The sequence below is a fragment of the Pseudomonas sp. GW821-FHT02H09 genome, assembly GCF_059421425.1.
Window position 1 is genome coordinate 286,682 of sequence record NZ_JBWKVA010000001.1, and the last position, 57,032, is coordinate 343,713.

Annotated in this window: 52 protein-coding genes (2 of these 52 running past the window's edge); 29 read left to right on the top strand and 23 right to left on the bottom strand. The window is 59.6% G+C overall.

Annotated elements, in window-relative coordinates:
- From ffh to AC07VR_RS01365, 10 genes are all read left to right on the top strand, one after another.
- Window positions 1-1,362 carry the 3' portion of a signal recognition particle protein gene (ffh, locus tag AC07VR_RS01320; RefSeq protein WP_495010293.1) on the top strand. It extends 15 nt beyond the left edge of the window, so the window shows 1,362 of its 1,377 coding nt (coding positions 16-1,377); the start codon falls outside the window, past its left edge; the stop codon is at window positions 1,360-1,362.
- A gap of 250 nt (window positions 1,363-1,612) precedes the next feature.
- Window positions 1,613-1,864, top strand: a complete 252-nt coding sequence (gene rpsP, locus AC07VR_RS01325; RefSeq protein ID WP_262114813.1) for a 30S ribosomal protein S16 — start codon at window positions 1,613-1,615, stop codon at window positions 1,862-1,864.
- A gap of 5 nt (window positions 1,865-1,869) precedes the next feature.
- Window positions 1,870-2,406 (top strand): ribosome maturation factor RimM, encoded by a 537-nt coding sequence (gene rimM / locus AC07VR_RS01330; RefSeq protein WP_494992506.1) that lies wholly within the window; start codon window positions 1,870-1,872, stop codon window positions 2,404-2,406.
- Window positions 2,388-3,161, top strand: coding sequence for a tRNA (guanosine(37)-N1)-methyltransferase TrmD (gene trmD / locus AC07VR_RS01335; protein ID WP_494992507.1), 774 nt, complete (start codon window positions 2,388-2,390; stop codon window positions 3,159-3,161). The genes rimM and trmD overlap by 19 nt, the downstream gene beginning before the upstream one ends.
- Window positions 3,162-3,206: 45 nt before the next feature.
- The gene (gene rplS / locus AC07VR_RS01340) at window positions 3,207-3,557 is read left to right on the top strand and encodes a 50S ribosomal protein L19 (RefSeq protein WP_054593850.1); all 351 of its coding nucleotides are present in this window, start codon (window positions 3,207-3,209) and stop codon (window positions 3,555-3,557) included.
- Window positions 3,558-3,765: 208 nt separating this feature from the next.
- Entirely contained in the window at window positions 3,766-4,662 is an 897-nt protein-coding gene (xerD, locus tag AC07VR_RS01345; protein ID WP_494992508.1) for a site-specific tyrosine recombinase XerD, read from the top strand.
- A gap of 274 nt (window positions 4,663-4,936) precedes the next feature.
- The gene (locus tag AC07VR_RS01350; RefSeq protein ID WP_495010294.1) at window positions 4,937-5,668 is read left to right on the top strand and encodes a thioredoxin fold domain-containing protein; all 732 of its coding nucleotides are present in this window, start codon (window positions 4,937-4,939) and stop codon (window positions 5,666-5,668) included.
- A gap of 136 nt (window positions 5,669-5,804) precedes the next feature.
- On the top strand, window positions 5,805-7,109 hold the full coding sequence (locus tag AC07VR_RS01355) for a homoserine dehydrogenase (protein ID WP_494992510.1): 1,305 nt from the start codon (window positions 5,805-5,807) through the stop codon (window positions 7,107-7,109).
- Window positions 7,110-7,175: 66 nt separating this feature from the next.
- A complete protein-coding gene (thrC, locus tag AC07VR_RS01360; protein ID WP_494992511.1) occupies window positions 7,176-8,585 on the top strand; it encodes a threonine synthase in 1,410 nt (469 codons plus the stop codon).
- A gap of 253 nt (window positions 8,586-8,838) precedes the next feature.
- Window positions 8,839-9,126 (top strand): DUF3509 domain-containing protein, encoded by a 288-nt coding sequence (locus AC07VR_RS01365; RefSeq protein ID WP_495010295.1) that lies wholly within the window; start codon window positions 8,839-8,841, stop codon window positions 9,124-9,126.
- 165 nt (window positions 9,127-9,291) lie between these two features.
- On the opposite strand, the gene AC07VR_RS01370 is transcribed toward AC07VR_RS01365, so the two are convergent.
- Window positions 9,292-10,254, bottom strand: a complete 963-nt coding sequence (locus tag AC07VR_RS01370; protein WP_495010296.1) for a TIGR02285 family protein — start codon at window positions 10,252-10,254, stop codon at window positions 9,292-9,294.
- Entirely contained in the window at window positions 10,235-11,434 is a 1,200-nt protein-coding gene (locus AC07VR_RS01375; protein ID WP_495010297.1) for a CaiB/BaiF CoA transferase family protein, read from the bottom strand. The genes AC07VR_RS01370 and AC07VR_RS01375 overlap by 20 nt, the downstream gene beginning before the upstream one ends.
- A 149-nt stretch (window positions 11,435-11,583) precedes the next feature.
- On the opposite strand from AC07VR_RS01375, the gene AC07VR_RS01380 reads away from it, so the two are divergent.
- The 3 genes from AC07VR_RS01380 (at window position 11,584) to AC07VR_RS01390 (ending at window position 15,326) form a co-directional block, all read left to right on the top strand.
- A complete protein-coding gene (locus tag AC07VR_RS01380) occupies window positions 11,584-12,126 on the top strand; it encodes a YaeQ family protein (protein ID WP_494992515.1) in 543 nt (180 codons plus the stop codon).
- 66 nt (window positions 12,127-12,192) lie between these two features.
- On the top strand, window positions 12,193-13,902 hold the full coding sequence (gene recJ / locus AC07VR_RS01385; protein ID WP_495010298.1) for a single-stranded-DNA-specific exonuclease RecJ: 1,710 nt from the start codon (window positions 12,193-12,195) through the stop codon (window positions 13,900-13,902).
- Between the two features lie 317 nt (window positions 13,903-14,219).
- Window positions 14,220-15,326 carry an NADH:flavin oxidoreductase/NADH oxidase gene (locus AC07VR_RS01390; protein WP_495010299.1) on the top strand — a complete coding sequence of 369 codons (1,107 nt, stop codon included), beginning with the start codon at window positions 14,220-14,222 and terminating at the stop codon, window positions 15,324-15,326.
- Between the two features lie 192 nt (window positions 15,327-15,518).
- Here the strand turns inward: AC07VR_RS01390 and AC07VR_RS01395 are convergent, their stop codons facing one another.
- From AC07VR_RS01395 to AC07VR_RS01445, 11 genes are all read right to left on the bottom strand, one after another.
- Entirely contained in the window at window positions 15,519-17,138 is a 1,620-nt protein-coding gene (locus AC07VR_RS01395; RefSeq protein ID WP_495010300.1) for a glucan biosynthesis protein D, read from the bottom strand.
- Between the two features lie 492 nt (window positions 17,139-17,630).
- Complete coding sequence (locus tag AC07VR_RS01400; RefSeq protein WP_495010301.1) at window positions 17,631-17,921, bottom strand: type II toxin-antitoxin system RelE/ParE family toxin; 291 nt, start codon at window positions 17,919-17,921, stop codon at window positions 17,631-17,633.
- Complete coding sequence (locus AC07VR_RS01405) at window positions 17,884-18,147, bottom strand: CopG family ribbon-helix-helix protein (protein WP_494992520.1); 264 nt, start codon at window positions 18,145-18,147, stop codon at window positions 17,884-17,886. The genes AC07VR_RS01400 and AC07VR_RS01405 overlap by 38 nt, the downstream gene beginning before the upstream one ends.
- A gap of 271 nt (window positions 18,148-18,418) precedes the next feature.
- Window positions 18,419-19,903, bottom strand: a complete 1,485-nt coding sequence (locus AC07VR_RS01410) for an APC family permease (protein WP_494992521.1) — start codon at window positions 19,901-19,903, stop codon at window positions 18,419-18,421.
- Between the two features lie 223 nt (window positions 19,904-20,126).
- Window positions 20,127-21,551, bottom strand: coding sequence for a gamma-aminobutyraldehyde dehydrogenase (locus tag AC07VR_RS01415; RefSeq protein WP_494992522.1), 1,425 nt, complete (start codon window positions 21,549-21,551; stop codon window positions 20,127-20,129).
- A 49-nt stretch (window positions 21,552-21,600) separates the two neighbouring features.
- Window positions 21,601-22,428 carry an ABC transporter permease gene (locus AC07VR_RS01420; protein WP_494992523.1) on the bottom strand — a complete coding sequence of 276 codons (828 nt, stop codon included), beginning with the start codon at window positions 22,426-22,428 and terminating at the stop codon, window positions 21,601-21,603.
- Window positions 22,418-23,350, bottom strand: a complete 933-nt coding sequence (locus AC07VR_RS01425) for an ABC transporter permease (protein ID WP_495010302.1) — start codon at window positions 23,348-23,350, stop codon at window positions 22,418-22,420. The genes AC07VR_RS01420 and AC07VR_RS01425 overlap by 11 nt, the downstream gene beginning before the upstream one ends.
- Window positions 23,351-23,363: 13 nt before the next feature.
- Window positions 23,364-24,401 (bottom strand): ABC transporter ATP-binding protein, encoded by a 1,038-nt coding sequence (locus tag AC07VR_RS01430; protein ID WP_495010303.1) that lies wholly within the window; start codon window positions 24,399-24,401, stop codon window positions 23,364-23,366.
- 210 nt (window positions 24,402-24,611) lie between these two features.
- Window positions 24,612-25,763: a putative ABC transporter substrate-binding protein YdcS gene (ydcS, locus tag AC07VR_RS01435; RefSeq protein ID WP_494992526.1), complete on the bottom strand. Its 1,152-nt coding sequence runs from the start codon at window positions 25,761-25,763 to the stop codon at window positions 24,612-24,614.
- A gap of 87 nt (window positions 25,764-25,850) precedes the next feature.
- Window positions 25,851-27,341: a gamma-aminobutyraldehyde dehydrogenase gene (locus tag AC07VR_RS01440; protein ID WP_495010304.1), complete on the bottom strand. Its 1,491-nt coding sequence runs from the start codon at window positions 27,339-27,341 to the stop codon at window positions 25,851-25,853.
- A 103-nt stretch (window positions 27,342-27,444) separates the two neighbouring features.
- Entirely contained in the window at window positions 27,445-28,359 is a 915-nt protein-coding gene (locus AC07VR_RS01445; protein WP_494992528.1) for a LysR family transcriptional regulator, read from the bottom strand.
- 195 nt (window positions 28,360-28,554) lie between these two features.
- On the opposite strand from AC07VR_RS01445, the gene AC07VR_RS01450 reads away from it, so the two are divergent.
- From AC07VR_RS01450 to AC07VR_RS01520, 15 genes are all read left to right on the top strand, one after another.
- Window positions 28,555-29,277, top strand: a complete 723-nt coding sequence (locus AC07VR_RS01450) for a tellurite resistance TerB family protein (protein ID WP_494992529.1) — start codon at window positions 28,555-28,557, stop codon at window positions 29,275-29,277.
- A gap of 173 nt (window positions 29,278-29,450) precedes the next feature.
- Window positions 29,451-31,073: a methyl-accepting chemotaxis protein gene (locus AC07VR_RS01455; RefSeq protein ID WP_495010305.1), complete on the top strand. Its 1,623-nt coding sequence runs from the start codon at window positions 29,451-29,453 to the stop codon at window positions 31,071-31,073.
- A complete protein-coding gene (locus tag AC07VR_RS01460; RefSeq protein WP_495010306.1) occupies window positions 31,073-31,609 on the top strand; it encodes a chemotaxis protein CheW in 537 nt (178 codons plus the stop codon). The genes AC07VR_RS01455 and AC07VR_RS01460 overlap by 1 nt, the downstream gene beginning before the upstream one ends.
- Window positions 31,606-32,883: a CheR family methyltransferase gene (locus AC07VR_RS01465; protein WP_495010307.1), complete on the top strand. Its 1,278-nt coding sequence runs from the start codon at window positions 31,606-31,608 to the stop codon at window positions 32,881-32,883. Before AC07VR_RS01460 ends, AC07VR_RS01465 begins: the two co-directional genes overlap by 4 nt.
- Complete coding sequence (locus tag AC07VR_RS01470) at window positions 32,880-33,560, top strand: chemotaxis protein CheW (protein WP_494992533.1); 681 nt, start codon at window positions 32,880-32,882, stop codon at window positions 33,558-33,560. Before AC07VR_RS01465 ends, AC07VR_RS01470 begins: the two co-directional genes overlap by 4 nt.
- On the top strand, window positions 33,557-35,884 hold the full coding sequence (locus tag AC07VR_RS01475; protein ID WP_495010308.1) for a hybrid sensor histidine kinase/response regulator: 2,328 nt from the start codon (window positions 33,557-33,559) through the stop codon (window positions 35,882-35,884). Before AC07VR_RS01470 ends, AC07VR_RS01475 begins: the two co-directional genes overlap by 4 nt.
- Window positions 35,881-36,894, top strand: coding sequence for a chemotaxis response regulator protein-glutamate methylesterase (locus AC07VR_RS01480; RefSeq protein WP_495010309.1), 1,014 nt, complete (start codon window positions 35,881-35,883; stop codon window positions 36,892-36,894). Before AC07VR_RS01475 ends, AC07VR_RS01480 begins: the two co-directional genes overlap by 4 nt.
- A 48-nt stretch (window positions 36,895-36,942) precedes the next feature.
- A complete protein-coding gene (locus AC07VR_RS01485; protein WP_494992536.1) occupies window positions 36,943-37,944 on the top strand; it encodes a diguanylate cyclase domain-containing protein in 1,002 nt (333 codons plus the stop codon).
- A 93-nt stretch (window positions 37,945-38,037) separates the two neighbouring features.
- Window positions 38,038-39,133, top strand: a protein-coding gene (prfB, locus tag AC07VR_RS01490; RefSeq protein WP_494992537.1) for a peptide chain release factor 2 whose coding sequence is annotated in 2 segments (ribosomal slippage) — window positions 38,038-38,109 and window positions 38,111-39,133 — 1,095 coding nt in all. Because the reading frame shifts where the segments join, the coding sequence is not laid out codon by codon here.
- A gap of 126 nt (window positions 39,134-39,259) precedes the next feature.
- Window positions 39,260-40,762: a lysine--tRNA ligase gene (gene lysS / locus AC07VR_RS01495; protein ID WP_494992538.1), complete on the top strand. Its 1,503-nt coding sequence runs from the start codon at window positions 39,260-39,262 to the stop codon at window positions 40,760-40,762.
- A gap of 111 nt (window positions 40,763-40,873) precedes the next feature.
- Window positions 40,874-41,578: a TetR/AcrR family transcriptional regulator gene (locus tag AC07VR_RS01500; protein ID WP_495010373.1), complete on the top strand. Its 705-nt coding sequence runs from the start codon at window positions 40,874-40,876 to the stop codon at window positions 41,576-41,578.
- Between the two features lie 27 nt (window positions 41,579-41,605).
- Window positions 41,606-42,154 carry a hypothetical protein gene (locus AC07VR_RS01505; protein WP_494992539.1) on the top strand — a complete coding sequence of 183 codons (549 nt, stop codon included), beginning with the start codon at window positions 41,606-41,608 and terminating at the stop codon, window positions 42,152-42,154.
- A 34-nt stretch (window positions 42,155-42,188) separates the two neighbouring features.
- Window positions 42,189-43,466 carry a flavohemoglobin expression-modulating QEGLA motif protein gene (locus tag AC07VR_RS01510; RefSeq protein WP_494992540.1) on the top strand — a complete coding sequence of 426 codons (1,278 nt, stop codon included), beginning with the start codon at window positions 42,189-42,191 and terminating at the stop codon, window positions 43,464-43,466.
- Between the two features lie 83 nt (window positions 43,467-43,549).
- A complete protein-coding gene (locus tag AC07VR_RS01515) occupies window positions 43,550-44,464 on the top strand; it encodes an alpha/beta hydrolase (protein WP_494992768.1) in 915 nt (304 codons plus the stop codon).
- Window positions 44,461-44,787 (top strand): PA3694 family proteiin, encoded by a 327-nt coding sequence (locus AC07VR_RS01520; RefSeq protein WP_494992541.1) that lies wholly within the window; start codon window positions 44,461-44,463, stop codon window positions 44,785-44,787. The genes AC07VR_RS01515 and AC07VR_RS01520 overlap by 4 nt, the downstream gene beginning before the upstream one ends.
- Before the next feature lie 58 nt (window positions 44,788-44,845).
- Here the strand turns inward: AC07VR_RS01520 and AC07VR_RS01525 are convergent, their stop codons facing one another.
- The 4 genes from AC07VR_RS01525 to AC07VR_RS01540 all read right to left on the bottom strand — a co-directional run bounded on the left by AC07VR_RS01525 (window position 44,846) and on the right by AC07VR_RS01540 (window position 50,086).
- Window positions 44,846-45,223: a hypothetical protein gene (locus AC07VR_RS01525; RefSeq protein WP_495010310.1), complete on the bottom strand. Its 378-nt coding sequence runs from the start codon at window positions 45,221-45,223 to the stop codon at window positions 44,846-44,848.
- 84 nt (window positions 45,224-45,307) lie between these two features.
- Window positions 45,308-46,117 (bottom strand): putative RNA methyltransferase, encoded by an 810-nt coding sequence (locus AC07VR_RS01530; protein ID WP_494992543.1) that lies wholly within the window; start codon window positions 46,115-46,117, stop codon window positions 45,308-45,310.
- On the bottom strand, window positions 46,117-47,268 hold the full coding sequence (dapE, locus tag AC07VR_RS01535) for a succinyl-diaminopimelate desuccinylase (RefSeq protein ID WP_494992544.1): 1,152 nt from the start codon (window positions 47,266-47,268) through the stop codon (window positions 46,117-46,119). Before dapE ends, AC07VR_RS01530 begins: the two co-directional genes overlap by 1 nt.
- A 226-nt stretch (window positions 47,269-47,494) precedes the next feature.
- Window positions 47,495-50,086, bottom strand: a complete 2,592-nt coding sequence (locus AC07VR_RS01540; protein WP_494992545.1) for a glycosyltransferase — start codon at window positions 50,084-50,086, stop codon at window positions 47,495-47,497.
- A 277-nt stretch (window positions 50,087-50,363) separates the two neighbouring features.
- Between AC07VR_RS01540 and tcdA the strand changes: the two genes are divergently transcribed.
- Window positions 50,364-51,173 (top strand): tRNA cyclic N6-threonylcarbamoyladenosine(37) synthase TcdA, encoded by an 810-nt coding sequence (gene tcdA / locus AC07VR_RS01545; protein ID WP_495010311.1) that lies wholly within the window; start codon window positions 50,364-50,366, stop codon window positions 51,171-51,173.
- Window positions 51,174-51,283: 110 nt separating this feature from the next.
- On the opposite strand, the gene AC07VR_RS01550 is transcribed toward tcdA, so the two are convergent.
- The 6 genes from AC07VR_RS01550 to AC07VR_RS01575 all read right to left on the bottom strand — a co-directional run.
- A complete protein-coding gene (locus tag AC07VR_RS01550; RefSeq protein WP_495010312.1) occupies window positions 51,284-51,691 on the bottom strand; it encodes a SufE family protein in 408 nt (135 codons plus the stop codon).
- Window positions 51,688-52,893, bottom strand: coding sequence for an aminotransferase class V-fold PLP-dependent enzyme (locus AC07VR_RS01555; RefSeq protein WP_494992548.1), 1,206 nt, complete (start codon window positions 52,891-52,893; stop codon window positions 51,688-51,690). The genes AC07VR_RS01550 and AC07VR_RS01555 overlap by 4 nt, the downstream gene beginning before the upstream one ends.
- A 77-nt stretch (window positions 52,894-52,970) precedes the next feature.
- Entirely contained in the window at window positions 52,971-54,005 is a 1,035-nt protein-coding gene (dapD, locus tag AC07VR_RS01560; RefSeq protein ID WP_495010313.1) for a 2,3,4,5-tetrahydropyridine-2,6-dicarboxylate N-succinyltransferase, read from the bottom strand.
- A gap of 32 nt (window positions 54,006-54,037) precedes the next feature.
- Window positions 54,038-54,346: an arsenate reductase gene (locus tag AC07VR_RS01565; protein WP_494992550.1), complete on the bottom strand. Its 309-nt coding sequence runs from the start codon at window positions 54,344-54,346 to the stop codon at window positions 54,038-54,040.
- A gap of 501 nt (window positions 54,347-54,847) precedes the next feature.
- Complete coding sequence (gene dapC, locus AC07VR_RS01570) at window positions 54,848-56,047, bottom strand: succinyldiaminopimelate transaminase (protein WP_494992551.1); 1,200 nt, start codon at window positions 56,045-56,047, stop codon at window positions 54,848-54,850.
- A 34-nt stretch (window positions 56,048-56,081) separates the two neighbouring features.
- A protein-coding gene (locus AC07VR_RS01575) for a [protein-PII] uridylyltransferase (protein WP_495010314.1) crosses the window boundary here: on the bottom strand, window positions 56,082-57,032 show its final stretch. It continues 1,752 nt past the right edge of the window; the window shows 951 of its 2,703 coding nt (coding positions 1,753-2,703); the start codon falls outside the window, past its right edge — the gene reads right to left on this strand; the stop codon is at window positions 56,082-56,084.

Sequence of the window (57,032 nt, forward strand, 5' to 3'; positions counted from 1 at the left end):
ACCGACCGTCTCTCGCAGACGCTGCGCCATGTCACCGGCAAGGCCAAGCTGTCCGAAGACAATATCAAAGACACCCTGCGTGAAGTGCGCATGGCGTTGCTCGAAGCCGACGTCGCCTTGCCGGTGGTCAAAGACTTCGTCCATGCGGTCAAGGAGCGCGCTGTCGGCACAGAGGTGTCGCGCAGTCTGACGCCGGGCCAGGCCTTCGTGAAGATCGTTCAGGCCGAACTCGAAAGCCTGATGGGCGCCGCCAACGAAGACCTGAACCTGAGTGCTGTGCCGCCGGCCGTAGTGCTGATGGCCGGTCTGCAAGGTGCCGGTAAAACCACCACCGCCGGTAAACTTGCGCGCTTCCTTAAAGAGCGCAAAAAGAAGAGCGTCATGGTGGTTTCGGCGGACGTCTACCGTCCGGCGGCGATCAAACAGCTGGAAATGCTCGCCGGTGAAGTCGGCGTAACCTTCTTCCCGTCTGATCTCAGCCAGAAGCCGGTGGCGATCGCTGAGGCGGCTATTAAAGAAGCCCGACTCAAATTCATCGATGTGGTGATCGTCGATACCGCCGGTCGTCTGCACATCGACGCCGAGATGATGGGCGAGATACAGGCCCTGCATGCGGCGATCAAACCTGTAGAAACACTGTTCGTGGTCGACGCCATGACCGGTCAGGACGCCGCCAACACCGCCAAGGCCTTTGGTGATGCGCTGCCGCTGACCGGTGTGATTCTGACCAAGGTCGACGGTGACGCCCGTGGCGGTGCTGCGCTGTCTGTGCGTGCGATTACCGGCAAGCCGATCAAGTTCATCGGTATGGGCGAGAAGAGCGATGCGCTCGATCCGTTCCACCCTGAGCGGATCGCTTCGCGGATCCTCGGCATGGGCGACGTGCTCAGCCTTATCGAGCAGGCCGAGCAGACCCTTGATAAAGACAAAGCCGAAAAACTGGCGAAAAAGCTCAAGAAAGGTAAAGGTTTCGATCTCGAAGACTTCCGCGATCAACTGCAACAGATGAAGAGCATGGGCGGCCTCGGCGGTCTCATGGACAAACTGCCAAATATCGGTGGTGTGAATCTGGCGCAAATGGGCAATGCCCAGGGCGCAGCAGAGAAGCAGTTCAAGCAAATGGAAGCCATCATCAACTCCATGACCCCGGCCGAGCGCCGTGACCCTGAGCTGATCAGTGGTTCGCGCAAACGTCGGATTGCCATGGGTTCCGGTACCCAGGTGCAGGACATCGGTCGCTTGATCAAGCAGCACAAGCAGATGCAGAAGATGATGAAAAAATTCTCCGCCAAAGGCGGAATGGCGAAAATGATGCGCGGCATGGGCGGAATGTTGCCCGGCGGCGGCATGCCGAAAATGTAAAGTTTTCGCGCCGGCAGTTATGTCGGCGCTACCCCACACGGACGTGGGATCTCCAGCAAACCCGCACTTGGCGGGAGCTGACCCGCCGTCGTTCGCGACGGCTCTATAGCAAATCTTGATGGCATGCCGATAGGCGCCGGAAAAAGACATTTGCAAAAGTCCGGATATTCCTTAGAATATGCGGCCTTTCGGGCACCTATGCCCGCTGTGCATTTAGATTTGCAGCACCGACTACAGGAACGATGTTCACATGCTAACAATCCGTCTTGCCCTTGGCGGCTCCAAAAAGCGCCCGTTTTACCACTTGACCGTGACCGACAGCCGCAACCCACGCGACGGTTCGCACAAAGAACAAGTTGGTTTCTTCAACCCGATCGCTCGTGGTCAAGAAGTCCGCCTGTCCGTGAACCAAGAGCGCGTAGCCTACTGGCTGAGCGTTGGTGCACAACCTTCTGAGCGTGTTGCTCAGTTGCTCAAGGATGCTGCTAAGGCTGCGGCCTGAGCAATATGAACGCGACGCCAGCAATCGCTGATGATTTGATCGTTATCGGCAAGATTTATTCTGTTCACGGCGTTCGCGGCGAAGTGAAGGTGTATTCCTTTACTGATCCGATTAAAAACCTGTTGGACTACAAAACCTGGACGCTGCGGCGCGAAGGCAATGTGAAACAGGTTGAGCTGGTCAGCGGACGCGGGAACGACAAGTTCCTGGTCGCAAAGCTCAAGGATCTTGATGATCGTGAAGAAGCTCGTCTTCTGGCCGGTTACGAGATCTGCGTGCCGCGCAACCTGTTCCCTGAACTGACCGACGGCGAGTACTACTGGTACCAGCTGGAAGGTCTGAAGGTTATCGACACTCACGGGCAATTGTTCGGGAAAATCGATCATCTTCTGGAAACCGGCGCCAATGATGTAATGGTGGTCAAGCCTTGCGCTGGCAGCCTGGATGATCGCGAACGCCTATTGCCGTATACCGGGCAATGCGTGTTGGCCGTCGACCTGGCAGCGGGCGAGATGAAGGTGGAATGGGACGCGGACTTCTAAACGTGGCTAATTTGCGCGTAGAAGTGATCAGTTTGTTTCCCGAGATGTTTTCCGCCATCAGCGACTATGGCATTACCAGCCGCGCGGTGAAACAGGGGCTCTTGCAGCTGACCTGTTGGAATCCGCGAGACTACACAACGGATCGACATCACACTGTGGATGATCGCCCATTTGGCGGTGGCCCGGGCATGGTGATGAAGATCAAGCCCCTGGAAGATGCTCTGGTTCAGGCCAGGCAGGCAGCCGGGGAGGCGGCGAAGGTAATTTACCTGTCGCCCCAAGGCCGTCGATTGACTCAGTCGGCGGTACGCGAGTTGGCGAATGAGGAAGCATTAATCCTGATTGCCGGCCGCTATGAAGGCATTGACGAGCGGTTTATTGAGGCTCATGTCGATGAAGAGTGGTCGATTGGCGACTATGTACTTTCCGGTGGCGAGCTGCCGGCGATGGTCCTGATAGATGCGGTTACACGACTGCTGCCCGGAGCTTTAGGGCATGCGGACTCCGCCGAGGAAGATTCCTTTACGGATGGTTTGCTGGATTGCCCGCATTACACCCGACCGGAGGTGTATGTGGATCAGCGTGTTCCCGACGTGTTGCTAAGTGGCAACCACGCACATATCCGGCGATGGCGTTTACAGCAGTCCCTTGGCAGGACCTTTGAACGACGCGCCGATCTTCTGGAAAGCCGCTCGCTTTCTGGAGAAGAGAAGAAGCTGCTCGAGGAATACATCCGCGAGCGGGACGATAGTTAACAACGTATCGATGGTAGATCCGACGATTTACCTTAGGAGCACAGCATGACTAACAAAATCATCCTTGCACTCGAAGCAGAGCAGATGACCAAAGAGATCCCTACCTTTGCCCCGGGCGACACCATTGTCGTTCAGGTGAAAGTGAAGGAAGGCGACCGTTCGCGTCTGCAAGCGTTCGAAGGCGTAGTAATCGCCAAGCGTAACCGTGGTGTGAACAGTGCTTTCACTGTTCGTAAAATCTCCAACGGTGTTGGCGTAGAGCGTACTTTCCAGACCTACAGCCCGCAAATCGACAGCATGGCCGTTAAACGTCGCGGTGACGTACGTAAAGCCAAGCTGTACTACCTGCGCGACCTGTCCGGTAAAGCAGCTCGCATCAAGGAAAAACTGGTTTAAGTCCAGCTTCTCCGATGCGAAAAAAGCAGCCTGCGGGCTGCTTTTTTGTTGCCTGTTTTTTGCCCCCGATCCCACTGGAGATCGGCTAAAACTGTGGACTCGCAGTTGCCCTGTTCCTTGAAATGGCGTGCTATGAAAGACTAGTGATCATCACCACTGTTCGCTATTTATTTATACGCGGCCTTGAGCTTGCGAATCCTGAGTGCTCATGCCTGCCATCGATCATCCCCTGATAGACCAGTTTCTCGATGCCCTATGGTTGGAAAAGGGTCTTGCCGAAAATACCCGTGACGCCTATCGCAGTGACTTGGCGCTGTTCAACGGCTGGCTGCGCGAGCAAAGCCTGGAGCTGGTCAACGCCGGTCGCGAGCTGATTCTCGATCATCTGGCCTGGCGTCTGGAGCAGGCCTATAAACCACGTTCCACAGCGCGTTTTCTCTCGGGTGTACGTGGTTTTTATCGTTACCTGCTGCGGGAAAAATTGATTGCGGTCGACCCGACGTTGCAAATTGATATGCCGCAGCTGGGCAGGCCATTGCCCAAATCCCTGTCAGAAGCGGACGTTGAGGCGCTGCTGACGGCACCGGACCTGAGTGAGGCTATCGGTCAGCGTGATCGCGCCATGCTCGAAGTGCTGTATGCCTGTGGTTTGCGCGTGACCGAGCTGATCAGCCTGACCCTGGAGCAAGTCAATCTGCGCCAGGGCGTGCTGCGGGTGATGGGCAAAGGCAGCAAGGAGCGGCTGGTGCCGATGGGCGAGGAGGCGATTGTCTGGGTCGAGCGCTACATGCGCGACGCTCGTGGCGAGCTGCTGGGCGGGCGACCTAGCGACGTGTTGTTCCCCAGCCTGAGAGGTGAACAGATGACCCGGCAAACGTTCTGGCACCGGATCAAGCACCAGGCAAAAGTCGCCGGGATCGGAAAATCCCTGTCCCCCCACACCTTGCGCCATGCCTTTGCCACCCACTTGCTCAACCATGGCGCCGATCTGCGGGTGGTGCAGATGCTGCTCGGTCACAGCGACCTGTCGACCACGCAGATCTACACTCATGTGGCGCGAGCCCGGTTGCAAGACCTGCACGCCAAACACCACCCTCGAGGATGATTGCCGGCTCTGTGTAGGCGCGAGCTTGCTCGCGATGGTCGCGGACGATAACGCGTGTTGTCTGAGTGAGCGCGTCGTCCTTGCGTTAATCGCGAGCAATCGAGCGTCGACCGGCTGCTCCTGCAAGGGGCGATTTTGATGTGTTGTCTGAGCGGCAGTCGGCCCCGCAGGCCAACTGTGGTAGGCTTTGTCGGTTTGCACAGTGGGCGGCTAAAACCCGATGTTTCAGTACCGGCGTTGTACCCGTTCCATTTGTCCGCCTTCAGGAGTTCCCATGCGTGTGACCCAGATTATTGCCGCTGCAGCCATTGCGTTGGTCAGCACCTTTGCTGTGGCCGATGACGCCGCCGAGCAAGCGATTCGCAAGAGCCTCGAAAGCCTGCATCTCGAAGTGCCCGTCGAGACCATCACTGCCAGCCCGTTGGCCGGTCTGTACGAAATCAAACTCAAGGGCAGCCGTGTGCTGTACGCCAGTGCTGATGGCCAGTTCGTCATGCAGGGTTATCTGTTCCAGCTCAAGGATGGCAAACCGGTAAACCTGACTGAAAAAGCCGAACGTTTGGGCATTTCCAGGTTGATCAACGGCATCCCCGTCGCAGAAACTGTGGTTTATCCGGCCATCGGCGAAACCAAAACGCACATTACTGTATTCACCGACACCACGTGCCCGTACTGCCACAAGCTGCACGCCGAAGTGCCTGAGCTGAACAAAATGGGCATCGAAGTGCGCTATGTTGCTTTCCCGCGTCAGGGCCTGGGCTCGCCGGGTGACGAGCAGCTGCAAGCGGTCTGGTGCTCGAAAGACAAGAAAGCGGCCATGGACAGTATGGTCGATGGCAAGGAAATCAAGGCTGCCAAGTGCGACAACCCGGTTTCCAGGCAGTTCGCTCTCGGTCAGTCTATCGGTGTGAACGGTACACCGGCCATCGTTTTGGCCGACGGCCAAGTGATTCCGGGCTATCAGCCTGCGCCACAAGTCGCCAAACTGGCGTTGGGCGCGAAATAATCCTGCGTCGTCACGGTAAGCCTTTGACGATCATGGTTCGGCGACAGCAGTCGTCGTTCCGTTAAATAGAGCGCCGCGTGCTTGCGGCTGTTTTCCACGGCCGACCTTGAGTCGGCCGTTTTATGGGGAGTTCAGAGTGAATCCGGTCAAAGTAGGCATCTGTGGGTTAGGTACCGTCGGTGGCGGCACCTTCAACGTACTTCAGCGTAACGCCGAGGAGATTGCCCGCCGTGCCGGGCGTGGAATCGAAGTGGCTCAAATTGCCATGCGTACGCCTAACCCTCAGTGTGAGATTACCGGTACCCCCATTACCAACGATGTCTTCGCTGTCGCGACCAACCCTGAAATCGATATTGTCATCGAGCTGATTGGTGGTTATACCGTGGCCCGTGAGCTGGTACTCAAGGCCATCGAGAACGGCAAGCACGTGGTCACCGCGAACAAGGCACTGATTGCCGTTCACGGCAATGAAATCTTCGCCAAGGCTCGTGAGAAGGGCGTAATCGTCGCCTTCGAAGCTGCCGTGGCCGGTGGCATCCCGGTAATCAAGGCGATCCGTGAAGGCCTGTCGGCGAACCGCATCAACTGGGTCGCGGGGATCATCAACGGCACCGGTAACTTCATCCTCACCGAAATGCGTGAAAAAGGCCGGACCTTCGAAGACGTGCTGGTCGAGGCGCAGGCCCTGGGCTACGCGGAAGCTGATCCGACCTTCGACGTTGAAGGTATCGATGCGGCGCACAAGCTGACGATTCTGGCGTCCATCGCCTTCGGTATCCCGCTGCAATTCGACAAGGCCTACACAGAAGGCATCACCAGGCTGACCACTGCTGACGTGAACTACGCCGAAGCGCTGGGCTATCGCATCAAGCACCTGGGTGTGGCACGCAGCACGCCAAGCGGCATCGAGCTGCGCGTACACCCGACGCTGATCCCGGCTGATCGTCTGATCGCCAACGTCAATGGCGTGATGAACGCCGTCATGGTCAACGGCGACGCTGCGGGTTCAACGCTGTTCTATGGTGCCGGTGCTGGCATGGAGCCAACGGCTTCGTCGGTGATCGCGGATCTGGTGGACGTGGTTCGCGCCATGACCTCGGACCCGGAAAACCGCGTACCGCACCTGGCCTTCCAGCCGGACTCGCTGTCGGCCCATCCGATCCTGCCGATCGAAGCCTGCGAAAGTGCCTACTACCTGCGTATCCAGGCCAAGGACCACCCGGGCGTGCTGGCCCAGGTTGCGAGCATCCTGTCGGAGCGTGGCATCAACATCGAATCGATCATGCAAAAAGAAGTTGAAGAGCACGACGGTCTGGTACCAATGATCCTGCTGACCCACCGTGTGCTGGAGCAGCACATGAACGATGCGATCACCGCTCTGGAAGCGTTGCAGGATGTGGTCGGTCCTGTCGTGCGGATCCGGGTCGAGCACTTGAACTAAGCCGTTATTGTTCCGAGGGCTGTTTGCCAAGCCCTCGTTTGAGAACTCTTTTTAGAGGAGCCAGTCATGCGTTATATCAGTACCCGCGGCCAGGCACCGGCCCTGAATTTCGAAGATGTCCTGCTGACCGGTCTGGCCAGCGATGGCGGCCTGTACGTGCCAGAAAACCTGCCACGCTTCACTCAGGAAGAAATTGCCTCCTGGGCCGGCCTGCCATACCACGAGCTGGCATTCCGGGTGATGCGCCCGTTTGTCAGCGGTAGCATTCCGGATGTGGACTTCAAGAACATCCTTGAAGAAACCTACGGTGCGTTCTCCCACGGCGCTGTTGCGCCGTTGCGTCAGCTCAACGGTAACGAATGGGTGCTCGAGCTGTTCCACGGCCCGACGCTGGCGTTCAAGGATTTTGCTCTGCAACTGCTCGGTCGCTTGCTCGATTACGTGCTGGAGAAGCGTGGCGAGCGCGTGGTGATCCTTGGTGCCACCTCGGGTGATACCGGTTCTGCCGCCATCGAAGGGTGCCGTCGTTGCGACAACGTCGACATCTTCATTCTGCATCCGCACAACCGCGTTTCTGAAGTTCAGCGTCGGCAGATGACGACCATCTTCGGCGAGAACATTCACAACATCGCCGTTGAAGGTAACTTCGACGATTGCCAGGAAATGGTCAAGGCCAGCTTCGCCGACCAGAGCTTCCTCAAGGGCACTCGCCTGGTGGCGGTGAACTCGATCAACTGGGCGCGGATCATGGCCCAGATCGTTTACTACTTCCATGCAGCCCTGCAGCTGGGCGGCCCGGCCCGTTCGGTATCGTTCTCGGTGCCAACCGGCAACTTCGGCGATATCTTCGCTGGCTACCTGGCGCGTAACATGGGTCTGCCGATCAATCAATTGATTGTCGCTACCAACCGCAACGACATCCTGCACCGCTTCATGAGCGGCAATCAGTACGTCAAGGAAACCCTGCACGCGACCCTGTCGCCGTCGATGGACATCATGGTCTCCTCGAACTTCGAACGTCTGTTGTTCGATATGCACGGTCGCAATGGTGCGGCGCTGGCCGGCCTGATGGAGACCTTCAAGCAGGGTGGCGGTTTCAGCGTCGACGAGGATCGCTGGACTGAAACACGCAAGCTGTTCGATTCGCTGGCGGTCGACGATGAGCAAACCTGCGAAACCATTGCCGAAGTCTTCGCACAATGTGGCGAGTTGCTGGATCCGCATACCGCCATCGGCGTCAAGGCCGCGCGTGAGTGCCGCCGCAGCCTGGATATACCGATGGTGATTCTGGGGACGGCCCACCCGGTCAAGTTCCCTGAAGCCGTGGAGAAAGCTGGTGTAGGAAAAGCGCTTGAACTGCCCGCTCATCTTTCTGATTTGTTTGAACGGGATGAACGCTGCACCGTTTTGGCAAATGACTTGAAAGCCGTGCAGGCCTTTGTCAGTCAACATGGCAACCGCGGCAAGCCACTTTGATTGACTGGACCCGTCACATATTGAAGCCCGTCTCATGATGGGCTTTTTATTGTGCCGCACCAGAATCACCGGAAGGTTGACGATTCGACGTGGCTGTTTTTTCTCTGTCATCTTTTCCATGCATGCTCCATGTACTCAGGTTGACGAGGTTCGCTCTTCGTTGACGTGAAGGGCTTTCTTCTCGGGCTGGTGGTCATTTGCAGTGGACAGGCCCTTAGGCACTTTGTTTTCGGACTATTGAGTGGTGATCGAGATGGAAAGTATCAGCCTATTGCTGGGTGAGGCTTTGAGCCCGTATCAGGTCGCACTGGGCCCCTCGGGTGCCGGTGGCGAATGCCTGGTGACGTTGAAGAATGCGGCCGGGTCCATCGTGGTCGAGCGGGCGTTCAATCAGGCTCAGTTGACCGATAAACGTTTGCTGACAGACGTAGTCGACGGCCTGCACCGTGACGTGCTGATTGCCGAGGGGCGTCTTGAGCCCAGCGTCATCGCTGCTTTGCGTAATGCCGCGCAGGACAAGGCTTTTGCCAGCAGAAATTGATTCTATTTATTTTTGAACCTTAATACCGTCTGGTAAGTCAGACTTTGTACAACGGGACCAAGCATTGTGCTCCGGTGCTTGCAGCTTGTTGTACGGGTCTTTGTAGGCCACGTTTAACCCCGAGTCGTTTCCCCACTTCTCGGGGTTTCTTTTGCCTGGCGTTTGTCATTGCTCTTGAGGGAGCTGAAAAAATGCCCTGGCGTCCTCCAGGTAATCGCGGCGCATCTCTGGATCAAGCCAAGCGGTATAAAAATCGATCAGTGTGTTCTGACGCAGGTCGCGCAAGGCTTTGTTGATGCTGGCAATGGCCTGACGGCCCTCTGCCGTATTCGAGCAACCGACATGGATCGACTGGTACTTTTCCGTATCCTTGATCGGGTAGAACTCCAGCTCAGCGGGCGATATGCCTTGCCGTTGTGCCTGGTACCGGATTTCCAGCCAGTAGCCCAATAACGCGGTCAAGCGTCCCAGGCGCTGCATTTGCAACAAGCTACCCAGCGCGTCATTGCCATAGTGCGCAGCCAATGTGTCGACCGGAGCGTGTTGCAGTTGAGCATCGATCCGTTGGCCATAGCTGCGTTCGGCAACCACTCCGAGCTTCTGGCTGCTGGCCAGAAGTGCCGTCAGATCGACCTTGCCGCCGACGATGAACGGCTCCAGGGTGGCGCGGTCTTGATGGCGCACTGCCAGACCGTTACTCAGGATCCTCAAGGCGGGAATCGAAAACTCGATCCACTGCGTGCGCTCTTTGCTCCAGAGCAATGAAGGATCGCAGGTAAATGAGGGTTCATGGAGCATTTGCATGCCGCGCGCGCGGTTGACCCGCATGATGTTGTGCTGGTATTGCGGCATGCTGGCGATCAACAGCGGCATCAGCCGATCAATGGCGCCTTGACCTTTTTCTGGTGCTTCGAGAATCGTCAACGGTGGCAGGTCGCGCAGCAGCCAGATCAGCGTCTCCTTGGCTTGAGCCGCCCTTGGTGCGGCCAATAGCCACACCAGCATCGGCAAAATCCCCAGCATGCGAAGCGTTCGCCACCAGGCGCGACGAAGCATTGCGCTGCTTGCCAGCGTCGGCCTCCGGCGAGCCAAAGACAGTGGTTTCAGCTTAGATAGCCCCGACTTCACGTAGCCGGTTGATCTGCACGGCGTCGTAGCCAAGGTTGTTCAGCACTTGCACGTTATGTTCACCGAGCGCTGGCCCGACCCATTCGGATGTGCCCGGTGTGTCCGAAAGTTTTGGCACTATCCCCGGCATCTTGAAGGCCTTGCCATCGGGTAGCTTGGCCTGCAGGAACATTTCCCGGGCCAGAAACTGCGGATCACTGAACATGTCTTCGGCGCTGAAAATCCGGCTGGCCGGTACTTCGGCAAGGTTCAATCGCTCGATCACCGCGTCCAGCGGCAGTGAGCTGACCCAGCGATCAATCACGCCGTATATTTCATCGCGGCGGCTGTCGCGACCATCGTTGCTGCTCAGGGACGGATCGTCAGCCAGATCCTCGCGACCGATCGCCTGCATGAAACGTTTGAAGATCGCATCGCCGTTAGCGCCGATTTGCACATGTTTCCCGTCGGCGCTGGTGTGGATGGAGGAGGGCGTGATGCCAGGCATGATGTTGCCGGTGCGCTCACGGATAAACCCGAAGACGTCGAACTCCGGGACCATGCTTTCCATCATGGCGAAGATCGCCTCATACAGCGCAACGTCCACCACTTGCCCCTGACCACCATTAACCTCGCGGTGACGTAGCGCCATGAGCCCGCCAATCACGCCCCAGAGCGCGGCGATCGAATCACCGATGGAAATGCCGGTGCGCACGGGTGGCCGGTCCTCGAAGCCGGTGATGTAGCGCAGGCCGCCCATGGACTCGCCGACCGCACCGAAGCCGGGCTGATCCTTCATCGGTCCGGTCTGACCGAAGCCGGACAGGCGCACCATCACCAGTTTCGGGTTCAATGCGTGCAAAACCTCCCAGCCGAGGCCGAGTTTTTCCAGCACGCCTGGGCGGAAATTTTCGATCAGGATGTCCGCTTCACTGAGCAACTGTTTGAGAATCGCCAGACCGTCCGGGTGTTTCAGGTTCAAAGTCAGGGATTTCTTGTTGCGCGCCTGGACGAACCACCACAGCGATGTGCCTTCATAGAGCTTGCGCCATTTGCGCAACGGGTCACCGCCATCCGGGGATTCGACCTTGATCACGTCGGCGCCGAATTCGCCGCAGATGCGTGAGGCGAAGGGGCCGGCGATCAAGGTGCCGAGTTCGATGACTTTTACCCCGGCAAGAGGTTTGGCGGTGAGCGGCATGGGAAATCCTGTAGGGCAAACGGCTGAGCGGAGAGAGCGTTTTAACATAGCCCGGCTATCTGGCTAAAGGATGATGAGTCGCGGGAGTCGTTGATTAGCCTTCGCATCGGTTAGACTTGCCGCCTTTCCTCGTATCAAGAAGCGCGTTCATGGCCCAGCCGTCCACGACCTACAAATTTGAACTGAACCTTACTGACCTCGATCGTGGGGTGTATGAAAGCGTCAAACAGACCATCGCCCGTCATCCTTCGGAGACTGAAGAGCGGATGACCGTGCGCCTGTTGGCCTATGCCTTCTGGTACAACGAGCAGCTGTCCTTTGGCCGTGGTCTGTCAGAAGTAGACGAACCTGCCTTGTGGGAAAAAAGTCTGGATGACCGTGTCCTGCACTGGATCGAAGTCGGCCAGCCGGATGCCGATCGCCTGACCTGGTGCTCGCGTCGTACTGAGCGCACCAGTTTGCTGGCCTATGGCAGCCTGCGTGTCTGGGAAACCAAAGTGGTCCCAGCCGTGAAAAACCTGAAAAACGTCAACATCGCCGCCGTGCCGCAAGAGATTCTGGAAGTGCTGGCCAAGGACATGCCGCGCGCTATCAAGTGGGACGTGATGATCAGCGAAGGCACGATTTTCGTGACCGATGATCGCGGCCAGCACGAAGTCCAGCTGCAGTGGCTGACGGGCGAGCGCGGCTGATTCTTCGCCGCTCGTCTGCATCATTCTGTTTCATCCCTTTTCTTGAAGAGAAGCACCCCTCGCCCCATGCGTATCGAACCCCGCCTGCTGCCCGCTACCCTGCCGTTTCTCGGTGACCTGCCGCCGCTGCTGACCCGCCTCTACGCGGCGCGTGGTGTGCAGTCCGAGGCTGAACTGGACAAGAGCCTGGCGCGTTTGATTCCCTATCAGCAGCTCAAGGGCATTGAGGTGGCGGTGGATTTGCTGGTGGTGGCACTGGAGCAGCGCCAGCGCATCCTCATCGTCGGTGACTTCGATGCTGATGGCGCAACCGCCAGCACGGTCGGCATGCTCGGATTGCGCCTGCTGGGCGCCGCCCACGTCGATTATCTGGTGCCCAATCGCTTCGAATACGGCTACGGGCTGACCCCGGAAATTGTCGCGGTGGCCTTGCAGCGCGAACCGCAATTGCTGATTACCGTGGACAACGGTATTTCCAGTGTCGAAGGCGTGGCGGCGGCGAAAGCGGCGGGGCTGACCGTGTTGGTCACCGATCACCACTTGCCGGGGCACGAGTTGCCTGCCGCGGACGCCATCGTCAATCCGAATCAACCGGGTTGCGAGTTCCCGAGCAAAGCGCTGGCCGGCGTTGGGGTGATTTTTTATGTACTGATGGCGCTGCGCGCTCGTCTACGCAGCCTGGGTTGGTACGAGAGTAGACCGCAGCCGAACATCGGTGAGTTGCTGGATCTGGTGGCGCTGGGCAGTGTGGCCGACGTGGTGCCGCTGGACGCCAATAACCGCATTCTGGTGCATCAAGGGCTTGAGCGGATTCGCGCCGGGCGTGCACGGCCGGGACTCAAGGCAATCCTTGAAGTCGCCAAGCGCGACCATTCGCGAATTACGTCCACCGACCTTGGGTTCATTATCGGCCCGCGTCTGAACGCGGCAGGGCGACTGGATGACATGAGCCTGGGCATCGAATGCCTGCTCAGCGAAGACAACGCTTCAGCGCGGGAAATGGCGACCCAGCTCGATGAGCTGAACCAGGATCGCAAATCCATCGAGCAAGGCATGCAGCGCGAAGCCCTGGCTCAACTCAAGGACTTGCCGCTGGAGTCGATGCCGTTCGGCTTGTGTCTGTTCGAAGCCGATTGGCACCAAGGCGTCATCGGTATCCTCGCTTCGCGTATGAAAGAGCGCTACCACCGCCCGACCATCGCCTTTGCCGATGCGGGTGAAGGTATGCTCAAAGGCTCGGCGCGTTCGGTGCCGGGGTTTCATATCCGCGACGCATTGGATGCAGTGGCGGCGAAACATCCTGAGTTGATCAGCAAGTTCGGTGGCCACGCCATGGCGGCGGGGCTGTCGCTGCCGGAGCAGAACTTCCCGGCGTTTGCCGAGGCGTTCGACACCGAGGTTCGTCGGCAACTGCGTGAGGACGATTTGACCGGGCGGCTGCTGTCTGACGGTACGCTGGCAGTCGAGGAGTTCCATCTGGAACTCGCCCGCGCCTTGCGCCACGCCGGTCCTTGGGGCCAGCACTTTCCTGAACCGTTGTTCCATGGCGTGTTTCAGTTGGTCGAGCAGCGCATCGTCGGTGAGCGGCATCTCAAAGTGGTGCTCAAAAGTGAATGCGGCTCGCTGAAACTCGATGGTATTGCATTTGGCATCGATCGCGAGATCTGGCCGAACCCGACCATTCGTTGGGTCGAGCTGGCCTACAAGCTTGACCTCAACGAGTTCCGTGGGCAGGAAACCGTGCAGTTGATGATTGCCCACATCGAACCGCGGTAGTCAGATCGCAGATCGTTCCCACGCTCCGGCGTGGGAATGCAGCCCGTGACGCTCCGCGTCACAGAGGCGGACGCAGAGCGTCCATTGAGGCATTCCCACGCGGAGCGTGGGAACGATCAAATCTCCCAAATCGGGTTCTTTAGTTTTCTGAACCCTCCCTCATTCTCGGTTGTCGACTAGGCTCTAAACACTGTCTGATTGTGCCTTGTGACGTCTTCTCATTTTTTGCCCGCGGGGGCGGGTGCTGCATCCTTCTTGTCACTCGTCGACTTTTCAAACAGAACCCTGGAGCCTGACCACTGATTGAGAGGTGCCCCATGAGTCTGCTGCTTGAACCCTATACCCTTCGTCAATTGACGCTGCTCAACCGCATCGCGGTCTCGCCAATGTGCCAATACTCCTGCGTCGATGGGCTGGCCAATGACTGGCATCTTGTTCATCTCGGCAGTCGTGCCGTGGGCGGTGCCGGTCTGGTCTTTACCGAGGCCACGGCGGTGACTGCCAACGGGCGTATCACCGCTCAAGACCTTGGTCTGTGGAACGATGATCAGATCGAACCCTTGCAACGCATCACTCGTTTTATCACCGCCCAGGGCGCTGTCGCCGGTATCCAGCTGGCCCACGCCGGGCGCAAGGCCAGCACCCATCGGCCATGGCTGGGCAAGCATGGAAGCGTGAAACCGGCCGACGGCGGCTGGACTCCGGTCGGCCCATCGCCGATTGCCTTTGACCCCGAACACAGCGCACCGATACAACTGAATGAAGGACAGATCGCCGACGTCATCCAGGCCTTCGTCGATGCCGCCAAACGCGCCTTGGTCGCCGGATTCAAAGTAGTCGAAGTGCATGCTGCGCACGGTTACCTGCTGCACCAGTTTCTATCGCCCTTGAGCAACCAGCGAAGCGATCAATACGGTGGCTCTTTCGAAAACCGCATTCGTCTGGTGCTGCAAGTGACCGAAGCGGTGCGTACGGTCTGGCCTGAAGAGTTTCCACTGTTTGTGCGGGTGTCGGCCACCGATTGGGTCGAAGATGGCTGGAACCCGGATGAAACCGTGGAGCTGGCGCGACGTCTGAAAGCCTTGGGTGTAGACCTGATTGATGTGTCCTCGGGCGGCACCGCGGCCAACGCGGAGATTCCAACCGGGCCGGGTTACCAGACGCGTTTTGCCGAGCGTGTGCGCAAGGAGTCGGGTATCGCCACCGGGACTGTCGGTTTGATCACCGAGCCCGCTCAGGCCGAGCACATTCTGCGTACCTGTCAGGCTGACATCATCCTGCTGGCTCGGGAGCTGCTACGCGATCCTTACTGGCCGCTGCATGCCGATGATGACCTGGGCGGACACAAAGCCATCTGGCCGGCGCAATACCAACGGGCGACTCACCGCGATCAGCCGATTCATGAGTCGGATTTGCGTGAATAAACGCATTTGTAAAAAGCCAAAGCCCCGGTCGCGAGACTGGGGCTTTTACTTATCCAGCTGAACGCTTTATGGGGCTTGTTACCGTCATCGCGAGCAAGCTCGGCTCCTACAGGTACCGCGTCATCCTTGTGGGAGCCGAGCTTGCTCGCGATGAGGTCAGTCCAGGCACCGACGATCTCAAGGCTGACCCTGTCAGGTGTATTTGCGCTTATCCGGTGCTGGCGGGAAATACTGATACAGCCAGGTCTCGCTCAACGTCCGGTCATGGGTACGAATGAACAGCCGCAACTCCACCGCAGCTACGCTATCGTCGGTGGGGTACCAGTCGAAAGTCACTCGATAGCCTTTGATGTCCGGCAACTGCAGGACGTTGAAGTCTTTCACCTGGCCGTTCGACGCCGTGACGATCGGCTCGATGGCAGTTCCTTCGGGCAGGCGATCCAGACCGCCGCCAGTAAAGTCGACAGCAAAACGCCGCGCCCAGACCTCAGGATAATGCTCGCCCGGTGCCCATCCCTCGATGAAGCCACCCATGCCCGAGCGCGTCGCATTGACCTGCGCCAGCGGTGTGCTGACGGGTGGCAGAGCGCTCCAGTAGAGTTTGTAGCCGTAGTTCAGCGAGTCGCCTGCTGCAACGGGCTGCTTGGGTGTCCAGAAGGCCACGATATTATCGAGGGTCTCGCCCGTGGTCGGGATTTCCAGCAGATCGATAGAGCCTTCACCCCAGGCAGTGGTCGGCTCGACCCATAGACTCGGACGGCGGCTGTACCAGTCCACGGTGTCCTGATAGCTGACGAACTCGTGATCGGTCTGGACCAGACCGAAACCTTTCGGGTCTTTATCGACGAAGGCATTGAATTGCAGCGTCGCCGGGTTGTTCAGTGGCCGGCAGATCCATTCACCGTTACCGCGCCACATGGCCAGACGGTCGGAGTCATGGATTTGCGGATGAATGGTGTCGCACATGCGCCGTTCATGGGTGCCGCAGCTGAACATGCTGGTCATCGGCGCGATGCCCAACTGCTCGATGGCGGTGCGCGCATTGACATGCGCGTCGACGGCCATCACCACCTGATTGGCCTGGCAATCGATATCGAAGCGATAAGCGCCGGTTGCGCTGGGCGAGTCGAGCAAGGCGTACACCACGAATCGCGTACTGTCCTTGTCTGGTGTTTCGAACCAGAACCTGGTGAAGTCAGGAAACTCCTCTTTGCGTTTGGCGTAAGTGTCGATCGCCAGCCCACGCGCAGACAAACCGTATTGGCCACTGGCATCCACTGCACGGAAATAGCTGGCGCCGAGGAAGGACAGCACATCGTGCTTGTCCAGCTCCGGGGCCTTGAACAGCTTGAACCCGGCGAAACCCAGGTCTCCCTTGAGCTGCGAGGTGTCGACGCTGGTCTTCCGGTAGTTGAACAGTGATGGCCGGAAGTGCACTTCCCGTGCCTGGCGGGTCTTGGGGTCGACGCTGTACATGCGCACCGGTTGCTTGAAACCCATGCCGACATGGAAAAACTGCACGTCCAGTTGGCCATTCAGCTCATTCCACAGCGAATGATTGGCGTCGTACTGGATCGCGTTGAATTGCTGCGGCGCCATGTTGGCGAGGGTCGGCGGCAACACCTGCTTGGTATCCAGGTAACGATTGCCTGCCAGTTGCCTGGCTTGGGCCTTCAACGTTTCGAAGTCGAACGTCTGAGCCTCGCCATCGGCGGTGCCGGCCCAGGCGCGAGCGGCCAGCAGGCCAGTGGCCGACAGACCGGTATAGGCGGCGATGGCCATGGAGGCTTTCAGGAGATTCCTGCGGTGCATAAATAAAACCTGTCTTGGATGATCCCGCGCCGTTACTGGCTGCGTGATGAATCAGAAATTGAGGTTCGGACATGTCTTGGGCCAAACGCAACGGACGCTTAACAGATAACAAAGAGCGCCAGCCGTTCGCAATGAATTGAAAAAAACACTGAGGGCTCAGGAGCAAGCCTGCACAAATGATCAGGCAATCCGCCGCCAGGCGGGCAAGGCCATGATAGTCACAGACCGCAGCAAGCATTCAAGCGGGCCATATGGATGGCAGCGCATCCACCGTGTGCTCAACCACACTTATACGGCGTACCTTACGATCGCCATCAGCATGATCACAGGCGGGCCTTTGAATCAGTTGCGGCGCTGCCGGACAGCGGTTCGCGGTCATCGTTAACGTCCTTGCAGAAGATGAACCACCAAGCGTTGCAGAATGCGGAGTGGCCTGATGCAGTTACCCGGAGCAGGGATCGAGCAGCAGGCCTTTGTTCAATTCAGCCAGCATTACCAATCCTGTATTCGCTCTGTTCTCTGATGCAAAACCCGCAATACCTGAATTTGTCCGTGCATCAGGCGATAAGGAGCAATAAACGGATACTCAGTTATGACGAGTTCACGCAGATCAGGCATCACGGAAGGTCTGCCTGAGCCGGGGAACAGTTCAAGTTGACCGAATAATTCCAGAATGTTTGTTATCACATCGTTGGCTGCAGAAAAGCCAATCAAGTCGCGGTAATACTCATGGATAGCATCAAGATCACTCTCCGCTTTTTCGGTCAGTACGACTTTCGGCACGGTTTGCCCACTTAGCCTTTACGGCGTCCAGATCGGTCAGTTTGCCAGCGTTGGCATCGGCTATGCCTTCGCTGATGGCTTGTAGATGCCAGGACTCGGCTTCCACATAACGAACCAGTGCACGCTTGAGATGATACTGGCGGTCGCGATCGGTCGCGGCTGCAAGCTGATCCAGTTGCTGGGCAAGGATCTCTTCGACACGAAAGGACAAAACGGGCGAGGCCATGTTGGCTCTCCTGAAAAGGTGTATACGTTGTAGACGATGTAAACACCGTAGGCCTTGCCGAGACTTCAGTCAACCGATGCTATGTGCACTGTCGTCAGCAAACCTTAGCGGGGCTGTGTCGAAAGAGAGTGACCGATATGTTGCCAAATGCTTGGGTGGTCATTCGTTCCGCCACTACCCTCCAGGCTTCATCAATCGCTGCATGGGTAAATAGGCTCCATTGCGCATCTGAGTCACCCCGGCAACCCAAACGATACCGGGGCGAAAGGAGTTACCGGCTGATTTTCCAGGCATCGCCGGCCGGGGCGGTGCCGTGGTCGTACGGCTTGCCGAGCCACATGTAGAGCAGGCCCAGGCCGATAACGATGGCGGTGCTCAGCACCATGGCGTAGTTGATGTACCACGCAGCGTCTGGCGTACGCGGCCAGGCCATGTTGATGATCGCACCGACACCGTAGACCAGCGCACCGATGTTCACCGGCAGGCCCCAGGCCCCGAGAGTGAATTTGCCGCTGGGTCTCCAGCCGCGGGCACGGGCGTAGAGGGCGGCGAGAACGATCATCTGGAACGCCAGGTAGATACCGATGGCGGCGAAGCTGACGATGGTCGCCACTGCGTCTTGCAGGAAAAAGCCCAGAGCGATGATCAGCGCCGGCAGGATACCGGACACGAACAATGCGGCGACCGGAACCTGAGTGGTCGGCGAAATCCGTTTCAGCAGGCTGCTGCCGATGACCATTTCGTCCCGGGCGTAGGAATACAGCAGGCGACTGGCCGCCGCTTGCAGGCTGATGACGCAGGAGATGAAGGAAATCATCACCACCCCCATCACTACTTTCGAACCAACAGGACCGAAGGCGTTGCTGAGGATGGTGGTGACCGGGTCTTTGTCGGAGCCATTGATCACTGCTTGCATGTCCGGCACGGCGAGGATCAGTGCCAGGCAAGCGAACATCGCCGCGATGCCGCCGATGTAGATGGTCATGCGCATGGCCACCGGGATCTGCTTGCTCGGGTTCGGGGTTTCTTCGGCCACGTCGCCGCAGGCCTCGAAGCCGTAGTAGAGGAACATCCCTGCCAACGAGGCGGTGAGGAAGGCCGGCAGGTAGGAGCCGTCAACGCGGATATCAAAGGTGTTGAACAACACGCTGAGCGGTTGATGACGCTCGAATACCAGCAGGTACACCCCGACGATCACCGCGCCCACCAGCTCGCAGAGGAAGCCGAACATGGCGATACGCGCCAGCACTTTGGTGCCGCTGAGGTTGACCAGCGTGGCGAACAACGTCAGCACCAGAGCGATGATGATGTTGGTGTTGTTGCTTGGTTCAAAGCCCATCATCGCCGCCAGATAGGGGCCGGCACCGACCGCAACGGCGGCGATGGTTACGCACAGGGCGATGGAGTAGATCCAGCCGACCATCCACGCCCAGCGCTTGCCGACCAGGCGGCGGGCCCAAGGGTAAACCCCACCGGAAATCGGGAACTGTGAAACCACTTCACCGAAGATCAGGCACACCAGCAATTGCCCGCAGCCGACCAGTAAGTAGGCCCAGAACATCGGTGGCCCGCCGGCAGCCAGACACAGGCCGAACAGGGTGTAGACGCCTACCACCGGCGACAGGTAAGTGAAGCCCAGGGCGAAGTTTTCCCACAGGCTCATGCTGCGATTGAAGTTCGAGGTGTAGCCCAGTTTGCGTAGCTGCTCGGCATCGCTGTCGGCGGCTAATGCAGAGAATTCGGGTGATGCACTCATAAGGTATTTCTCCGGAAAATCGGCAGATTTCGGATGTCCGAATCCGTGGCGGGGCCATGACGGCCCAACCCGGTTCGGTGGTTATTGTTGTGGTTTCGTTGGTGTGGAACCTGGTGGTGCGTATCGCGAAGTCGTCCTTGAACTCGCGGTGACGCCATCGCGGGCAAGCCTCGCTCCTACGGGCTGCGCAGACCTGTAGGAGCGAAGCTTGCTCGCGATGCTTTTAGTGCTTGAACATCACATGCCGCACGGTGGTGTAATCCTCCAGCCCGTACATGGACATGTCCTTGCCATAACCGGACAGCTTCTGCCCACCGTGAGGCATTTCGCTGACCAGCATGAAGTGCGTGTTGACCCAGGTGCAGCCGTACTGCAAACGCGCCGCGAGGCGGTGGGCGCGGCCGACGTCGGCGGTCCAGACCGAAGACGCCAGGCCGTAGTCCGAAGCGTTGGCCCAGCCCAGCACCTGCGCTTCGTCTGTGAATCGGGTCACTGACACCACCGGCCCAAACACCTCGCGCCGGACGATCTCGTCGTCCTGTTGGGCGTCGGCCAGCACCGTCGGTTCGAAGAAGAAGCCGTTGCCTTCCACGGCCTTGCCGCCGGTGATCAAGCGAATGTGCGGTTGTGCCAGCGCACGCTCGACAAACCCGGCCACACGGTCGCGATGCTGAGCGGTGATCAACGGCCCCAGCTCGGTTTGCGGGTCATCCTGCAAGCCGTACTTGATGGTGCTGACGGCCGCGCCGAGCTTTTCGACGAACCTGTCGTAGATGCCTTCCTGGGCATAGACGCGGCAGGCGGCGGTGCAGTCTTGCCCGGCGTTGTAGAAACCGAAGGTCCGAATGCCTTCCACCGCGGCATCGATGTCGGCGTCGTCGAAGATGATCACCGGGGCTTTGCCACCCAGTTCCATGTGCATGCGTTTGACGCTGTCGGCGGTGCTGGAAATGATGTTCGCGCCGGTGGCAATCGAGCCGGTCAAGGAGACCATGCGCACTTTCGGGTGAGTCACCAGCGGGCTGCCGACACTGGGGCCACGGCCAAAGACCAGGTTGAGCACACCGGCCGGGAAAATCTCCGAGGCCAGTTCCGCCAGACGCAATGCGGTCAGCGGCGTTTGTTCCGAGGGCTTGAGCACTACGGTATTGCCGGCGGCCAGGGCCGGGGCGATTTTCCAGGCGACCATCATCAGCGGGTAGTTCCACGGCGCGATGGAAGCGATCACGCCCACCGGGTCGCGGCGGATCATCGAGGTGTGGCCGGGCAGGTATTCGCCACCGGCGGTACCGCCCATGCAACGGCTGGCGCCGGCGAAGAAGCGGAACACATCGGCAATCGCCGGGATTTCGTCGTGCAGCGCCGCGCTATAGGGTTTGCCGCAATTGTCCGATTCCAGTTTGGCCAGTTCTTCGCCGTGGGCCTGGATGGCATCGGCGAGTTTGAGCAACAGCAGCGAACGCTCTTTGGGCGGGGTCTGTGACCAACCTTCGAACGCCGCATCGGCGGCACACACGGCGGCGTCGACCTGGGCTTCGCTGGCTTCGTTGATTTCCACCAGCACACGGCCCAACGCCGGGTTGAACACGGGTTGGCTGGCGCCTTCACCTTCGACCAGTTGGCCGTTGATCAGCAGTTTGGTTTGCATGGCTATGTCCTCTCTTGCAGCGAATTCATTGTTGGATTTATAAGGCCGATCATTTGCCGCCGCTCCCGGCCACGCTTTCACCGCCACGGGTCAGGTAGTAGGCGCCAAGGATCGGGAACATGGTCACGAGCATCACCAGCATCGCCACCACGTTGGTCACCGGCACATCGCGCGGGCGGCTGAGTTGGTTGAGCAGCCACAGCGGCAGGGTGCGCTCGTGGCCGGCGGTAAAAGTGGTGACGATGATTTCGTCGAACGACAGGGCGAACGCCAGCATGCCGCCGGCCAGCAACGCCGAGCCGAGGTTCGGCAGGACGATGTAGCGAAAGGTCTGCCAGCCGTCGGCGCCCAGATCCATCGAGGCTTCGATCAAGCTGTAAGAGGTGCGGCGCAAACGGGCGATGACGTTGTTGTAGACGATCACCACACAGAAGGTCGCGTGGCCGACGATGATGGTGAACATGCCCGGCTCGATGCCCAGGGTCTTGAAGGTCGCGAGCAGGGCGATACCGGTGATGATCCCCGGTAAGGCGATTGGCAGGATCAGCATCAGCGAAATGCCTTGTTTGCCGAAGAAGTCACGCCGGTACAAAGCGGCCGAAGCGAGGGTGCCGAGGACCATGGCGATCAGCGTGGCAATAGCGGCGATCTGCAGTGACAGCTTGATCGCGTCCAGCACGTCCGGTCGCAAAAAGGCCACGCTGAACCACTTCAGGGTGAAGCCCTGGGGTGGAAAGCTGAAGGCTGCGTCTTCAGTGTTGAAGGCGTATATGAAGATGATCAGGATCGGGAAGTGCAGGAACACCAACCCGCCCCAGGCGGCCAGTCGCAGGCCCAGGGAGGCTTTTTCCCCATGCTTTTCTGAATCAGAGCGCATCGAAGGCCCCCAGACGTTTGACGATGGACAGGTAAATGGCGATCAGCACGATTGGCACCAGGGTGAAGGCGGCGGCCATCGGCATGTTGCCGATGGCACCCTGCTGGACGTACACCATGCTGCCGACGAAGTAGCCCGGCGGGCCGACCAGTTGCGGCACGATGAAGTCACCCAGGGTCAGCGAGAAGGTGAAGATCGACCCGGCCGCAATGCCCGGGATCGACAGCGGCAGGGTCACTTGCATGAAGGTCTGTCGTGGTCTGGCCCCGAGGTCGGCGGAAGCTTGCAGCAGCGATGGCGGTAGACGTTCCAGCGAGGCCTGGATCGGCAGGATCATGAACGGCAGCCAGATGTAGACGAACACCATGAAGCGTCCCAGATGCGAGGTGGACAAGGTGCTGCCGCCGACGCCGGGAATGCCGAGCACGAACTGCAACACCGGCTCCAGCCCAAAGTGTTGAACGAACCACTGCGCTACGCCGCCCTTGGCCAGCAGCAGGGTCCAGGCATAGGCCTTGACGATGTAGCTGGCCCACATTGGCATCATCACCGCGATGTAGAAAAACGCTTTGGTCTTGCCCGTGGTGTAGCGCGCCATGTAGTAAGCAATGGGGAACGCGACGAAGGCGCTGGCGATCGATACCACGACGGCCATGCTCAGGGTGCGGGCGATGATGTCGAAGTTCGACGGCTGGAACAGCGCCGTGAAGTTCGCCAGGGTCAGGTCGGGAGTGACCGCCATGGTGAAGTCATCGAAGGTGTAGAAACCCTGCCAGAGCAAGGTCAGTAATGAACCAAGATAGATCGCGCCGAACCAGATCAGCGGCGGCACCAATAACATCGCCAGGTACAGATTGGGTCGGCGATACAGCAGGTCGGAAAACCTGCGCAAGGGTGAACCGCTGGCGGGGGAGGAGGTCATGGCCGGGCTCATGTCACACCTCGCTCGCAACGGTGTCGGTCAGGCTGGTCATGGCTTCGCGCGCCCAGCGTGCGGTGATCCGTTGCCCGGTCTGGTGCTGGGCGCAGCTGTCCAGCCATTGATTGTTGGCCTGGCTGATGTTCAGGGTCTGGCCGTTTTCCAGTTTGAGTTCGTAACGGGTGGCGCTGCCCTGGTACTGGATGTCGTGAAGCTGGCCGCTGACTTCGATTTCGTGGCTGGCCGCAGGACCGTCAGCGAAACGCACATGTTCCGGGCGAATCGAGAAGGGCTTGGTACTGCCGCTCAACTGTTGGGCCAGCTCGCCACGGATAACGTTAGAGGTGCCGACGAACTCGGCGACAAATGTGGTGGCCGGTTTCATGTAGAGGTTGCGCGGGGTGTCGACTTGCTCGATGCGGCCCTTGTTGAATACCGCCACACGGTCGGACATTGACAGTGCTTCAGTCTGATCGTGGGTGACGAAAATAAAGGTGATGCCGAGCTGGCGTTGCAGCTTCTTCAACTCCCCCTGCATTTGTTCGCGCAACTTCAGGTCGAGGGCGCCCAGGGGTTCGTCCAGCAGCAGCACCCGAGGACGATTGACCAGTGCGCGGGCCAGGGCGACTCGCTGGCGCTGACCACCGGACAGTTGCACCGGCTTGCGTTCGCCGTAACCGCCGAGGGCGACCATGTCGAGGGCTTCTTCGGCGCGCATCAGGCGTTCGGTCTTGCCGACGCCCTTGACCTTCAAGCCATAGGCCACGTTGTCCCGTACGTTCATGTGCGGGAACAGGGCGTAATCCTGGAACACGGTATTCACGTCACGCTGATACGGCGGCAGCCCGGCGGCTTCTTCGCCATGAATGCGGATCGAGCCGGCGCTTGGTTGTTCGAAACCGGCAATCAGGCGCAGGCACGTGGTTTTGCCCGAGCCGGAAGGGCCAAGCATGGAAAAGAACTCGCCGTCCTGGATGTCGATGGAAACCCGGTCAACGGCTTTCACTTCGCCGAACTGACGGGAAACGTTGGTGAACTGGACTGCAAGCGTCATGGTGCGGTGCTCCAAAAAGGCGAAAGCCGTCGCAGCGGCCCTTGCCTGGACTTCTGAGAAATCTGAATATCGATCGATCGTTCCCACGCTCCGCGTGGGAATGCCTCACCGGACGCGCAGCAATCGCTTCGGCATGTAACGCGGAGCGTCACTGGCTGCACTCCCACGCAGAGCGTGGGAACGAGTTGTCAGTAGCTACCGGAATGACTTTTAGCGACCGCCCATGATCGCGATGTAGTCCTGGGTCCAGCGGCTGTATGGCACGAACTTGCCGCCCTCGGCCTGCGGGGTTTTCCAGAAGGCGATCTTGTCGAACTGGTCGAAACCGTTGGTCTTGCACCCTTCAGCACCGAGCAACTCGCTCTCTTTGCAGGCCGCCGGAACCGCTGGCAGCGAGCCGAACCAGGCGGCTACGTCACCCTGGACCTTGGGTTGCAGGGACCAGTCCAACCACTTGTAGGCGCAATTGGTGTGCTTGGCATCGGCGTGCATCATGGTGGTGTCGGCCCATCCAGTTGCACCTTCCTTAGGGATGGTCGAAGCGATCGGCTGTTTCTCGTTCATCAGGCCGTTGACCTGATACGGCCAGGCGCTGGAGGCCACCACGCCTTCGTTTTTGAAGTCACTCATTTGCACGGTGGTGTCATGCCAGTAGCGGTGGATCAACGGTTGCTGGGCTCGCAACAGATCAAGCACGGCTTTGTACTGGGTTTCAGTCAGTTCATAAGGGTTCTTGATGCCCAGTTCCGGTTTGCTCGACTTGAGGTACAGCGCCGCGTCGGCGATGTAGATCGGGCCGTCATAGGCCTGCACACGACCCTTGTTGGACTTGCCGTCCGGCAGGTTCTGCGCATCGAACACTACGGCCCAACTGGTGGGCGCCTGCTTGAACACAGTGGTGTTGTACATCAGCACGTTCGGGCCCCACTGATAGGGCGCGCCGTAGGTCTGCTTGTTGACCACGTACCAAGGCCCGTCCTTGAGGCGTGGATCGATGTTCTTCCAGTTCGGGATCAGCGCGGTGTTGATCGGCTGAACACGCTTGCCAGCGATCAAGCGCAAGGAGGCGTCGCCGGAAGCGGTGACCAGGTCGTAACCGCCCTTGGCCATCAGGCTGACCATTTCATCGGAGGTGCCGGCGGTTTTGACGTTGACCTTGCAGCCGGTCTCTTTCTCGAAACCGGTCACCCAGTCGTAGTTCTTGTCGCTCTCACCACGTTCGATGTAGCCCGGCCAGGCCACGATATCCAGTTGTCCTTCGCCGGCGCCAACGGCTTTCAGCGGTTCGGCGGCCTGGATGCTGGCGCTGGCCAGCAGTGCGGTGGTGATTGCACTGAGCAGTGCGGTCTTGTGCACGAACATGGGGTTCCCTCTTCTTTAATTATGGTCGGGGCAGTTGGTGAACGTGGTGAAGCCAGGCCTTTTGAGGCTATTTATTGGAGTAGTGCGTTAATTCAGGTCATTGCCGTGGCGCGCCATGATGTGCCGCACCACGCTGTAATCCTGTAGCGAATCGCTGGACAGATCCTTGCCATAGCCTGAGCGTTTCAAGCCGCCGTGGGGCATTTCGCTGACCAGCATGAAATGGCTGTTGATCCAGGTGCAGCCATACTGCAAACGCGCCGCGACCTGCATCGCCTTGTCCAGATTCTGGGTCCAGACCGACGACGCCAAGCCGTACTCGGAGTCGTTGGCCCAGTCCACTGCTTGCTCCAGTGCTTCGAAGCGGGTCACGGTGACGACTGGGCCGAACACTTCACGCTGGACGATTTCATCACTCTGTTTGCAGCCGGCGAGCAGGGTCGGCTGGTAGTAGAAACCCGCGCCGGAATGTACGGCGGCGCCGGTGACGCGCTCGATGTGCGGCTGACCAAGGGCGCGTTCGACGAAGCTGGCCACGCGGTCGCGCTGACGGGTGCTGATCAGCGGGCCTATCTCGTTATCGGTGTCGCGTTTGCCGGCGAAGCGCAGGCTGCTGACGGCGGCGCCAAGCTCGGCGACCAGGCGATCATGGATCCCGGCCTGGGCGTAAATCCGGCAAGCCGCGGTGCAGTCCTGCCCCGCGTTGTAGTAGCCGTAGCTGCGCACACCTTCGACCACGGCTTGAATGTCGGCGTCATTGCAGACGATCACCGGCGCTTTACCGCCGAGCTCGAGGTGGGTGCGTTTGAGGGTTTTCGCCGCGGCCTGGAGGATTTTCTGCCCGGTGACGATATCGCCGGTCAGCGAAACCATGCGTACTTTCGGGTGGCTGACCAAATGGCTGCCGACGCCTTCACCGCCGCCGCAAATGATGTTGATCACCCCGCGGGGCAGCAATTCGGCCAGCGCCGGGGCCAAGGCCAGAATCGATAGCGGTGTGTGTTCGGATGGCTTGAACACCAGGGTGTTGCCCGCCGCCAGGGCCGGAGCGATTTTCCAGGCGGCCATCATGATGGGGTAGTTCCAGGGGGCGATCGAGGCGACCACGCCAATCGGATCGCGACGGACCATGCTGGTGTAGCCCGGCAGGTATTCACCGCTGAGCTGGCCAGTCTGACAACGCACGGCGCCGGCGAAGAAACGGAACACGTCGACCGTGGCGTTCAAGTCGTCCTGACGCGCCAGGTGCAGCGGCTTGCCGCAGTTCAGCGATTCGAGGCGGGCGAGGTGATCGGCCTGTTTTTCAACGGCGTTGGCGATGGCCAACAGAATGTTCGAGCGTTGCTGCGGGGTGGTCCGCGACCAACCGGCAAAGGCGCGATGGGCGGCCAGAACGGCGCTTTCAACTTGTTCGGTACTGGCTTCGGCGATATGCGTCAGCACTTCACCCGTGGCCGGGTTGAGAATAGGTTCGACAAAACCCTGGCCTGCGACTAATTCACCATCGATCAATAAAGCGGTGAACAACGGGGTCTGCACGCCAGCCATTTTTCGGGTTCTCTTTTCTTGTGTGGCCATGGTGCTCCCCTGGGACTGGAGCCCGGCCCTCTCTTATAGATGCACAGAGACTAGTGGCCGGAGCTACGGTCGACAAATACTAAATACTGAAGGCTACGTTCGATTAAATAGATGGCTTGCGCCCGGCGTGGGGTTGCTCGCGGGCCACGGTCAGGAATGGGTCCACCAACGCGGGGCGTGCGGTGCCGCGACGCCAGGCCAGGCCGACGTCCAGGGTCTGGCTCAGGTCCGCCAGTGGCCGCGCCTCGATGATGTCGCCCTCCAGTGACCACGGGCGGTAGGTCATGTCCGGCTGAATCGACACACCAAGACCGGCCGCCACCAGGCTTCGCACCGCTTCGGTCGAGGCTGTGCGCAAGGTGATGCGTGGCTGCAACCCAGCGCTGGACCACATGCGCTGGGCGTTGCGGTCCATTTCATCGACGTTGAGCTGTATCAGCGGTTCGCGGGCGACGTCGGCGAGGTTGATGCTGTCGTGCTCCAGCAACGGGTGCTGAGCCGGCAGCCACAGGCGATGGGGCGAGTGGGTGAGCACCTCGGTTTGCAGGGCGTGGCGGTCTTCCAGGTTAGAGAGGATCAGCACCCCGACATCGATTTCACCGCTGACCAGCAAATGCTCGATATACGGGCGCTCATCCTCCATCACGCGGATTTCCACGTTCGGGTAGGCACGCTGGAAGCGGGTGAGCAAATCGGCGAGGTAGTAACCGGCCACCAGGCTGGTCACGCCGACAATCAACTGCCCGGCCACCTGGTCGGTGCTTTGTTGCAAGCTACGCTTGGCGTTGTCGACCGTGGCCAGGATCAAGTGCGCCTGGCGCAGGAACTGGTGACCCTGGTGGGTCAGGGTCATGCCCTTGGCATGTCGATTGAACAGGTTGACGCCGATTTCCTGTTCCAGTTGCTGGATTGCCAGGGTCAGTGTCGATTGGGAAATATAGACCGCCTGGGCGGCGGCCGAGATCGAGCCGGTTTCGGCCACAGCGATGAAGTGGCGGATTTGACGCAAGGTCATCATGGGGGAATTACCGGTTAGACGGTTTTATAGATTTGCTTGAGTGTATATCTTTTTAATCGATGGTCTGGTTCAGGACCGGGGCTTCGGTCAGGGCCAAGCAACATCTGGAAGCATTCTCGCCACGTGGAGGAGGGCGCTTCGATCTACGCTGTGGGCCTCAATGATCTGGTTAACCCCCGGTTTTGGAGGTGGCAAATGAATACACGCAGATTGCTCGATCAGTTGCTCAAGTCCGGTCAGGACATATTGCAAAACAAGGCCGGCGGCACTCAGAACAAATCGGTATCGGATAACGGCGCACTGGGCAGCTTGCTCGGCGGCAGTTCGGGCGGGCTTGGCAGTTTGCTCTCAGGCGTTGGTGGCGGCGCGCTGGCGGCGGGCGCGATGGGGCTGTTGCTGGGAAACAAAAAAGCCCGCAAGTTTGGCGGCAAGGCACTGACCTACGGCGGTCTCGCCGCGTTGGGCGTTTTGGCCTACAAGGCATACGGCAATTGGCAGGCACAGCAGGCTGGCGCACCACAGGCTGAGCCGCAAACCGTCGACCGCTTGCCGGCAGCGCAAGTTGAATTGCACAGCCAGGCGATCCTCAAGGCGCTGGTCGCTGCCGCCAAGGCCGACGGCCATGTCGATGAACGCGAGCGAGCGCTGATCGAGGGCGAATTCACCAGGCTGGACAACGATCAGGACCTGCAACGCTGGCTGCACGCCGAACTCAACAAACCCCTGGACCCGGCCGATGTCGCCCGCGCCGCCAGCACCCCGGAAATGGCCGCCGAGATGTACATCGCCAGCGTGATGCTGGTGGATGAAGAGAACTTCATGGAGAAGTCCTATCTGGATGAACTGGCGCGCCAGCTCAAGCTTGAGCCAGGCTTGAAAGCCGAACTGGAGAAACAGGTGCGCCAGGTTTCGCTGTGATCAGAGAAAGCGGGGGAATCGAAAGGATCGTCACTTTCTGCCCCACAGTAGCCATCCAGAGCAGATGCTGACTTTCTTCACCCTGGGTGAGACGTGGTGCGCAACCCACTGCTAAATGATGAGCCGCCCTCGGCTATACTCCCCTCCATTTGAATGCCCCCCGAGGATCGACTGTGAAGAACTGGACGTTGCGCCAACGCATTTTGGCGAGCTTTGCGGTAATTATCGCCATCATGTTGCTGATGGTCATGGTCTCGTTCTCCAGTCTGCTGAAGATCGAGACCAGCGAGGAAACGGTCCGAACGGACGCTGTTCCTGGGGTGTATTACAGTTCGATGATTCGCAGCGCCTGGGTCGACAGCTACGTCCTGACCCAGCAGATCGTTGGCCTCTCCGGAAATCGGGACATCAGCGCTGCTGACCAGGCGTTGTACAAGAGCTTCGAAGAGCGCTTGAAGGCGCAGATGGATAACTATCGCAAAACCGTCTTCGACTCGGACGATCGTGCCTCTTTCGACGAGTTTGAAGTGCGTCATCAAGCGTTCGATCAGACACTGAAGAACGTCATCGATCTCTATCAGCGCAAAGAATACGAACAGGCTCGCCTCGCGCTGGAGAATGAACTGACGCCTGCGTGGATCGCTGGCCGCAAGCATTTGAACGGCATGATCGACCGCAATCGTGATCAGGCGGGTAATGCCACCGGGGCTATCGGTTCCGCGGTAACCGCAGCAAAAATCAGTATGGGCGTCTCTTTACTGATCGCGGTAATCGCTGCCGGTCTGTGCGGTCTGCTGCTGATGCGCGCAATCATGGCGCCGATGAACCGGATCGTGCAGATCCTCGACATCATGCGTACGGGGGACTTGAGCAGGCGCTTGAATCTGGAGCGCAAGGACGAATTCGGTGCCGTAGAAACCGGCTTCAACGACATGATGACCGAGCTCACTTCTCTGGTTTCCCAGGCCCAGCGCTCTTCGGTGCAGGTCACTACCTCGGTCACGGAAATTGCCGCCACCTCCAAGCAGCAGCAGGCTACTGCGACAGAGACCGCTGCCACCACCACGGAAATCGGCGCCACGTCGCGAGAAATCGCTGCGACATCGCGCGATCTGGTGCGCACCATGACCGAAGTTTCTACCGCCGCCGACCAGGCTTCGGTGCTGGCCGGTTCTGGTCAGCAAGGCCTGGCCCGCATGGAAGACACCATGCACTCGGTGATGGGGGCGGCCGATCTGGTCAACGCCAAACTGGCGATCCTCAATGAGAAGGCCGGCAACATCAATCAGGTGGTGGTGACCATCGTCAAGGTCGCCGACCAGACCAACCTGCTGTCCCTCAACGCTGCGATCGAAGCCGAGAAGGCCGGTGAATATGGCCGCGGTTTCGCGGTGGTGGCTACCGAAGTACGGCGTCTGGCGGATCAGACCGCCGTGGCCACCTATGACATCGAGCAGATGGTCCGTGAGATCCAGTCGGCGGTGTCGGCGGGTGTCATGGGCATGGACAAGTTCTCCGAAGAAGTGCGCCGTGGCATGTCCGAGGTTCAACAGGTAGGCGAGCAGCTGTCGCAGATCATTCATCAGGTTCAGGCGCTGGCGCCGCGGGTGTTGATGGTCAACGAAGGCATGCAGGCCCAGGCCACCGGTGCCGAGCAGATCAACCACGCGTTGGTGCAGCTGGGCGATGCCAGCAGCCAGACGGTAGAGTCCTTGCGTCAGGCCAGCTTCGCCATCGATGAGCTGAGCCAGGTGGCGGTGGGGCTGCGTAGCGGCGTCTCGCGTTTCAAAGTCTGATGAGCGAGCTCGCGGCTAAACGCGGCGCTGGAATGACGCCGAAACATTCGTTGTTTTTGCTGTTCCGTATCGGCAACGAACGCTATGCCCTGCAGGCCATCGAGGTGGCCGAAGTGCTGCCGCGCCTGCCACTCAAGCCGATCGCGAAAGCGCCGTCCTGGGTCGCCGGGGTGTTTGCCTACCGTGGCACGGTGGTGCCGGTGATCGACCTCAGCGCGCTGACCTTCGGCCAGCCGGCCCAAGTGCGCACCAGCACTCGCCTGGTGCTGGTGCACTATCGAGCGCAAGCGTCTGGGCCCGGGCAATTGCTCGGGCTGATTCTTGAACAGGCCACCGATACCCTGCGCTGCAATCCAGCGGACTTTAAACCGTACGGCCTGGACAATCGCCAGGCGCCTTATCTGGGGCCGGTGCGCGAAGACCAGCAAGGCTTGCTGCAATGGATTCGGGTCGATGATTTGCTCGATGCCCAGGTCCGCGCGCTGCTGTTTCCGTCGCCGCCGCTGGATCTCGCTCTGTTTGAGGAGCGCCCGTGAGCAACGACCAGCGCTTTTTCGACTTCCTCAAAGAACGCATTGGCCTGGACGTGGCGTCCGTAGGGGCGGCGCTCATTGAGCGAGCCGTCCGCCAGCGTAGCATCGCGCAGCAAGCGCAGACCGTGAATGAGTACTGGCTCACACTGCAGCAATCGCAGGATGAGCAGCAGGCGCTGATCGAAGCCGTGATCGTGCCGGAAACCTGGTTTTTTCGTTATCCGGAATCCTTCGTCGCCCTGGCCAAGTTGGCGAAGGGCCGTCTGGCCGAGATCAAGGGCATGCGTGCCTTACGGATTCTCAGCTTGCCGTGCTCTACCGGCGAAGAACCGTATTCGATTGCCATGGCCTTGCTCGATGCCGGGTTTGCGCCCCATCAGTTCAAGGTCGAAGGGCTGGATGTCAGCGCCTTGTCGGTCGAGCGCGCCAAGCGTGCGGTGTATGGCAAGAACTCCTTTCGTGGGCAACAGACCGACTTTCGCGAGCACCACTTCAGCGCGCAGGAGGAGGGCTACGTTCTCAATGAACGGGTGCGTGATCAGGTGCGCTTGCAGGTGGGCAATCTGCTTGATCCTGCATTGCTGGCCAATGAATCGCCCTATGACTTTGTGTTCTGCCGCAATCTGCTGATTTACTTCGACCCGCCGACCCAGCGACAGGTGCTTGATGTCATCAAGCGCCTGACCCATGTCGACGGCGTGCTGTTTATCGGCCCGGCCGAAGGCGGCCTGCTGGGGCGATTGGGCATGCATTCGATCGGCATTGCACAGTCCTTTGCTTTCAGGCATCACCGCGAGTCTGACCCCGAGCCGTTGCCTGTCTTTAACCCGACACCGTCGCCGGTGTGTCAGCCAATACGCAATGTGGCGCAGCCGCCGCTTCGCAGCCGACCCTTTACCAGCGTTGCACCAGTGATCAGCCCCGGCAAACCTTGTGCTGCGGTGAATGATGCAGCGGCCTTGCTCGCCAATATCGAGGCGTTGGCCAATGAAGGCAAAAGCACTGAGGCGCGAGCGGCCTGTGAGCATTACCTGCATAACCATGAGCCGGTAGCTCAAGTGTTTTATTGGTTGGGTTTGCTCTGCGATGTCGCCGGCAGCGTATTGGAGGCTCAGGGCTTCTATCGCAAGGCGCTGTATTTGCAGCCGCAACACCCTGAAACCCTGATGCACCTGGCGGCCTTGCTGGCTTCCCAAGGCGACGCCACGGGTGCCCGCCGATTGCAGGAACGCGCCGCCCGTAGCGAGCGCACCGCTGACAGTGAGCGTAAACGATGACCGGATCTGTTTCGTTGAACGTGACCCATGAGGATGCGCAGGCCATCGATGACTGCTGGAACCGGATCGGTATCCACGGTGACAAGTCCTGCCCGCTGCTGCCCGAACATATTCATTGTCGCAACTGCGCGGTGTATTCCGCTGCCGCGACCCGCCTGCTCGATCGTTATGCGTTGCAACAAGAGGATCATCGACAGTCGATTGCAGTCGAGAATGATGTCGTCACCCGTTCACTGTTGATGTTTCGCCTGGGCGAAGAGTGGTTGGGGCTGGTCACCCGCTGCCTGGCGGAGGTTGCGCCGTTGCAGCCGATCCATTCGTTGCCGCACCAGCGTTCGCGAGCGTTGCTGGGCGTGGCGAATGTGCGCGGCGCCCTGGTCGCCTGCCTGTCACTGGTGGAACTGCTGGGGCTGGACGCCACCACTGGCGTTGTCTCCGGGGCGCGGGTCATGCCGCGCATGTTGATCATTGCTGCCCACGGCGGCCCGGTGGTGGTGCCGGTGGATGAGGTGGACGGGATTCATGCCATCGATGAACGCACCTTGAGCGCCGCCTCCAGTTCCGGCTCACAAACCGCTGGCAGGTACACCCGTGGCGTATTGCAGTTCAGAGGTCGCAGCTTGCGCTGGCTGGATGAAGAACAGTTGCTGTCAGCCGTGACCCGGAGCCTCACATGACCCCCGATCAAATGCGTGACTCATCGCTGCTCGAACTCTTCAGTCTGGAGGCCGAAGCGCAGACTCAAGTGCTCAGCGCCGGCTTGCTGGCACTCGAGCGCAACCCGACTCAGGCCGATCAACTGGAAGCCTGCATGCGTGCAGCGCACTCGCTCAAGGGCGCCGCGCGGATTGTCGGTGTGGATGCCGGAGTCAGCGTGGCGCATGTGATGGAGGATTGTCTGGTCAGCGCCCAGGAGGGGCGCCTGCACCTGCAACCCGAACACATCGACGCCTTGCTGCAAGGCACAGACGTTCTGATGCGCATCGCTACACCGGGTAGCGACAATGTGGGGCCGAGCGATATCGAGGCCTACGTCGCCTTGATGGGCCAGTTGCTCGATCCCGCGGCATTGACCGTCAACGTGGCACCGCCTGCCGCGCCAATCCTTGATTCGGTCATGCTGCTGATGGCTGAGCTGCAAGTTGATTTGCCCCGTGCCGGGCTTGAGTCCGAAGCGCCGTTGCTGGAGCCGGAACCGTTGCTTGCCGCGCCCATCGAAATGTCGCCTAAAGCCACGCGCGTTACCGAAGGCGGCGAACGGGTGCTGCGGGTTACCGCTGAGCGGCTGAACAGCTTGCTCGATCTGTCGAGCAAATCCTTGGTGGAAACCCAGCGACTCAAGCCTTGGCTGGCGACCATGCAGCGTCTCAAACGCATGCAAAGCAACAGTTTGCGAGCCCTGGAAAATCTCAATGTTCATCTCAAAGAGAGCGAGTTGAGCCTGCAAGCCCAGGAAGCGCTGGGCGATGCCCGGCGCATGCTCGCCGAATCCCGGCAACTGTTGGCCGAGAAAACCGCCGAGCTGGATGAGTTCGCCTGGCAGGCCAGTCAGCGCGCTCAGGTGCTGTATGACACGGCGCTGGCCTGTCGCATGCGGCCGTTCGCCGATGTGTTGGCCGGGCAGGTGCGGATGGTTCGTGATCTGGGTCGTAGTCTGGGTAAGCAAGTGCGGTTGGAGATCGAAGGCGACAAGACCCAGGTCGACCGTGATGTGCTTGAAAAGCTCGAAGCGCCGCTGACCCATTTGCTGCGCAATGCGGTGGATCATGGCATCGAAATGCCGGAGCAACGGTTGTTGGCGGGTAAGCCCACCGAAGGCTTGATCCGGCTGCGCGCCTCCCACCAGGCTGGGCTATTGGTACTGGAGCTGAGCGATGACGGTAATGGAGTAGACCTCGAACACCTGCGTCGCAGCATCGTCGAGCGCCAATTGTCTCCGGCCGAAACCGCTGCCCGGTTGAGCGAAGAAGAACTGCTGACATTCCTGTTTTTGCCGGGCTTCAGCCTGCGGGACAAGGTCACCGAAGTTTCCGGGCGCGGAGTTGGACTGGACGCGGTTCAGCATATGGTCCGACAGCTTCGTGGCGCCGTGATACTGGAACAGACAGCGGGCGAGGGCAGCCGCTTTCATCTTGAAGTGCCGTTGACCCTGTCGGTGGTGCGCAGTCTGGTAGTCGAGGTGGGTGAAGAGGCTTATGCCTTCCCGCTGGCGCACATCGAACGCATGTGCGACCTGGAGCCGGACGAGATCGTACAAGTCGAAGGGCGTCAGCATTTCTGGCACGAAGGCCGGCATGTCGGTCTGGTCGCGGCCAGCCAGCTGTTGCAGCGTCCGGCGGCTCAGAGTAACGATCAAACCCTCAAAGTGGTGGTGATCCGCGAGCGCGATGCGGTGTACGCAGTGGCCGTCGAGCGCTTTATTGGCGAGCGCACGTTAGTGGTGCTGCCGCTGGATGATCGGTTGGGCAAGGTTCAGGACATTTCCGCCGGAGCGCTGCTGGACGACGGCTCCGTGGTGCTGATCGTCGACGTCGAAGACATGCTGCGTTCGGTGGACAAACTGCTCAATACTGGCCGTCTGGAGCGCATCGCCCGGCACAACCACCAGGCTGTGGAAGTCGCGCGCAAACGCATTCTGGTGGTCGACGATTCGCTGACGGTCCGCGAGTTACAGCGCAAACTGTTGCTCAATCGCGGTTACGACGTCGCCGTCGCGGTAGACGGAATGGACGGTTGGAACGCTTTGCGTGCCGAAGACTTCGATTTGCTGATCACCGACATCGATATGCCCCGAATGGACGGCATTGAATTGGTCACCCTGTTGCGTCGCGACAATCGTTTGCAGTCGCTGCCGGTCATGGTGGTTTCCTACAAGGATCGCGAAGAAGACCGGCGTCGTGGACTAGACGCCGGAGCCGACTATTATCTAGCCAAAGCCAGTTTCCATGACGACGCTTTGCTCGATGCGGTAGAGGAACTCATTGGAGGAGCCCCGGCATGAAGATCGCTATCGTCAATGACATGCCACTGGCGGTAGAGGCTTTGCGTCGCGCTCTGGCGTTCGAACCTGAGCACGAAGTGGTCTGGGTCGCGAGCAATGGTGCCGAGGCGGTAAAACTCTGCGCCGGGCTGACGCCGGACCTGATCCTGATGGACTTGATCATGCCGGTGATGGATGGCGTGGAAGCAACCCGGCGGATCATGGCCGAAAGCCCGTGCGCCATCGTGATTGTTACCGGCGACCGCCAGCAGAACGTCCATCGAGTGTTCGAGGCCATGGGCCATGGCGCACTGGATGTGGTCGACACTCCGGCTGTCGGTGCGGGTAATGCCAAAGAAGCCGCGGCGCCATTGCTGCGCAAGATCCTCAATATCGGCTGGCTGATCGGCCAGAGCGGCGGCAGCCGGGCGCGCTCGGCCCCGACGTCGCTGCGCACCATGGTGCAGCGCCAAAGCCTGGTGGCCATCGGCTCTTCCGCTGGTGGCCCGGCGGCGCTGGAAGTCTTGCTCAAGGGTCTGCCCACTGATTTTTCCGCGGCCATCGTGCTGGTTCAGCACGTTGACCAGGTGTTCGCTGCCGGTATGGCCGAATGGCTGAGCAGTGCGTCCGGATTGAAGGTGCGCCTGGCGCAAGAGGGTGAGCCGCCGCAAAGCGGTACGGTGCTGTTAGCCGGCACCAACCACCATATCCGACTCTTGAAGGACGGCACACTGGCCTACACCGCCGAGCCGGTCAACGAGATCTACCGGCCGTCGATCGACGTTTTTTTTGAGAGCGTGGCCAGCTACTGGGATGGCGATGCCGTCGGCGTATTGCTGACCGGCATGGGCCGTGATGGCGCTCAGGGGCTCAAATTGATGCGCCAGCAAGGCTTCCTGACCATCGCTCAGGACCAAAACAGCAGTGCGGTGTATGGGATGCCCAAGGCAGCAGCTGCCATCGACGCAGCCGTCGAAATCCGCCCACTGAACAAGATTGCGCCACGATTGCTGGAGATATTTGCCAAATGACTGACAAAAACAGCTTTCCTGACCAGGTAGTAATTCAGGTGACCGCACATGCATGACTTGCAGCTCGACGATTTCAAAACCGATGAAAATGCCGCGATGGTGTTGTTGGTCGATGATCAGGCAATGATCGGTGAGGCTGTGCGGCGCGGGCTGGCCCATGAAGAGAATATCGATTTCCACTTCTGCGCCGACCCGCATCAGGCCATCGCTCAGGCGATCCGCATCAAGCCGACGGTGATCCTTCAGGATCTGGTCATGCCCGGTCTGGACGGCCTGAGTCTGGTACGTGAATACCGTAACCACCCGGCGACCAAGGATATTCCGATCATCGTGCTGTCGACCAAGGAGGATCCCTTGATCAAGAGCGCGGCGTTTGCCGCAGGCGCTAACGATTACCTGGTCAAGCTGCCGGACAATATCGAACTGGTCGCGCGTATCCGCTATCACTCGCGCTCTTACATGACCCTGCTGCAACGTGATGCGGCGTATCGCGCGTTGCGGGTCAGCCAGCAGCAGTTGCTCGACACCAATCTGGTGCTGCAGCGGTTAATGAACTCCGACGGCCTGACCGGGCTGTCCAATCGCCGGCATTTCGATGAATACCTCGAGCTGGAATGGCGGCGAGCCCTGCGCGATCAGACGCAACTTTCATTGTTGATGATCGATGTCGATTACTTCAAGTCCTACAACGATAACTTCGGCCATCTGGAGGGCGATGAAGCCCTGCGCAAAGTCGCCACGACCATTCGCGACGCCAGCAGTCGACCGTCCGACCTGCCAGCCCGTTATGGCGGCGAAGAATTCGTCCTGGTGCTGCCCAATACCTCGCCGGGTGGCGCGCGGCTGGTGGCCGAGAAACTGCGTCAGACTGTGGCTGCGCTGGGAATTGTGCATATCTCCCCGACCGAAGGCTCGAGCCTGACCATCAGCATCGGCCTGTCGACCATGACCCCGCAGCAGGGCACTGATTGCCGGCAACTGATCTCGGCAGCCGACAAAGGTTTGTACCTGGCGAAAAACAATGGGCGTAATCAAGTGGGGATTGAATGAAGTAGGGCCCCATCGGCCAAGCGGGCTGCCTTGACAGCCTGATTGCGTTATACTCGTCGGCTTTCAAAAGTTCGCCAACGAGTGCTGCCCGCCATGGAAATCAACCCGATCCTTAACAGTATCAAGGACCTGTCCGAGCGCTCCGAAACTATTCGGGGGTATCTTTGACTACGATCAAAAGCATGAGCGTCTGACCGAAGTCAATCGCGAGCTTGAAGATCCGAGTGTCTGGAACAACCCTGAATACGCCCAGAATCTAGGCCGCGAGCGTTCCTTGCTGGCCCAGATCGTCGATACCCTCGATGAAATGCACAGCGGTCTGGCCGATGCCAAAGACCTGTTGCTGATGTCTGCCGAGGAAGAAGACCAGGCGGCTGTAGACGACGTTGCCGCTGAAGTGGAGCGTCTGCGCGAATCCCTCGAGAAGCTCGAATTCCGCCGGATGTTCAGTGGCGAGATGGACGCCAATAACGCGTACCTGGACATTCAATCCGGTTCCGGCGGCACCGAAGCCCAGGACTGGGCCAATATCCTGCTGCGCATGTACCTGCGCTGGGCGGATAAACGCGGTTTCGAGGCGACCATCATGGAACTGTCCGCCGGTGAAGTTGCCGGGATCAAAGGCGCGACCGTGCACATCAAGGGTGAATACGCCTTTGGCTGGCTGCGTACCGAAATCGGCGTGCACCGTCTGGTGCGCAAGAGCCCATACGACTCCGGCAACCGTCGTCACACCTCGTTCTCGGCAGTTTTCGTCTCGCCGGAAATTGATGACAACATCGAAATCGACATCAACCCGTCGGATTTGCGGATCGATACCTATCGCTCCTCCGGTGCCGGTGGTCAGCACGTAAACACCACCGACTCGGCTGTACGTATTACCCACGTACCGACCAACACCGTGGTCAGTTGCCAGAACGAACGTTCCCAGCACGCCAACAAAGACACCGCGATGAAAATGTTGCGGGCGCGCTTGTACGAGCAGGAAGTGCAGAAACGCAACGCCGCCTCGCAAGCCCTGGAAGACACCAAGTCGGACATCGGCTGGGGTCACCAGATTCGCTCGTACGTGCTCGACCAGTCGCGGATCAAGGATCTTCGTACTAGCGTCGAACGCAGCGATTGCGACAAGGTGCTTGACGGTGATATCGACGAATACCTGGTGGCAAGCCTCAAGCAAGGGCTGTAAAGCAGCCATACATGATCACTGCGCAGCTGCGGTGATCATGTAGGAGCATGGGGGGACGCCTAGTCCTTGCCCGCGAACCCTGCCGCAAGGCAGGGGCAACGAACCTGTGATGGAAAATTTAAAGACATGAGCGACCTACAACTCGACCCGCAAGCCCTGCAACAGGAAGAAAACTCCCTGATCGCCCTGCGCAAGGAAAAGCTTGCTGCCGAGCGCGCCAAGGGCCAGGCCTTCCCCAACGACTTCCGCCGCGACGCCTACTGCGAAGACTTGCAGAAGAAGTACGCGGACAAGACCAAGGAAGATCTGGCAGAGGCAGCGATCCCGGTCAAGGTGGCCGGTCGTCTCATGCTCAATCGTGGTTCCTTCATGGTGATCCAGGACATGTCCGGGCGCATCCAGGTTTACGTCAACCGTAAAACCCTGTCGGAAGAAACCCTGGCCGCGGTCAAGACCTGGGACCTGGGCGACATCATTGCCGCCGAAGGCACCCTGGCCCGTTCCGGCAAAGGCGACCTGTACGTTGAAATGACCAACGTGCGCCTGCTGACCAAGTCCCTGCGCCCGCTGCCGGACAAGCACCACGGCCTGACCGATACCGAAACCCGTTATCGCCAGCGCTACGTCGACCTTATCGTCAACGAAGACGTGCGTCAGACCTTCCGCGTGCGTTCGCAAGTGATCGCGCACATCCGCAGCTTCCTGATGAAGCGCGACTTCCTCGAAGTCGAAACGCCGATGCTGCAGACCATTCCGGGCGGCGCTGCGGCCAAACCGTTCGAAACCCACCACAACGCCCTGGACCTGGACATGTACCTGCGCATCGCGCCGGAGCTGTACCTCAAGCGTCTGGTGGTCGGCGGTTTCGAGCGTGTGTTCGAGATCAACCGCAACTTCCGTAACGAAGGCGTTTCGACCCGGCACAACCCCGAGTTCACCATGCTCGAGTTCTACCAGGCCTACGCTGACTACGAAGACAACATGGACCTGACCGAAGAACTGTTCCGTGAACTGGCGCAGCTGGTTCTGGGCAGCACCGACGTGCCTTATCAGGGCAAGGTGTTCCACTTCGGCCAGCCGTTCCAGCGCATCTCGGTGTTTGCTTCGATCCTCAAGTACAACCCGGAAATCACCGCCGCGGACCTGGAAAGCATCGACACGGCCCGTGCCATCGCCAAGAAGGCCGGCGCCGACGTCAAAGGCTTCGAAGGCCTGGGCAAGCTGCAAACCATGATTTTCGAAGAGCTGGTGGAGCACAAGCTGGAACAGCCGACCTTCATCACCGAATACCCGTTCGAAGTGTCGCCGCTGGCACGTCGCAACAACACCAACCCGAACGTCACCGACCGTTTCGAGCTGTTCATCGGAGGCCGCGAAATCGCCAACGCCTACTCCGAGTTGAACGACGCGGAAGACCAGGCGGAGCGATTCCAGGCCCAGGTGGCCGACAAGGACGCCGGTGACGACGAAGCCATGCACTACGACGCCGACTTCGTTCGTGCGCTGGAATACGGCATGCCACCAACTGCCGGTGAAGGTATCGGTATCGACCGTCTGGTGATGTTGCTCACCGACGCTCCGTCGATCCGTGACGTGATCCTGTTCCCGCATATGCGGCCGCAAGCATAAGTGTTATGAATAAGAAGCCGCCTACATCAGGCGGCTTTTTATTGTCTGTGTGGAACTGACGTACTTCTAATTCATAGTGATGTGAGAGGAATATCTGTCGTGAATGGTGCAATTGCTCTAGAAGGTGCAGCTGGAATCGCCACTGCGGTCGCTGAAAGTGTTCAGTACCAGGGCCGCAAGGCCAGCCGACAGGGAAGCGAGCAGCGCCGACAGGTTATTCTCGATGCCGCGATGCGTATCGTCGTGCGTGACGGCGTGCGTGCGGTGCGTCACCGCGCAGTGGCTGCCGAGGCCGATGTGCCGTTGTCGGCGACTACTTACTATTTCAAGGATATCGATGACCTGCTCACCGATACCTTCGCTCAATATGTGGAGCGCAGTGCAGCCTACATGGCCAAATTCTGGGCCAATAGCGAGGGCTTGCTGCGCGAGATGGTCGCTTTCGGTGACGGCAGCCGGGAGTCTCGTTCACAACTGGCTGACGACATTGCCCGGTTGACCGCCGACTATGTGCAGCGCCAATTGCACAACCGCCGTGAACACTTGATGGCCGAGCAGGCATTTCGCCAGGAGGCGCTACTCAACCCGCGTCTGGCGCTGTTGGTGCGTTCGCATCAGCAAATCCTCCTACAGGGCACTTGCCATTTTTTCCAGGTATTGGGTTCCCGTGAGCCACAACAAGATGCCAAAGTGTTGACGGCTATAATCGGACGGATGGAATATCAGGGCCTGCTCAATGACGCGGAACCAGCGGCCGAGGAAGAAATACTCGGTATCCTTACGCGTTACATGCATTTGGTGCTGGCCTCCGTGTGACGACCGCGGTGTTCAAAGGAGTGTTGAATGAAGTCCTGGCGTGAGGTCGTGATCGCCATGTCGTTTCTGCTGCTCAGTGGCTGTCTGGTGAGTGTCAAGCAGCCACTGCCGGCTGATCAGGCGGCACCTGCCGCGCTGCTCGGCAAATGGACGAGCAAGAACGTCTGGGGCGGGGCGCTCAACCTTGAGCTGAGCCGCGTCGCGACCAATCGCTACAAGGCTGTCAGCTACCCCAAAGGCGAGCCGAAACAGCGCGAGGCTTATGACTTCACCGTTTCCCGCCATGGCAGCCGCTGGTACTTGTCGGCGGCGGTGCCGGATCAATTCGGCGGCCACTTCACTATCGCCGGTTTCGAGTTGACCGATAACCATGAATTGGTGGTCTACAACCTGGACCTGGAGCAGATTCGCCAGGCGCTGGGGCAAGAGGCCTTGAGTGGCGAGCCGTTTGAAACCAAAGAAGGCGATGGTGTTCTGATCAGCAACCCGCTGGAACAGGTGTTCGCCTATCTGGATGATCCCGCCAACTCTGACGTATTCGTCGAAGCGGCGCGCTTCCAGCGTTTGGGCAAGTAAACGCGGCATAGAACGTTATCAATAGGAGTTTCGGGTGGACGATTACCAGCAGACGATACGCACTTTGTCCGATCGCATAGTGCTGGCGCAAACACCAATCCGCGTACTGGATGCGGTCAAGTGGGACGAGAACATCCGCAAAGGATTCCTCAAGGCCAAAGGCAAGGAAATGCCTGCCGTCGACCGTGACTACTACCTCAATCGCCCACTGTCGTTCGACTCCAGTGCGGTGAAGCTGGAGTTCCAGAACATCGAGCGTGACATCACCCGTCAACTGGGTCAGTTCAACCCGGTCGGGCAGATCATGCGGCGTATGTGCAAGGAATACCGCATGGTGGTGCGCATGCTCGAAGCGCGCGGCACCGAAGATTTCGGTCTGATCTCCCAAGAGCTTTATGGCGCGGCGTCCGACGCCTTCCATGCCGGTGACCCGACCCTGGCCGACCTGGGCCTGATGCTCTCCGATTATCTGAACAACATCGACGGCCGTGGCGACCTCAAGGACGAACCCAAGACCTTGACCTCCAAAGAGGCTGTCCATCTGCTGCAATGCCGCTTGAACAAAGTCTTTGGCGAAGCCGAGGACACCATCCGGGTGTTCGAGTCCGACGGGATCGTCGCTGACGCGGCAGCCGGTGCCGACTACATCAAGATCCGCACCGATGCGATGTTCAACAACCGTGACGTGCGCGCTTTGGAGGTCCATGAGGGGCTGGTACACGTCGGCACCACGCTCAATGGCCTGAACCAGCCGATCTGCACCTTCCTGTCCAAGGGCCCACCGTCCTCGACCGTGACCCAGGAAGGCCTGGCGATCCTGATGGAAATCATTACCTTTGCTTCCTATCCAAGCCGCCTGCGCAAACTGACCAACCGCACCCGCGCTATTCACATGGTGGAAGAGGGGGCGGATTTCTTGCAGATCTTCGAGTTCTTCCGCGAACAAGGCTTCGAGGCGGAGCAAAGCTATAGCAATGCCAGTCGGGTGTTCCGCGGATCAGTGCCTAATGGTCTGCCATTTACCAAAGACTTGTCCTACCTCAAGGGCTTTATCATGGTTTACAACTACATTCAGTTGGCCGTGCGTAAGGGCATGCTTGAGCAGATACCCTTGTTGTTTTGTGGCAAGACCACTCTGGAAGACATGCGTACCTTGCGCCAGTTGTTGGACGAAGGCCTGATCGTACCGCCCAAGTATTTGCCGGACCAGTTTCGTGACATGAACGCTTTGTCGGCCTGGATGTGCTTCTCCAACTTCCTCAATCACCTGAGCCTGGACCGGATCGAGGCGGACTACTCGAATATCCTGTAACAACACACCATTGCATTGATCGTTCCCACGCTCTGCGTGGGAACGATCAGATGTCCCACCATTTTTTGCGAGGTTTCAAACGGATGAGAATCCTCGGCATTTTTTGTCTGTTACTGACCTTGAACGGCTGCAGCTCCTTGCTGTTCTACCCCGAACCCGGTCTGCCGTTCACTCCGCAAAAAGCCCGACTGCAATACCGCGACGTCACCCTGACCACGGCCGATGGCATCAAACTGCACGGTTGGTGGCTGCCGGCCAAGGCTGGTGTGGCGCTCAAAGGCACGGTGCTGCATCTGCACGGCAATGGCGGCAATCTGGCCTGGCACCTGGGGGGTAGTTGGTGGCTGCCGAAGGAGGGTTATCAGGTGCTGCTGGTGGACTATCGCGGCTATGGCCTGTCTGAAGGTGAGCCGCGGCTGCCGGAGATTTATCGGGACATCGACGCAGCATTCCAATGGCTGGACAAGGCCCCTGAGGTTCAAGGCAAACCGCTGGTGCTTCTCGGTCAGAGCCTCGGTGGTGCGCTGGCCGTGCACTATTTGGTCGAACATCCCGAGCGCCAGCACCAGCTCAAGGCGCTCATTCTTGACAGCGTGCCGGCCAGTTACCGTGATGTCGGGCGCTCCGCCTTGAGCACCTCCTGGCTGACCTGGCCGTTTCAGGTGCCATTGTCCTGGCTGGTGCCGGACGCTGACAGCGCAATCAACGCCATGCCGCAACTGCGCGGTGTACCGAAATTGATCTACCACAGCATCGATGATCCGATCGTGCCTCTTTCCAGCGCTATCCGTCTGTATCAAGCTGCGCCGCCGCCCAGGGTGCTGCAATTGACCCGCGGAGGTCATGTGCAGACCTTTGCCGACCCGATCTGGCGAAAAGTCATGCTGCGCTATCTGGATGACCCGCAGCATTTCAACGGCCTGCGCCGGCTGGGCGAAATCCCGAATTACCCGCTACCCCCGAATTCAGAAGTTGAACCTCCAGAGAGTCCGCAATGAGTGAAGAACGTAACGCCATCCCCCTCATCATCACCGGTATCTGCAGCATCCTCGGCACCGTGGCATGCCTGTGGTACTACGGCTACCTGCACTTCGCCAAACCGGAAGATGCGCTGCTTTTGAACGATTTCACCATGCTCAAGACGCAGCCAGGCGAGGATTACAAAATCTCCCTGGAGCCCGCTGCTGAAGTGGCGCAATGCGTTGATGGTGTGCTGGTGCTGTTCGACACCGAGCAGAAAGGCTTGACCGGCGTGTTGGTCAATAACAAGAAGAAGGCTGTGCGCTGCATGGGCCAGGAGACGCCGCAGCTGGAGCAGTGATGTTACAGTCAGCCATAAATCCGGAATCCTTAACAGATTCCGGATTTATGGCAGTGAATTACGCCGTATGCCAGGTGATCTCTTCTTCACCATCAACGCTGATGCGAATCCAGCGATCAGCCGTTTCCTCGCCTTCATCCTCAACCCAGCTACCCGGTGCGCAACGCACCTCGACGTTCAACGCGGCGAAAGCGGCGCGAGCGCAGGCGATGTCGTCGTCCCATGGGGTCTGGTCGCTATCCAGGTGCAGGCTGTTCCACTTGCCCACAGCCTTCGGCAGCCAGGTTACCGGCACGTTGCCGGCCTTGCATTTGTAAGTCTGGCCTTTCTGCACCCAGTCGGTGCAAGGGCCCAGAGCCGTGCCGAGCCAGGCCGCAATGGCCTTGTGATCAACGTCGGCGTCTTTCAGGTAAATCTCGATATCGGGTTGGCGCATGGATGTCCTCACTGCGGGTCTGAAAAATCCATTCGCGGATTTAGTCGGCCTCAAGACTAATGCTCAAGACCATAAATTAATGGGTTATTGAAGAACGAAGTAATCGTAGCGCATTGATACGCTGACCTCGAACGGCTCGGCCTGTTCGATGACATTCGCCCGGCGTTCGGCACTGGCACGCCAGCCGTGGGGCGTCATTGCCAGCAGGTTGGCGCGGTCCTGGGGCGCGACCAGGCTGAGTTTGAAGTCCAGGGTTTCACTGTGTTGCAACTGCATGCCTTCTGGTACCAGGGCCAGATGCTTGTCGTCGGCGTAATCGCGGACTTCGTCATACAGGCGCTCGCGTAATTCCATCAAGTGACCGCTGGTCGGTCCGACGCGCATCAAGCCACCACCGGGGCTGAGCAGGCGCTTGGCTTCCTGCCAGTCCAGAGGGCTGAAGACGCTGGCGAGGAACTGGCAGCTGGCATCGGCCAAAGGTACGCGGGCCATGCTGGCGATCAACCAGGTCAGCTTCGGATTGCGCCGGCAGGCGCGTTTCACTGCTTCGCGGGAGATATCCAGGGCGTAACCGTCAGCGTTGGGCAATCCTTCGGCGATTTGTGCGGTGTAGTAACCCTCACCACAACCGATATCCAGCCAGCGCTGTGGCGCACGTTCGGCGGCCAGTTCGGCAAGGCGCCTGGCCACCGGTGCGTAATGGCCGGCGTTAAGGAAATCACGGCGCGCTTCGACCATGGCCTGGTTGTCGCCGGGATCGCGGCTGTTCTTGTGCTGCACCGGCAGCAGGTTCAGGTAACCCTGGCGCGCGCGGTCGAAGCGGTGCCCGACGGGGCAGACCACTCCATTGTCGACCGCGCTCAGCGGCGCGGTGCAGATAGGGCAGGTGAGCATCAGGCGAGCAACTTGATCAGGGTCTGGTAGTAGATTTCGGTCAGTACATCGAGGTCGCTGGCGAGCACTCGCTCATTGACCTGATGGATCGTCGCGTTGACCGGGCCCAATTCGACCACTTGGGTGCCCATGGTCGCGATGAAGCGCCCGTCGGACGTGCCGCCGCTGGTGGAAGCCTTGGTTTCACGGCCGGTAATGGCCTTGATGCTGTCCGATACGGCATCGAGCAACGCGCCCGGTTCGGTGAGAAACGGCAGACCGGACAGCGCCCACTCCACGTGCCAGTCCAGGCCATGCTTGTCGAGGATATCGGCGACCCGCTGTTGCAGGCCTTCGACGGTCGACTCGGTGGAGAAACGGAAGTTGAACACGGCAACCAGATCACCCGGGATCACGTTGGTCGCACCGGTGCCGGAGTTCAGATTGGAGATCTGGAAGCTGGTAGGCGGGAAGAAGCTGTTGCCATTGTCCCAATGCTCGGCGGCAAGTTCCGCCAGTGCCGGGGCAGCGAGATGGATCGGGTTCTTCGCCAGGTGCGGGTAGGCCACGTGACCTTGCACACCGCGTACAGTGAGCCTGGCTCCGAGGGAGCCGCGACGACCGTTTTTCACCACATCACCGACCAGGGCGGTGCTCGACGGCTCGCCGACGATGCACCAGTCCAGACGTTCCTTGCGGGCAACGAGGCGCTCGATCACCGCTTTAGTGCCGTGATGAGCCGGGCCTTCTTCGTCACTGGTGATCAGGAAGGCCACCGAGCCTTTGTGATCCGGGTAGTCGCTGACAAACCGCTCGGCCGCCACGGTCATGGCGGCCAGGCTGCCTTTCATGTCGGCCGCGCCACGGCCGCAGAGCATGCCGTGTTCGTCGATCAGTGCGTCGAATGGGTCTGTCTGCCAGGCTTGCACCGGGCCGGTCGGGACCACGTCGGTGTGGCCAGCGAAGCACAGCACCGGGCCTTCGTGTTTGCCGTGGGTCGCCCAAAAGTTATCCACATCCTCGATGCGCATTGGCTCCAGCTTGAAGCCGGCATCGCCCAGGCGCTGCATCATCTGCTTCTGGCAATCGGCGTCGACCGGCGTGACGGAGGGACGGCGGATCAGGTCGATGGCCAGTTGAAGGGTCGGCGAAAGGTCGGCGTGGGCCGTCATGTAATAACTCCGAAAGCATTGGTGTGGGAGCGGGCCGGGCGGCGTTCCGCTTGCCCGCGAAGAACGATGATGAGGTTTGTCTGTTACACCGAGTCGCTTCAATCGCGGGCAAGGGCTCGGCGCCCAGCCCCCCTGCTCCTGCGGTCGTGGGGCTGGGCGCGCAAAATGGTGGATATCTTAAAGCAAAACGGCGACCAGAGGCCGCCGTTTAGTTGTTTGCGCAGATTTAGGCGGCAGGTGCCGGCTCTGTCTCTGGCGCAGGTTTTGGCAGTGAAGACAGGAACGCCATGATCAGCGCGGCCAGATACGGCAGCGACTGCACCAGCAGCATGGTCACCCAGAAGCGCATGTCGTTGCTCGGTATGCCCTGCACCAGGAATATCCCCAGCGCCGCGCCCCACAACAGCAGCATGATGAACATCTCTTCACGGGCTTCCGAGATCGCCACCCAAAAGCCGTGGTTGTCGGCATTTTTCGGCGTACGGAAGAACGGAATACTGCTGGTGAAGAAGCCGTACAGCACCGCCTTGGCAATGGTGTGGGACAACGCCAGACCCGCCAGTGCCGCCGCGAACGCATCCTTCATGTCGACCCCGACCGCACGACGGTAGAGGAAGATGATCTTGCCGACCTTGAACACGAACAACGCCAATGGCGGGATCGCGAAAATCAACAGCGGTGGATCGACTCGTTGCGGCACGATGATCATCGCCGCCGACCACAGCAGAGCGCCGACAGTGAAGAAGATGTTCATGCCGTCCGCGACCCACGGCAACCAACCCGCGAGGAAGTGATAGCGCTGGCCACGGGTCAGTTCGGTGTCTTTACCGCGCAACAGGCTTGCGGTGTGACGCTTGATGATCTGAATCGCTCCGTAGGCCCAGCGGAAACGCTGTTTCTTGAAATCGATAAAGGTATCGGGCATCAGGCCCTTGCCGTAGCTTGTGTGGTAATACGCCGCCGACAGACCTTTTTCGAATATCCGCAGACCCAACTCGGCGTCCTCACAGATGCACCAGTCGGCCCAGCCCAGTTCTTCGAGCACCGAACGGCGGGTCATGGTCATGGTGCCGTGCTGGATGATCGCATCACGGTCGTTACGAGTGACCATACCGATGTGGAAGAAGCCTTTGTATTCCGAGTAGCAGAGCTTCTTGAAGGTGCTTTCGTTCTGGTCGCGATAATCCTGCGGTGACTGCACCACGGCGATTTTCGGGTCGGCGAAATGCGGCACCATGTGCTTGAGCCAGTTCGGCTCGACGCAGTAATCGGAGTCGATCACCGCGATGACTTCGGCGTCCGGCGCGGTGCGCGGAATCAGGTAATTCAGCGCGCCACCCTTGAAGCCGGCCAGTGGCGCGACGTGGAAGAACTTGAAGCGCGGGCCGAGCGTCTCGCAGTAGGCCTGTACCGGTTCCCAGACTGCCGGGTCCTTGGTGTTGTTGTCGATGATCAGAACTTCGAAGTCCGGATAGTCGAGGTTGGCCAGCGCATCGAGGGTCTGTTTGACCATCTCCGGTGGCTCGTTGTAGCAGGGCACGTGGATCGAGACTTTTGGACGGTAGTCGGAATCGCCCACCACCGGCAGGAATTCGCGCCGGCGTTTTTGGGTCCAGACCGCTTCGGCCAGTTCGTGGGCCTCAGTCAACAGCACGATAAACACCCCGAGCGCACCGAGGGCGAGCAAGAAGCCTACCGTCAGGCTGAACCAGGTGCTGTATTGCTGGCTGTAGTCGTAGCCGATCCACACCAGCACCGAACCGCAAAGGAACGCGACAAAGGTCAGGAAGGTGCGGCCACGCTGACGCAGGGCCGAACCGTCGATCATCAGCAGGGTCAAGGACAACAACGCCAGGACGACCGAGCCGATGGCCAGTACTCGCCATTGCGGAATCGCAACCACCGGGCCTTCAAAGTTGAATTTCTGCTGACGCGCGGCGTTGTAAACGCCCCAATACGCGCCTACCGAGCCTTCGTCGCTGGCTTTCCATGGCTGGTCAAACGCTTCGATCACGAAGTAGTTGAAGCCCTGGCGGTTGAGCTTGTTCACCAGCGTGCGCAGGTAAATAGCCTGGTCAGCCGGGGTCGCATCAGCGCCACCGCGCATGCGGCCGTTGCTCGGCCAGCCCACTTCGGACAGCAGCAGAGGTTTTTTCGGGAACATCTTTTTCAGGTCACGGGCACGGTCCAGGACGAACTGACCGGCCTTGTCCATCGGGATGAACTCCCAATAAGGCAGGACGTGGGCCGCGATCAGGTCGACGTGCCTGGCCAGCTCCGGATGTTCTTCCCAGACGTGCCATTGCTCGGACGTGGTGACCGGAACCTTGACGGCCGCGCGCACGCGATCAAGCAGAACGCTCAGTTCCTTGGCGGTGATTTCCTTGCGAAAGATCGCTTCGTTGCCTACGACGACGCGCACAACACTGCGTGAGCTGTTGGCGAGTGCAATGGCACGGGTGATTTCGCGCTCGTTACGCTCTTGATCCGGGCTGATCCAGATCCCCAGGGTTACCCGCAGGCCGAACTCTTCAGCCAGCTTCGGGATGTCCTCAAGCGTGCCGTCGACCGAGTAGGTACGGATGTTGTCGGTCAGCTTGCTCATGATCTCCAGATCACGACGCATTTCATCGTCGGATGGATACTGGTCTTTCTGTGGGTACTGCCCTTGCTGGAACGGCGAGTAAGAAAAACCGGAGATCTGTTCAGGCCAGTTGGGGGCCGTGACCGGGCGATTGATCAGCGCCCAGAAGCCGGTGAATAGCGCGGCGATTGCCAGAACCACCACCAGATTGAGTCCAAATTTACGCGATGACATAGAGATTTCGGGTTCCAAAGGGTGTGGAACGAAGGAACTGTTGGCAGGTGCCAAACGGCGCGCATCCTACACTGACCTTCAACTTACCGTACAGCATGTGAAGAGAAGGTCGCCGTTGGGCAACGGCTCTTCACTTAAGTTCTTATCGGCTGTTTTTGTAGCTCAAATAACCGCGCTGATTAGCCTATTGAAAGAGGCTTGGCCACCGTTCATAGCGCAAAGGTGCTCTTGGCCAGCATCGGCCCTATAATGCGCGCCGGTTTTTGGGGTAATGGTCATGAGTACAGAAGATCCGCGGTTTGCTGGCGTTGCCCGTTTGTACGGCATCGAAGGTCTGGAGCGCTTGCGTGCGGCCCATGTGGCGATCGTCGGGGTCGGCGGAGTTGGCTCCTGGGCGGCGGAAGCTATCGCCCGTTGCGGGGTCGGTGAGATATCGCTGTTCGATCTGGACGATGTTTGTGTCAGCAACAGTAATCGTCAGTTGCACGCATTGGACAGCACCGTCGGTCAGGCCAAGGTCGAGGTGATGGCTGAGCGCTTGCGCGGGATCAACCCAGTCTGCACGGTGCATGCCGTGGCCGACTTCGTCACTCGCGAGACCATGGCCGAGTACATCACACCAGACATCGATTGCGTAATCGACTGCATCGACAGTGTCAACGCCAAGGCGGCGCTGATCGCCTGGTGCAAACGCCGCAAGATTCAGATCATCACCACCGGCGGCGCCGGGGGGCAGATCGACCCCACGCTGATTCAGGTCTGTGACCTGAACCGTACCTTCAATGACCCTCTGGCATCCAAGGTCCGCTCCACCTTGCGCCGTGATTACGGCTTCTCCCGCACAGTGACCCGCCATTACAGCGTGCCCTGCGTGTTTTCTACGGAACAACTGCGTTACCCGAAACCGGACGGCAGTATTTGCTTGCAGAAGAGTTTTGTCGGCGACGGCGTGAAACTTGACTGCGCGGGCGGTTTTGGCGCCGTGATGATGGTAACGGCGACCTTCGGCATGGTCGCCGCGACCAAGGCTGTGGACAAGATTGTTGCCGGGGTACGGCGGCCGGCGGATCGGGTCAAACCTGCCTGATAGATCGTTCCCATGCTCCGCGTGGGAATGCAGCCCGTGACGCTCTGCGTCACAAGAGCGGACGCAGAGCGTCCATTGAGGCATTCCCACGCAGAGCATGGGAACGATCATCAGTACCCAGCCAACTCCCGCATCCTCTGCAATACGGCATTCAAGCCATTGCTGCGCGATGGTGACAACTGCCGGGCCAGGCCCAACTGGTTGAACCAGTCCGGCAAGTCGACCTGCTGCAAATCCTCTGCAGACAAACCGTTGACCCGTACCAGCAGCAACGCCACCAAGCCACGAATCAACCGCGCATCGCTGCTGGCGGTGAATTGCCAATGGTCGTCCTGCAACGTACCCAGCAACCAAACCTGACTTTCACAGCCCTGCACCCGATTGGCCTCGGTCTTTTCCACATCGCTCAAGGGCGGTAGTCGATCGCCCCACTGCATCAGCAGGCGTGCTCGCTGTTCCCATCCGGCGGCGCTCTGAAAGGTTTCCAGTGCCGTCAGCGCTTCGGCGGGCAAACTCATCGCAACAACTCCAGGGCTTGATCCAGCGCTTCAAAGAATCGCTCCAGGTCTTCGGAGTCGTTGTACAGTGCCAACGACACCCGAATCGCTCCCGCAAGACCCAAGCCTTTGAGCAACGGCATCGCGCAATGATGGCCGGCGCGTACGGCAATTCCTTGTTCGGTCAGCAGATGCGCGAGGTCAGAGTTGTGCACGCCCTCGACGACAAAGCTGGCCAGCGCCACCTCAGGTTTGCCCAGCAGGCGAATGCCTTTGCGCGCATGCAAACCTTGCAGCAGATAGGCATGCAATGCGGCCTCATGGGCGTTGACCGCATCCAGATCGAGCCCGCTCAGGTAATCGAGGGTCGCACCGAGGCCGATCACACTGGCAATCGGCGGTGTTCCGGCTTCGAAACCGAGCGGGGCGGGTCGGAAGGAGGCGTGCCGGTAGTCCGCGTTTTGCACCATTTCGCCACCGAACTGCCAGTGGCGCAATTGGTGCAGCGCCTCACTGCGGCCGTAGAGCACGCCGAGGCCGTCCGGTCCGTAAAGCTTGTGGCTGGAAAATACATAGAAATCGCAGCCCAAAGCCTGCACATCGTGTCGCCCATGGACAACACCTTGAGCGCCATCGACCACGGTCAAGGCACCATGGGCCTTGGCCATCGCCAAAAGCGCCGGCAACGGCTGCCAGGCGCCGAGTACGTTGGACAACTGGCTGACCGCCAGCAGGCGAGTACGCGGGCCGATCAGGCTTGCCGCGGCATCGAGATCGATCAAGCCGTCGGCGTCCAATGGCAAGACGATCAGCTCAAGGCCGCGACGCAGGGCCAGCTGTTGCCAAGGCAGCAGGTTGGCGTGGTGTTCCAGGGCGCTGATGACAATTTCATCACCGGCATTGAATTGGTGTTCCAGACCATAGGCCAGGAGGTTCAGCGCGGAGGTCGCGCCGTGGGTAAAGATGATCTGCCCGCTTTCGCCTGCACTGAGCCAATGCGCGACCTTGCTGCGGCTGTCTTCGAACGCCTGAGTGGCGTGGGCGCCGGGCAGGTGTTGGGCTCGATGGACATTGGCCGCGCCATTGGCGTAGTAGTGCGTCAGGGCGTCCAGCAGGGCTTGGGGTTTTTGAGTGGTGGCGGCGTTATCCAGATAGGTCTGGTCTTGCCGTTGCAATGCGGCGATGGCCGGGAAATCGGCGCGCCAGGCAGAGGGCACAAGCATGGTGGTCAAGACTCGTTTGAGCCTGTCGGATGCTGATTATAAGCGCCCGACAGGCTCCGTTGGCATCGAGTCGCTGCTTAGTTGTGAGCGTGCAGCGCTTCGTTCAGTTCGATGGCCGACTTGTGGGTTTTGCACTCCACGGCACCGGTCTCCGAATTGCGGCGGAACAACAGGTCAGGCTGGCCAGCCAGTTCACGGGCCTTGAGCACTTTGACCAGCTTGTTGTTCTCGTCCAGCAGCGCCACTTTGGTACCAGCGGTCACGTACAGGCCGGACTCGACGGTGTTGCGATCGCCCAACGGAATGCCGATACCGGCGTTGGCGCCGATCAGGCAGCCTTCGCCGACCTTGATCACGATGTTGCCGCCGCCCGACAGGGTGCCCATGGTCGAGCAACCGCCGCCCAGGTCCGAACCCTTGCCGACGAACACGCCAGCCGAAACGCGACCTTCGATCATGCCCGGGCCTTCGGTGCCGGCGTTGAAGTTGACGAAACCCTCGTGCATCACGGTAGTGCCTTCGCCGATGTAGGCGCCCAGACGAATCCGCGCGCTGTCAGCCAGCCGCACACCGCTCGGTACCACGTAGTCGGTCATTTTCGGGAACTTGTCTACCGAGAATACTTCCAGCAACTCGCCACGCAGACGGGCTTCGAGTTGATGCTCGGCGAGTTCCGCGAGGTCGATCGCACCCTGGCTGGTCCAGGCGACGTTCGGCAGCAGCGGGAAAATGCCGGCCAGGTTCAGGCCGTGAGGCTTGACCAGACGATGGGACAGCAGGTGCAGTTTGAGGTAGGCCTCAGGGGTGGAGCTCAATTGCGCGTCTTCTGCCAGCAACGTGGCGACCAGCGGCTTGTGGCTTTCGGCCAGGCGGGTCAGCAATGCGGCTTGCGCGGCGTCGATGCCTTTGAGTGCTTCAGCCAGTTGCGAAGCCTGGGCAGTGCTGAATGCGATGGCCTGATTGCCTTCGGTGTAACCCAGAACCGGGACAATAGCGGCGACCAGTTCGGCCGACGGATTGAGCAGCGGCTGGGCGTAAAACACTTCCAGCCACGCGCCTTGACGATTCTGGGTGCCGACACCGAAGGCCAGGCTGAACAGGGTAGTGGACATGGGATTACCTCTACAAAATTGAACGGGCTGGCTTACTTGAGCGCTGCCGCGTAGATATCTGGCTTGAAGCCAATCAGGGTTCTGTCACCGAGATCGAGCACCGGGCGCTTGATCATCGAAGGTTGTGCGAGCATCAGTTCGATGGCTTTCGTCTGGTCGAGATCGGCTTTGCGTTCGTCGTCGAGTTTGCGAAAGGTCGTGCCTGCGCGGTTCAACAGCACTTGCCAGCCGTGCTCATCGCACCACTGGGTCAGGTGTTCTCGGTCAATTCCGGCCGCTTTGTAATCATGGAATTCATAGCTGGCAGCGTTTTCATCGAGCCAGGTGCGCGCTTTTTTCATGGTGTCGCAAGCTTTGATGCCGAAAAGGTGCAACGTTTTGCTTGAAGCGGTCAAGGAATTGCCCCCCTTTGGAGATGCTGGAAACGAAAGGTGACGGATTATGCCACGACCGGGCAGGTTCGGCGTCGGCTGCGGCCGAGCTTTGTTGCAATGTATTACAGATTTCCGGGCCCGTTGCGACATTGGTGCGGCGGTCAGCCAGCAGCTTAGACGACTAATGTGGCACTTCAATGGCGAACAGTTGCCAGGCGGGTGCCATTAGCTTTCGATTGATTGGCAATCGCGCTTCAGAATCGCCGGTTGCGGCACGGTACCCAGCCCTTGCAATGGCGCAGCGCGCGGCCAGCCGGAGGAAGTCTCTGATGCGCTGGTTTGGCTGCTCTCGGGCGACGTGCTGCGAGAGGTGGCAGTTCAAGTGATGCTGTGAAGCTATCGCGAGCAAGCTCGCTCCTGCAAAAAGCGCTATTCATTGCAGGAGCGAGCTTGCTCGCGATCGGCCGCTTACTTGCGACGCTGAATGAAGTCGCGAATCCGCTCGGCGGCTTCAACGCATTCGGCCAGCGGCGCAACCAGTGCCAAACGTACACGTCCGGCGCCTGGGTTGAAGCCTTTGACTTCACGGGACAGATACGAGCCTGGAACTACGGTTACATGTTCTTCGGCAAACAGCTGGCGGCAGAACTCGGCGTCATCGCCCTCAACATTCGGCCACAGATAGAAGCCACCATCCGGGCACTGCACATCGAGAACCGGGCTCAGAATTTCCAGCACCGCATCGAATTTTTCCCGGTACAGCGTTCGGTTGGCGCGCACGTGCTCTTCGTCGTTCCAGGCCGCGATGCTTGCGAGCTGCGTCTGAACCGGCATGGCGCAACCGTGGTAGGTGCGGTACAGCAGGAAGGCTTTGAGGATCTCGGCGTCACCGGCAACAAAGCCGGAGCGCAGGCCAGGCAGGTTGGAACGTTTGGACAGACTGTGGAATACCACGCAGCGCTTGAAGTCCTTGCGCCCCAGTGCCACGCAGGCGCTGAGCAGGCCGGGCGGTGGCGTCTGCTCATCAAAATACAGTTCGCTGTAGCACTCGTCGGCAGCGATCACGAAGTCGTACTCGTCGGCCAGAGCGATCAGCTTTTTCAGGGTTTGCAGTGGGATCAACGCGCCGGTCGGATTGCCCGGAGAGCACAGGAACAGAATCTGGCAGCGCTGCCAGACATCGGCTGTTACCGCGTCGAAATCCGGATTGAAGCCGTTTTCGTCCAGGCAAGGCAGGTAATGCGGCTTGGCCCCGGCAAGGAAGGCTGCACCTTCATAGATTTGATAGAAGGGGTTCGGGCTGACGATCAGTGCTTCATCGCTGCGGTTGACCACCGTCTGGGTGAAGGCGAACAGCGCCTCGCGCGTACCGTTGACCGGCAGAATATTACGGGCAGGGTCGAGCCAGCCGTCGGGGACGCTGAAGCGACGTTCGCACCAATGAGCAATTGCTTCACGCAGGGCTGCAATACCCAGAGTGGTCGGGTAGACCGCCATCTGATCCAGGTTGCTGGCCAGGGCTTGGGCGACAAAGTCGGGCGAGCGATGTTTAGGCTCGCCGATGGACAGGGCAATCGGGCGTTTACCTGCTGCGGGCTGAACAGTGCCGAGCAGGGCGCGGAGTTTTTCGAAGGGGTAGGGCTGCAACTGGTTCAGAGCGTTGTTCATTGCTGGCGGATCTCACTCAGGTCATGGCGCGCGACTAGAAGCTCAGGCGCGACAGTTCGATATTCGGTTCGTGGCTGACGCTCAATTGTTCAACGATGGCGTCCTGCAAGCGGCTGCACAGCTGCGGGTCGGACAACGGTTGGTTGTTTGCGTCGGTGATGAAAAATACGTCTTCCACGCGTTCGCCGAGGGTGGCGATCTTGGCGTTCTGCAGCGACAGATCGAACTCGAGGAAGATTGTCCCGATCCGTGCCAACAAGCCGGGCCGGTCCGGAGCGCTCAGCTCAAGGACAGTCACCGGACGCTGGGCGTCGTTGTGGATGGTGACCTGTGGCGGGAAAGCGAAGTGCTTGAGCTGGCGTGGCACCCGTCGCTGAATGATGGTCGGGTAGTCAGCCGGATTGCGCAGGGCTTCGGTCAGGCCGTCGCGGATCTGCTTGACGCGCAGAGGGTTGTCGCCGATCGAGTCGCCATCGGTGTCGAGGACGATATACGTGTCGAGGGTGAACTGGCTGCTGGAGGTGATGACCCGGGCGTCGTGAATGTTCAGGTTGAGCTGGTCCATTGCCGCCACGGTCACAGCGAAGAAGTCGTGCTGGTCTGGCGCGTAGATGAAGATCTGCGTTCCGCCCTCGAATTCTCGCTGTGTGGTTTCCTTGATCAGCACCAAGGGGCCGCCGTCGGCGGGCTGTTGCAGGATCGCATCGCTGTGCCAGGCCACGTCGCCAGCGGTATGGCGCAGGAAGTAGTCGTCGCCCAGTTGTGCCCAGAGCTGTTCGACGTCATCCGGATCGGTGCCGCTGCGTACCAGGATGTCCAGGGCAGCGCTCTGGGTCTGGCGAATCTGCTGTTCACGATCCACCGGATTTTCCAGGCCGCGGCGCAAGGCACGCTTGGTCTCGGTGTAGAGCTGACGCAGCAGGCTCGCCCGCCAGGAGTTCCACAGGGTCGGATTGGTCGCATTGATGTCGGAGACGGTCAGCAC

What these genes read in the sequence shown, in the direction of transcription:
- AC07VR_RS01540 (WP_494992545.1), bottom strand. Translation starts at nt 50,086, where the DNA reads ATGTCATCGCGTAAATTTGGACTCAATCTGGTGGTGGTTCTGGCAATC.
- lysS (WP_494992538.1), top strand. Translation starts at nt 39,260, where the DNA reads ATGAGCGACCTACAACTCGACCCGCAAGCCCTGCAACAGGAAGAAAAC.
- AC07VR_RS01530 (WP_494992543.1), bottom strand. Translation starts at nt 46,117, where the DNA reads ATGCTCACCTGCCCTATCTGCACCGCGCCGCTGAGCGCGGTCGACAAT.
- trmD (WP_494992507.1), top strand. Translation starts at nt 2,388, where the DNA reads ATGGGACGCGGACTTCTAAACGTGGCTAATTTGCGCGTAGAAGTGATC.
- AC07VR_RS01485 (WP_494992536.1), top strand. Translation starts at nt 36,943, where the DNA reads ATGCATGACTTGCAGCTCGACGATTTCAAAACCGATGAAAATGCCGCG.
- AC07VR_RS01365 (WP_495010295.1), top strand. Translation starts at nt 8,839, where the DNA reads ATGGAAAGTATCAGCCTATTGCTGGGTGAGGCTTTGAGCCCGTATCAG.
- AC07VR_RS01430 (WP_495010303.1), bottom strand. Translation starts at nt 24,401, where the DNA reads ATGACGCTTGCAGTCCAGTTCACCAACGTTTCCCGTCAGTTCGGCGAA.
- AC07VR_RS01475 (WP_495010308.1), top strand. Translation starts at nt 33,557, where the DNA reads ATGACCCCCGATCAAATGCGTGACTCATCGCTGCTCGAACTCTTCAGT.
- dapC (WP_494992551.1), bottom strand. Translation starts at nt 56,047, where the DNA reads ATGAACAACGCTCTGAACCAGTTGCAGCCCTACCCCTTCGAAAAACTC.
- AC07VR_RS01555 (WP_494992548.1), bottom strand. Translation starts at nt 52,893, where the DNA reads ATGCTTGTGCCCTCTGCCTGGCGCGCCGATTTCCCGGCCATCGCCGCA.
- tcdA (WP_495010311.1), top strand. Translation starts at nt 50,364, where the DNA reads ATGAGTACAGAAGATCCGCGGTTTGCTGGCGTTGCCCGTTTGTACGGC.
- recJ (WP_495010298.1), top strand. Translation starts at nt 12,193, where the DNA reads ATGCGTATCGAACCCCGCCTGCTGCCCGCTACCCTGCCGTTTCTCGGT.
- AC07VR_RS01460 (WP_495010306.1), top strand. Translation starts at nt 31,073, where the DNA reads ATGAGCGAGCTCGCGGCTAAACGCGGCGCTGGAATGACGCCGAAACAT.
- AC07VR_RS01410 (WP_494992521.1), bottom strand. Translation starts at nt 19,903, where the DNA reads ATGAGTGCATCACCCGAATTCTCTGCATTAGCCGCCGACAGCGATGCC.
- rpsP (WP_262114813.1), top strand. Translation starts at nt 1,613, where the DNA reads ATGCTAACAATCCGTCTTGCCCTTGGCGGCTCCAAAAAGCGCCCGTTT.
- rimM (WP_494992506.1), top strand. Translation starts at nt 1,870, where the DNA reads ATGAACGCGACGCCAGCAATCGCTGATGATTTGATCGTTATCGGCAAG.
- AC07VR_RS01415 (WP_494992522.1), bottom strand. Translation starts at nt 21,551, where the DNA reads ATGCAAACCAAACTGCTGATCAACGGCCAACTGGTCGAAGGTGAAGGC.
- AC07VR_RS01420 (WP_494992523.1), bottom strand. Translation starts at nt 22,428, where the DNA reads ATGCGCTCTGATTCAGAAAAGCATGGGGAAAAAGCCTCCCTGGGCCTG.
- dapD (WP_495010313.1), bottom strand. Translation starts at nt 54,005, where the DNA reads ATGTCCACTACCCTGTTCAGCCTGGCCTTCGGTGTCGGCACCCAGAAT.
- AC07VR_RS01445 (WP_494992528.1), bottom strand. Translation starts at nt 28,359, where the DNA reads ATGATGACCTTGCGTCAAATCCGCCACTTCATCGCTGTGGCCGAAACC.
- AC07VR_RS01480 (WP_495010309.1), top strand. Translation starts at nt 35,881, where the DNA reads ATGAAGATCGCTATCGTCAATGACATGCCACTGGCGGTAGAGGCTTTG.
- AC07VR_RS01395 (WP_495010300.1), bottom strand. Translation starts at nt 17,138, where the DNA reads ATGCACCGCAGGAATCTCCTGAAAGCCTCCATGGCCATCGCCGCCTAT.
- AC07VR_RS01450 (WP_494992529.1), top strand. Translation starts at nt 28,555, where the DNA reads ATGAATACACGCAGATTGCTCGATCAGTTGCTCAAGTCCGGTCAGGAC.
- AC07VR_RS01380 (WP_494992515.1), top strand. Translation starts at nt 11,584, where the DNA reads ATGGCCCAGCCGTCCACGACCTACAAATTTGAACTGAACCTTACTGAC.
- AC07VR_RS01425 (WP_495010302.1), bottom strand. Translation starts at nt 23,350, where the DNA reads ATGACCTCCTCCCCCGCCAGCGGTTCACCCTTGCGCAGGTTTTCCGAC.
- AC07VR_RS01405 (WP_494992520.1), bottom strand. Translation starts at nt 18,147, where the DNA reads ATGGCCTCGCCCGTTTTGTCCTTTCGTGTCGAAGAGATCCTTGCCCAG.
- xerD (WP_494992508.1), top strand. Translation starts at nt 3,766, where the DNA reads ATGCCTGCCATCGATCATCCCCTGATAGACCAGTTTCTCGATGCCCTA.
- AC07VR_RS01470 (WP_494992533.1), top strand. Translation starts at nt 32,880, where the DNA reads ATGACCGGATCTGTTTCGTTGAACGTGACCCATGAGGATGCGCAGGCC.
- AC07VR_RS01525 (WP_495010310.1), bottom strand. Translation starts at nt 45,223, where the DNA reads ATGCGCCAACCCGATATCGAGATTTACCTGAAAGACGCCGACGTTGAT.
- AC07VR_RS01550 (WP_495010312.1), bottom strand. Translation starts at nt 51,691, where the DNA reads ATGAGTTTGCCCGCCGAAGCGCTGACGGCACTGGAAACCTTTCAGAGC.
- AC07VR_RS01520 (WP_494992541.1), top strand. Translation starts at nt 44,461, where the DNA reads ATGAGTGAAGAACGTAACGCCATCCCCCTCATCATCACCGGTATCTGC.
- AC07VR_RS01515 (WP_494992768.1), top strand. Translation starts at nt 43,550, where the DNA reads ATGAGAATCCTCGGCATTTTTTGTCTGTTACTGACCTTGAACGGCTGC.
- AC07VR_RS01440 (WP_495010304.1), bottom strand. Translation starts at nt 27,341, where the DNA reads ATGGCCACACAAGAAAAGAGAACCCGAAAAATGGCTGGCGTGCAGACC.
- AC07VR_RS01565 (WP_494992550.1), bottom strand. Translation starts at nt 54,346, where the DNA reads ATGAAAAAAGCGCGCACCTGGCTCGATGAAAACGCTGCCAGCTATGAA.
- AC07VR_RS01375 (WP_495010297.1), bottom strand. Translation starts at nt 11,434, where the DNA reads ATGCCGCTCACCGCCAAACCTCTTGCCGGGGTAAAAGTCATCGAACTC.
- dapE (WP_494992544.1), bottom strand. Translation starts at nt 47,268, where the DNA reads ATGACGGCCCACGCCGACCTTTCGCCGACCCTTCAACTGGCCATCGAC.
- ydcS (WP_494992526.1), bottom strand. Translation starts at nt 25,763, where the DNA reads ATGTTCGTGCACAAGACCGCACTGCTCAGTGCAATCACCACCGCACTG.
- AC07VR_RS01350 (WP_495010294.1), top strand. Translation starts at nt 4,937, where the DNA reads ATGCGTGTGACCCAGATTATTGCCGCTGCAGCCATTGCGTTGGTCAGC.
- rplS (WP_054593850.1), top strand. Translation starts at nt 3,207, where the DNA reads ATGACTAACAAAATCATCCTTGCACTCGAAGCAGAGCAGATGACCAAA.
- AC07VR_RS01390 (WP_495010299.1), top strand. Translation starts at nt 14,220, where the DNA reads ATGAGTCTGCTGCTTGAACCCTATACCCTTCGTCAATTGACGCTGCTC.
- thrC (WP_494992511.1), top strand. Translation starts at nt 7,176, where the DNA reads ATGCGTTATATCAGTACCCGCGGCCAGGCACCGGCCCTGAATTTCGAA.
- AC07VR_RS01505 (WP_494992539.1), top strand. Translation starts at nt 41,606, where the DNA reads ATGAAGTCCTGGCGTGAGGTCGTGATCGCCATGTCGTTTCTGCTGCTC.